This window comes from Alicyclobacillus sp. CIJ1 (genome assembly GCF_057538885.1).
Genome location: NZ_BAAJPH010000119.1, coordinates 1 through 57,671, shown reverse-complemented (window position 1 = coordinate 57,671; position 57,671 = coordinate 1). Strand labels below are relative to the sequence as shown.

51 protein-coding genes, 1 CRISPR repeat array and 1 riboswitch (1 of these 53 running past the window's edge) are annotated in these 57,671 nt (G+C 60.5%); of the genes, 31 read left to right on the top strand and 20 right to left on the bottom strand.

Going from position 1 to position 57,671, the window contains the following annotated elements:
• Positions 1-791 carry the 3' portion of an arabinosylfuranosidase ArfA gene (gene arfA / locus AC27E8_RS10715; RefSeq protein WP_487097756.1) on the top strand. It extends 715 nt beyond the left edge of the window, so the window shows 791 of its 1,506 coding nt (coding positions 716-1,506); its start codon lies off the left edge, out of view; its stop codon occupies positions 789-791.
• Between the two features lie 38 nt (positions 792-829).
• On the opposite strand, the gene AC27E8_RS10710 is transcribed toward arfA, so the two are convergent.
• From AC27E8_RS10710 to AC27E8_RS10695, 4 genes are all read right to left on the bottom strand, one after another.
• Positions 830-1,606 carry a hypothetical protein gene (locus AC27E8_RS10710; RefSeq protein WP_487097754.1) on the bottom strand — a complete coding sequence of 259 codons (777 nt, stop codon included), beginning with the start codon at positions 1,604-1,606 and terminating at the stop codon, positions 830-832.
• 12 nt (positions 1,607-1,618) lie between these two features.
• Positions 1,619-2,266 (bottom strand): hypothetical protein, encoded by a 648-nt coding sequence (locus AC27E8_RS10705; protein ID WP_487097752.1) that lies wholly within the window; start codon positions 2,264-2,266, stop codon positions 1,619-1,621.
• Positions 2,267-3,224: 958 nt separating this feature from the next.
• Complete coding sequence (locus tag AC27E8_RS10700; RefSeq protein WP_487097750.1) at positions 3,225-4,073, bottom strand: ATP-binding cassette domain-containing protein; 849 nt, start codon at positions 4,071-4,073, stop codon at positions 3,225-3,227.
• 605 nt (positions 4,074-4,678) lie between these two features.
• Positions 4,679-5,089 (bottom strand): helix-turn-helix domain-containing protein, encoded by a 411-nt coding sequence (locus tag AC27E8_RS10695; protein WP_487097748.1) that lies wholly within the window; start codon positions 5,087-5,089, stop codon positions 4,679-4,681.
• A 271-nt stretch (positions 5,090-5,360) separates the two neighbouring features.
• On the opposite strand from AC27E8_RS10695, the gene AC27E8_RS10690 reads away from it, so the two are divergent.
• Both AC27E8_RS10690 and AC27E8_RS10685 read left to right on the top strand, forming a co-directional pair.
• On the top strand, positions 5,361-5,726 hold the full coding sequence (locus tag AC27E8_RS10690) for a P-II family nitrogen regulator (RefSeq protein ID WP_195867293.1): 366 nt from the start codon (positions 5,361-5,363) through the stop codon (positions 5,724-5,726).
• 3 nt (positions 5,727-5,729) lie between these two features.
• Positions 5,730-6,944: an ammonium transporter gene (locus AC27E8_RS10685; protein WP_487097746.1), complete on the top strand. Its 1,215-nt coding sequence runs from the start codon at positions 5,730-5,732 to the stop codon at positions 6,942-6,944.
• A gap of 95 nt (positions 6,945-7,039) precedes the next feature.
• Here the strand turns inward: AC27E8_RS10685 and AC27E8_RS10680 are convergent, their stop codons facing one another.
• Both AC27E8_RS10680 and AC27E8_RS10675 read right to left on the bottom strand, forming a co-directional pair.
• Complete coding sequence (locus AC27E8_RS10680) at positions 7,040-9,106, bottom strand: beta-galactosidase (RefSeq protein WP_487097744.1); 2,067 nt, start codon at positions 9,104-9,106, stop codon at positions 7,040-7,042.
• Between the two features lie 77 nt (positions 9,107-9,183).
• Positions 9,184-10,086 carry an AraC family transcriptional regulator gene (locus AC27E8_RS10675; RefSeq protein WP_487097742.1) on the bottom strand — a complete coding sequence of 301 codons (903 nt, stop codon included), beginning with the start codon at positions 10,084-10,086 and terminating at the stop codon, positions 9,184-9,186.
• Between the two features lie 410 nt (positions 10,087-10,496).
• Here AC27E8_RS10675 and AC27E8_RS10670 point away from each other — a divergent pair, with 410 nt between their 5' ends.
• Positions 10,497-10,922: a universal stress protein gene (locus AC27E8_RS10670; RefSeq protein ID WP_487097740.1), complete on the top strand. Its 426-nt coding sequence runs from the start codon at positions 10,497-10,499 to the stop codon at positions 10,920-10,922.
• Between the two features lie 155 nt (positions 10,923-11,077).
• On the opposite strand, the gene yicI is transcribed toward AC27E8_RS10670, so the two are convergent.
• Positions 11,078-13,417 (bottom strand): alpha-xylosidase, encoded by a 2,340-nt coding sequence (gene yicI / locus AC27E8_RS10665; protein ID WP_487097739.1) that lies wholly within the window; start codon positions 13,415-13,417, stop codon positions 11,078-11,080.
• A gap of 287 nt (positions 13,418-13,704) precedes the next feature.
• On the opposite strand from yicI, the gene AC27E8_RS10660 reads away from it, so the two are divergent.
• From AC27E8_RS10660 to AC27E8_RS10645, 4 genes are read left to right on the top strand one after another with little or no spacing between them, the layout of a single operon-like run.
• Complete coding sequence (locus tag AC27E8_RS10660; protein ID WP_487097738.1) at positions 13,705-14,571, top strand: fumarylacetoacetate hydrolase family protein; 867 nt, start codon at positions 13,705-13,707, stop codon at positions 14,569-14,571.
• 35 nt (positions 14,572-14,606) lie between these two features.
• Positions 14,607-15,734, top strand: coding sequence for a glutamate 5-kinase (gene proB / locus AC27E8_RS10655; RefSeq protein WP_487097736.1), 1,128 nt, complete (start codon positions 14,607-14,609; stop codon positions 15,732-15,734).
• The gene (locus AC27E8_RS10650) at positions 15,731-17,017 is read left to right on the top strand and encodes a glutamate-5-semialdehyde dehydrogenase (protein WP_487097734.1); all 1,287 of its coding nucleotides are present in this window, start codon (positions 15,731-15,733) and stop codon (positions 17,015-17,017) included. The genes proB and AC27E8_RS10650 overlap by 4 nt, the downstream gene beginning before the upstream one ends.
• A gap of 19 nt (positions 17,018-17,036) precedes the next feature.
• Positions 17,037-17,303 carry a hypothetical protein gene (locus tag AC27E8_RS10645; protein WP_487097775.1) on the top strand — a complete coding sequence of 89 codons (267 nt, stop codon included), beginning with the start codon at positions 17,037-17,039 and terminating at the stop codon, positions 17,301-17,303.
• 252 nt (positions 17,304-17,555) lie between these two features.
• On the opposite strand, the gene AC27E8_RS10640 is transcribed toward AC27E8_RS10645, so the two are convergent.
• Positions 17,556-17,816 carry a hypothetical protein gene (locus tag AC27E8_RS10640; protein ID WP_487097732.1) on the bottom strand — a complete coding sequence of 87 codons (261 nt, stop codon included), beginning with the start codon at positions 17,814-17,816 and terminating at the stop codon, positions 17,556-17,558.
• A 92-nt stretch (positions 17,817-17,908) separates the two neighbouring features.
• Positions 17,909-18,390: a CRISPR direct-repeat array (repeat unit 37 nt; unit sequence GCTTCAATGGGGCCGCCGACGATCTCGGCGGATCAAC).
• Positions 18,391-19,119: 729 nt separating this feature from the next.
• On the opposite strand from AC27E8_RS10640, the gene AC27E8_RS10635 reads away from it, so the two are divergent.
• The 4 genes from AC27E8_RS10635 to AC27E8_RS10620 all read left to right on the top strand — a co-directional run bounded on the left by AC27E8_RS10635 (position 19,120) and on the right by AC27E8_RS10620 (position 22,796).
• The gene (locus AC27E8_RS10635) at positions 19,120-19,830 is read left to right on the top strand and encodes a DUF969 domain-containing protein (RefSeq protein WP_067850488.1); all 711 of its coding nucleotides are present in this window, start codon (positions 19,120-19,122) and stop codon (positions 19,828-19,830) included.
• A complete protein-coding gene (locus AC27E8_RS10630) occupies positions 19,827-20,780 on the top strand; it encodes a 5-oxoproline transporter, DUF979 family subunit (RefSeq protein WP_206881022.1) in 954 nt (317 codons plus the stop codon). The genes AC27E8_RS10635 and AC27E8_RS10630 overlap by 4 nt, the downstream gene beginning before the upstream one ends.
• A 238-nt stretch (positions 20,781-21,018) precedes the next feature.
• On the top strand, positions 21,019-22,416 hold the full coding sequence (locus tag AC27E8_RS10625) for an MFS transporter (RefSeq protein ID WP_487097731.1): 1,398 nt from the start codon (positions 21,019-21,021) through the stop codon (positions 22,414-22,416).
• A 41-nt stretch (positions 22,417-22,457) separates the two neighbouring features.
• Positions 22,458-22,796, top strand: coding sequence for an ArsR/SmtB family transcription factor (locus AC27E8_RS10620; RefSeq protein ID WP_487097729.1), 339 nt, complete (start codon positions 22,458-22,460; stop codon positions 22,794-22,796).
• 31 nt (positions 22,797-22,827) lie between these two features.
• On the opposite strand, the gene AC27E8_RS10615 is transcribed toward AC27E8_RS10620, so the two are convergent.
• Positions 22,828-24,018 (bottom strand): MFS transporter, encoded by a 1,191-nt coding sequence (locus AC27E8_RS10615; protein WP_487097773.1) that lies wholly within the window; start codon positions 24,016-24,018, stop codon positions 22,828-22,830.
• Between the two features lie 168 nt (positions 24,019-24,186).
• Between AC27E8_RS10615 and AC27E8_RS10610 the strand changes: the two genes are divergently transcribed.
• Positions 24,187-24,723, top strand: coding sequence for an NUDIX domain-containing protein (locus tag AC27E8_RS10610; protein WP_487097727.1), 537 nt, complete (start codon positions 24,187-24,189; stop codon positions 24,721-24,723).
• Between the two features lie 2 nt (positions 24,724-24,725).
• Here AC27E8_RS10610 and AC27E8_RS10605 read toward each other — a convergent pair whose 3' ends face one another.
• Both AC27E8_RS10605 and AC27E8_RS10600 read right to left on the bottom strand, forming a co-directional pair.
• The gene (locus tag AC27E8_RS10605) at positions 24,726-25,469 is read right to left on the bottom strand and encodes a pirin family protein (protein ID WP_487097771.1); all 744 of its coding nucleotides are present in this window, start codon (positions 25,467-25,469) and stop codon (positions 24,726-24,728) included.
• A gap of 42 nt (positions 25,470-25,511) precedes the next feature.
• The gene (locus tag AC27E8_RS10600; RefSeq protein ID WP_487097725.1) at positions 25,512-26,444 is read right to left on the bottom strand and encodes an alpha/beta hydrolase; all 933 of its coding nucleotides are present in this window, start codon (positions 26,442-26,444) and stop codon (positions 25,512-25,514) included.
• A 201-nt stretch (positions 26,445-26,645) separates the two neighbouring features.
• Here AC27E8_RS10600 and AC27E8_RS10595 point away from each other — a divergent pair, with 201 nt between their 5' ends.
• The 7 genes from AC27E8_RS10595 (at position 26,646) to AC27E8_RS10565 (ending at position 39,002) form a co-directional block, all read left to right on the top strand.
• On the top strand, positions 26,646-30,545 hold the full coding sequence (locus AC27E8_RS10595) for an alpha-amylase family glycosyl hydrolase (RefSeq protein WP_487097723.1): 3,900 nt from the start codon (positions 26,646-26,648) through the stop codon (positions 30,543-30,545).
• A 137-nt stretch (positions 30,546-30,682) separates the two neighbouring features.
• Positions 30,683-31,942: an extracellular solute-binding protein gene (locus AC27E8_RS10590; RefSeq protein ID WP_487097721.1), complete on the top strand. Its 1,260-nt coding sequence runs from the start codon at positions 30,683-30,685 to the stop codon at positions 31,940-31,942.
• 66 nt (positions 31,943-32,008) lie between these two features.
• On the top strand, positions 32,009-32,974 hold the full coding sequence (locus tag AC27E8_RS10585; protein WP_487097719.1) for a carbohydrate ABC transporter permease: 966 nt from the start codon (positions 32,009-32,011) through the stop codon (positions 32,972-32,974).
• Complete coding sequence (locus AC27E8_RS10580) at positions 32,974-33,879, top strand: sugar ABC transporter permease (protein ID WP_487097770.1); 906 nt, start codon at positions 32,974-32,976, stop codon at positions 33,877-33,879. The genes AC27E8_RS10585 and AC27E8_RS10580 overlap by 1 nt, the downstream gene beginning before the upstream one ends.
• A gap of 25 nt (positions 33,880-33,904) precedes the next feature.
• Positions 33,905-34,933 carry a LacI family DNA-binding transcriptional regulator gene (locus tag AC27E8_RS10575; RefSeq protein ID WP_487097718.1) on the top strand — a complete coding sequence of 343 codons (1,029 nt, stop codon included), beginning with the start codon at positions 33,905-33,907 and terminating at the stop codon, positions 34,931-34,933.
• A 27-nt stretch (positions 34,934-34,960) separates the two neighbouring features.
• Positions 34,961-36,697 (top strand): alpha amylase N-terminal ig-like domain-containing protein, encoded by a 1,737-nt coding sequence (locus AC27E8_RS10570; RefSeq protein WP_487097716.1) that lies wholly within the window; start codon positions 34,961-34,963, stop codon positions 36,695-36,697.
• On the top strand, positions 36,663-39,002 hold the full coding sequence (locus AC27E8_RS10565) for a glycoside hydrolase family 31 protein (protein ID WP_487097714.1): 2,340 nt from the start codon (positions 36,663-36,665) through the stop codon (positions 39,000-39,002). The genes AC27E8_RS10570 and AC27E8_RS10565 overlap by 35 nt, the downstream gene beginning before the upstream one ends.
• A 59-nt stretch (positions 39,003-39,061) precedes the next feature.
• Here AC27E8_RS10565 and AC27E8_RS10560 read toward each other — a convergent pair whose 3' ends face one another.
• Positions 39,062-40,192: a GGDEF domain-containing protein gene (locus AC27E8_RS10560; protein ID WP_487097713.1), complete on the bottom strand. Its 1,131-nt coding sequence runs from the start codon at positions 40,190-40,192 to the stop codon at positions 39,062-39,064.
• A gap of 74 nt (positions 40,193-40,266) precedes the next feature.
• The gene (locus AC27E8_RS10555) at positions 40,267-41,265 is read right to left on the bottom strand and encodes an asparaginase (RefSeq protein WP_487097712.1); all 999 of its coding nucleotides are present in this window, start codon (positions 41,263-41,265) and stop codon (positions 40,267-40,269) included.
• 139 nt (positions 41,266-41,404) lie between these two features.
• Between AC27E8_RS10555 and AC27E8_RS10550 the strand changes: the two genes are divergently transcribed.
• Complete coding sequence (locus AC27E8_RS10550) at positions 41,405-42,340, top strand: ketopantoate reductase family protein (protein ID WP_487097710.1); 936 nt, start codon at positions 41,405-41,407, stop codon at positions 42,338-42,340.
• Positions 42,341-42,398: 58 nt separating this feature from the next.
• Here AC27E8_RS10550 and AC27E8_RS10545 read toward each other — a convergent pair whose 3' ends face one another.
• Both AC27E8_RS10545 and AC27E8_RS10540 read right to left on the bottom strand, forming a co-directional pair.
• Positions 42,399-42,683, bottom strand: coding sequence for a hypothetical protein (locus tag AC27E8_RS10545; protein ID WP_487097709.1), 285 nt, complete (start codon positions 42,681-42,683; stop codon positions 42,399-42,401).
• A 107-nt stretch (positions 42,684-42,790) separates the two neighbouring features.
• Complete coding sequence (locus AC27E8_RS10540) at positions 42,791-43,810, bottom strand: L,D-transpeptidase family protein (RefSeq protein WP_487097707.1); 1,020 nt, start codon at positions 43,808-43,810, stop codon at positions 42,791-42,793.
• 356 nt (positions 43,811-44,166) lie between these two features.
• On the opposite strand from AC27E8_RS10540, the gene AC27E8_RS10535 reads away from it, so the two are divergent.
• Positions 44,167-44,397, top strand: a complete 231-nt coding sequence (locus AC27E8_RS10535; RefSeq protein ID WP_487097705.1) for a hypothetical protein — start codon at positions 44,167-44,169, stop codon at positions 44,395-44,397.
• A gap of 41 nt (positions 44,398-44,438) precedes the next feature.
• Here the strand turns inward: AC27E8_RS10535 and AC27E8_RS10530 are convergent, their stop codons facing one another.
• Entirely contained in the window at positions 44,439-45,443 is a 1,005-nt protein-coding gene (locus tag AC27E8_RS10530) for an NADP-dependent oxidoreductase (RefSeq protein ID WP_487097704.1), read from the bottom strand.
• Between the two features lie 98 nt (positions 45,444-45,541).
• Between AC27E8_RS10530 and AC27E8_RS10525 the strand changes: the two genes are divergently transcribed.
• From AC27E8_RS10525 to bioB, 4 genes are all read left to right on the top strand, one after another.
• Positions 45,542-46,270 carry an ABC transporter ATP-binding protein gene (locus AC27E8_RS10525; RefSeq protein WP_487097703.1) on the top strand — a complete coding sequence of 243 codons (729 nt, stop codon included), beginning with the start codon at positions 45,542-45,544 and terminating at the stop codon, positions 46,268-46,270.
• Positions 46,267-47,025, top strand: coding sequence for an ABC transporter permease (locus tag AC27E8_RS10520; RefSeq protein ID WP_487097701.1), 759 nt, complete (start codon positions 46,267-46,269; stop codon positions 47,023-47,025). Before AC27E8_RS10525 ends, AC27E8_RS10520 begins: the two co-directional genes overlap by 4 nt.
• Positions 47,022-48,155, top strand: a complete 1,134-nt coding sequence (locus AC27E8_RS10515) for an FAD-dependent monooxygenase (protein WP_487097699.1) — start codon at positions 47,022-47,024, stop codon at positions 48,153-48,155. The genes AC27E8_RS10520 and AC27E8_RS10515 overlap by 4 nt, the downstream gene beginning before the upstream one ends.
• Before the next feature lie 128 nt (positions 48,156-48,283).
• Entirely contained in the window at positions 48,284-49,300 is a 1,017-nt protein-coding gene (bioB, locus tag AC27E8_RS10510) for a biotin synthase BioB (protein WP_487097698.1), read from the top strand.
• Between the two features lie 176 nt (positions 49,301-49,476).
• On the opposite strand, the gene AC27E8_RS10505 is transcribed toward bioB, so the two are convergent.
• The 3 genes from AC27E8_RS10505 to AC27E8_RS10495 all read right to left on the bottom strand — a co-directional run bounded on the left by AC27E8_RS10505 (position 49,477) and on the right by AC27E8_RS10495 (position 52,119).
• Entirely contained in the window at positions 49,477-49,923 is a 447-nt protein-coding gene (locus tag AC27E8_RS10505) for a hypothetical protein (protein WP_487097696.1), read from the bottom strand.
• 187 nt (positions 49,924-50,110) lie between these two features.
• Complete coding sequence (locus AC27E8_RS10500; RefSeq protein WP_487097695.1) at positions 50,111-51,712, bottom strand: acyl-CoA dehydrogenase family protein; 1,602 nt, start codon at positions 51,710-51,712, stop codon at positions 50,111-50,113.
• Positions 51,712-52,119, bottom strand: coding sequence for a MerR family transcriptional regulator (locus tag AC27E8_RS10495; protein ID WP_487097693.1), 408 nt, complete (start codon positions 52,117-52,119; stop codon positions 51,712-51,714). The genes AC27E8_RS10500 and AC27E8_RS10495 overlap by 1 nt, the downstream gene beginning before the upstream one ends.
• 180 nt (positions 52,120-52,299) lie before the next feature.
• Here AC27E8_RS10495 and AC27E8_RS10490 point away from each other — a divergent pair, with 180 nt between their 5' ends.
• The 5 genes from AC27E8_RS10490 (at position 52,300) to AC27E8_RS10470 (ending at position 56,325) form a co-directional block, all read left to right on the top strand.
• Entirely contained in the window at positions 52,300-52,461 is a 162-nt protein-coding gene (locus AC27E8_RS10490) for a YezD family protein (RefSeq protein WP_195867332.1), read from the top strand.
• 122 nt (positions 52,462-52,583) lie between these two features.
• Entirely contained in the window at positions 52,584-53,660 is a 1,077-nt protein-coding gene (locus AC27E8_RS10485; protein WP_487111474.1) for a sulfate ABC transporter substrate-binding protein, read from the top strand.
• The gene (locus AC27E8_RS10480) at positions 53,660-54,502 is read left to right on the top strand and encodes an ABC transporter permease (protein WP_487097689.1); all 843 of its coding nucleotides are present in this window, start codon (positions 53,660-53,662) and stop codon (positions 54,500-54,502) included. Before AC27E8_RS10485 ends, AC27E8_RS10480 begins: the two co-directional genes overlap by 1 nt.
• Complete coding sequence (locus AC27E8_RS10475; RefSeq protein ID WP_487097688.1) at positions 54,495-55,304, top strand: ABC transporter permease subunit; 810 nt, start codon at positions 54,495-54,497, stop codon at positions 55,302-55,304. The genes AC27E8_RS10480 and AC27E8_RS10475 overlap by 8 nt, the downstream gene beginning before the upstream one ends.
• Entirely contained in the window at positions 55,294-56,325 is a 1,032-nt protein-coding gene (locus AC27E8_RS10470) for an ABC transporter ATP-binding protein (RefSeq protein ID WP_487097687.1), read from the top strand. Before AC27E8_RS10475 ends, AC27E8_RS10470 begins: the two co-directional genes overlap by 11 nt.
• An 81-nt stretch (positions 56,326-56,406) precedes the next feature.
• On the opposite strand, the gene AC27E8_RS10465 is transcribed toward AC27E8_RS10470, so the two are convergent.
• Positions 56,407-57,264 (bottom strand): bifunctional 5,10-methylenetetrahydrofolate dehydrogenase/5,10-methenyltetrahydrofolate cyclohydrolase, encoded by an 858-nt coding sequence (locus AC27E8_RS10465; RefSeq protein WP_487097685.1) that lies wholly within the window; start codon positions 57,262-57,264, stop codon positions 56,407-56,409.
• Positions 57,265-57,354: 90 nt separating this feature from the next.
• A riboswitch (ZMP/ZTP riboswitch) is annotated at positions 57,355-57,435 on the bottom strand.
• Positions 57,436-57,671: the final 236 nt, after the last annotated feature.

Here is a 57,671-nt window from a genome sequence, read left to right as displayed (position 1 = left end):
ACTACCTGTCGCTGCACACGTACTACGGCAACCGCGACGGCGATCTCGCCAACTTCCTGGCCTCTTCGCTGGACATGGACGCGTTCATCCGTACCGTCGTGGCGACATGCGACTTCGTTCGCGCGAAAAAGCGCTCGAACAAAACCATCTATCTCTCCTTCGACGAATGGAACGTGTGGTTCCACTCGAACGAGGCGGACAAACAGGTCGAGCCTTGGCAGGTGGGGCCGCCGCTTCTCGAAGACGTGTACACGATGGAAGACGCGCTCGTAGTGGGTTGCATGCTCATCACGCTGCTCAAGCACGCCGATCGCGTCCGGATTGCGTGCCTCGCGCAGCTGGTCAATGTGATTGCGCCCATCATGACGGAAAACGGCGGCCCGAGCTGGCGGCAGACCATCTTCTATCCGTTTGCGCACGCCTCGAACCTCGCGCGCGGCGTGGTGTTGTATGCGCCGGTGGAGTCGCCGAAATACGACAGCAAGGACTTCACGGACGTGCCGTATCTGGAGGCGGTGCCGGTGTGGAACGAGGCGGCGGGAGAGCTCGTCCTCCTGGCGGTGAACCGCGCTGAGGAGCCGCTCGCGCTCGACGTGGACCTGCGCGGATTCCCCAACGCCCGGTCCAAAGAGCACATCGTGCTCACGCATCCGAATATGAAAGCAGTCAATACGAAAGACCGCCCTGACGAGGTCGTCCCCCAAAAGCGGTCCATCGGCGCTGTGGACGCGGGGCGGCTTTCGGTCGAGCTGCCGGCGCTGTCTTGGAACGTGATTCAATTGTCCGTGTAAAGGCCGCTAGGTGGGCCGCGTCAGACGCGGCCCGGCCCTTAAAAATGAGCACGTTCGACGCGGGTCCCATACTTCCTCATGGCCGAGGATAGGATGATCGCGGTCCACGCCAAGAAAAGGAGCACACTCACAGTCATGATGATGGGAGACGTCGCGGCCATATCCGACATCCATGGGGCGGCTTTGCGCAAATCAGGAATCTCGCGTACGGCCTGTGCGTCGAGAATGCTCCAAGGACTGAGGGGTACAAGTACCCCGGACCCTGGGCGTTCACCCCGGATCATCCACATACACAAAGCCAAGTTGTAGAGCGTTCCTGCGACAAGTGCGTGGCTGACGGTGGTTACAGCAGCCGCTGTAGCTGCGATGAACGTTAGCTTGAGTATTGTCGTGGCAAGGAGCCACGCAGTCGGAACGAATTGCGGAGATTGCGAGTCCAGTGAAGGATAGGCGAGAATTCCCGCCGAGAGGAATGCGATCAACAACAACAGTCCCAGCGTCACGGCCGCCATCAGCCAAGCGGAGCGCCTCCAAAGCATATTCAGAAATGTCAAGCCTCGAACACGGAATTCTCCATCCATGCCTTGGCGCATATCGTCCCAAAACATGAACGAAATCCAGACGCCAAACAGAAATGTGGATACAGGCGAATTCGTCCACGCGAGAGCGATTTCCACGGTCTCGACAAGGTTCGGATGAATATTAGAACCCAATCCTGAGCTTTGCGTAGCGCATACTGCTAACGCGTAAGTTAAGCTGCCTATCCACCAAAGCGAGCCGCCCAAAACAAACGGGCGGCGAACGGTCTTCCACAATCGAGCACCTCCTCACGTTGACGAAATGAGAGACAGCGCTTTGTCTGGGGGAATGATCCATTCTACATGGGCGCGGTAAGCCTGCAAGTCTTTGTTCATGTTCTGAAGCACTTGCGGAAAGCGCTTCGCCAACTGTGCTGCGACGAAACTTGGAATCCAGTCAACTTCACTTTCCCAGGATAGGTGGTTCGCTCGAACCTTCATCATAGCGACTGACCAATTTGATGGTCTGGCATCGGAGAACGGCGATAGTTGCTCTCTAATGTATCCTGACAAGTCGGGCGGGATAGAGATGTGCCACTTCTGCGCTGCCCCAACCATCAGCGCCAACGACTGCACAAGTCCTGAGCAGCTGTCTTCAAACGAGGATGCATTAGGAGAGCGAAGGGCTGATTCCATCGCACTCTGTGACTGTCGAGTACTCATGTAGAAAAAATATACATCTCTGCTAGTCAGGCTGTAAGGACCGATCTTCGCGACGACAAGGTCTCGCATACGAAGACTCTTCGAATGTGCCTCGGCCCACATCTGCTCGGCTGTACGAAGCCTCGCGGCATCTGAATGGTGCGTCCATCCCGGAATGACGACATAGTACGCGAACAGCATCACTCCGATGGCTACACAGAACCCGGTGGTGATGAATTTGCGAACGGAATTCACGCGTCCACCTCCGCACGAACGTCCTGGCGCACCAAGTGTTTCGGTTCGAATCTGCCAACCTTTCCAAAAGTCCACGCGGCAAATGCGATGCAAAGAGTGAGTTCGGCGCCGAGCAGGGCGCAAGCAGCGAACGGTGTTGGAAGATAGCGCATGAGAATCCAATGAGTGCTCGCGCTGCTTCCAAGATAGACACCAATATGACTTGCATCGGTAAACGGATAAGAGGTTGGCGATCCGCGAGCAGCGAGGCTCGTACCCCATGTAAACATGGTTTGTGTCAAAACGCTCAGGTTGTCAAATGGACTTGCAGCCGCGAGACACCACGAGAATGTCGGAGATATGAATAGGGTAATCGCGTTCAAGATTCGGGGCTCCGTCGTGAAGTGTAGCCACCATGCGGTCCAGGCACTGAGCGCACCAAGTGCGAAGTTGGACCATAGTGCCATGAACGCGAGACCCATGACACCCATGGTCCACGCGAATAAGATGCCTGAAGTGGCGACGCGAATGCACAAGAGGAGGTGTGCCCCAGACGGCCAAAATCCATGGAACACACAAATGCAGATCGCGACAATGACGCCAGCGACCTGTGTAAGACATGAAAGTGCAAGGAGGGAACTCAATCGTGTGAAAACCCATGTGCGCGTAGCGTGCCGGAATCGAACCAGATGCTCCGAGGGCATAAAAGGCCGCCAGTCGTTCCACGACCACAAAGCACCTGTCGCAGCCCAAATCCCAACACGAAATAAATAAGGAGTTGACAACCATGTTAGAACGTAAGGAATGACGTACTCCGAACTGTAGAAGCCAGTCCATTCCCTCGAAGTGACACTCACCGGTCCGCGTGCAACCATGTCCGAATGCAACTGCCAAATGAGGTATCCAACATCGGTTGCGAGGGAAAGCCATGCCACCCAGTGACGCCGAATGCGAATCCACTCGGCGCGAAGAGCTTGAATCAAAATGTGTCACTCCTTGCGTGGTGCGCTGTTTCGTCAGCGAGTGGTTGAAAACCTGCGTTCAGGAGACATTCAACTGCGTAAGTGAAGATCTCATCTTCGGGGGATAGAATGATTTCTGTCGGATTTTCCCCTTCTTGAAAGGGCACGTGGTTCCGTTTGAGTACGTCTGCCCATTTCGCATCCATTTTACCGTTTCTCTCCACAAGCACTCGCTGTGCAAACTCGACTCGGGAACCACAGAAATCCACAGTGTGGTTAGATATTCGAACCACTTGACGAATTTTTTGGGGAAAGCCGTATGCCGCGTGGAGTACCATCACAACGTGCTCTGCATGTGTTCGGAGAGCCCTGTCGACCTCCTTCCACAGCGCGTCGACTCCCCGGGCGTCCAATCCTGTGACGGGTTCGTCGAGTATCCAAACTTTCGGTTGGCTCCAGACGCTACAGACAATACCTAGCCTTTGTTTCTGCCCCCGTGAAAAGCCACGTATACGGCCTTCGGGCACACCAAAGCGGTGAAGAAGCTCGTCGTATTCAGTCGTCCATTTTCTTCCGGCCAGATGAACATAGTAGGCAAGCATTTCACTCGCCGTCAAATGCTCATAGAAAGATGGTGGATCGAGAAGCACACCCACTTCCGGGCCTAACCGTCCGACGGGCTTCCCGTTCAGCCGTATCTCCCCGCGCGTAGGTCGCCATTGCCCTGCAATGCACCGTATTAGGGTTGATTTACCAGAGCCGTTCGTGCCAACAATCACCGTGAGCCCGGGTTGAAGGACAGTGTTGACGTCTCGGAGAATCCACGACCCCCCAACGCGTTTGTCCATGTGCAAAATTTCAATCAACTCGTATGGCCCTCCCAAAGGCTCGCGAAGCGCCGCCCTAGATTGAGCGGCGCATCCGCATGTCTCAATGGATGTATAGCATCATCCTCTGATGTACGCAGCGCTTGTGGGCGCGAGAAAGGTTGCCTGTGTTTGTTGGCCGTTCTGTAACTGAACGATGGCGTATCCAGTCAACGTCGCAGTGTACACACCGGCACGAGGGAACGTGTGCGTGTTACTCGTCGACCAATCCGGAGAGTTCTTTTGCCAAGGCCAAAAGTTGACGGGACCCGAATGGGAACCTCCATCACTGTATGTGATTGTGAAAGCACCTCCCATGATGTTACCTTGGGTCGAATGAGCACCAACCTCAGCTGTTCCGACTGTTCCATAGTCCCAGCCGAGGTTACAATACGAATATCCTGCATTGCCCGAGACGGTCGTTTGTGGAACTGCAGCTGCCAGCGCAACCGCACCTCCTGCGAATACACCAAAGACGACGCTAACGCCTGTCCAAAGCAAATTTCGTGTGCGCATGCATTTCGCCCTCCTTGTAGATTCTGTAGCTCACGGTCGTGATCTGACGGTGTCTCTCATCTTAAGCGACAACCATGGTTACCATCTTATTAACAATTCTTTTCAAGATAATCTTGAGATACTCGCAGCATGTAGCCCACTCCGTGCACGCTCACGATGAGGCTGCGGTCTCCCAGATGATTTCGAAGACGATAGATGAGATTGGCCAGATTGGCTCGACATGCTGTAGGAGCAGTATTCCATAAAGCGTAAATAAGATCGGATGTTGGGACGATCTGATTGCGTTTTCTGAATAATTCATCTAACAATCGAAACTCCATATCCGACAACAGAATTTCTTTTCCCGAGCGCACAATCGATTGCCTTTCTCGGTCCCACAAGCAACGAGCAGAGAGTCTTACCGTACTCGACAAATCGAGTCTCACCTCGACCAGAACACAAGTGAACCGTGACGAACACAGCGGGATACGCTGCGTCTGAGCGAAACGCAACCATAACATAGCATTTTTGGTTCATCATATCCGCGTGTATCTTCCAGGTCAATAGGTTCCATGGAATTGAAAGAACGCGAAGGAGGTTTGTTCTGTGTGGAGACGTCGTTTACACCATCCAATCCTGAGGGTGTCAGTGCGGGGAACCCGAATTTTCATGTCAGCTTTGTATGCGCTTGCGTAAACTTAATTTACATATTGCGTAGACAACAACGGTGTGCAAGATTTACACTGAATCTAGCCCTCGGCCGAAGGGCCGAGGCCCCGGGGAGGACGTTTTGTGAAACGCATCGATGCCATCATTCGTCCAGAGAAGCTCCAGACCACCATCAAGGCCCTGCGGCAGGTGGGTGTCACGGGATTCACGGTCATTCCGGTGCAGGGGCGCGGCCAGCAGAAGGACGCCATCGGCGTGTATCGCGGGCACGCGTACGACATCAACCTGCATCCGAAGATCAAGCTGGAGATTGTGGTCTCGGACAACTACGTGCCTGCGACGGTCAAGGCCATCATCGGGGCCGCGCAGACGGGCAAGATGGGCGATGGGAAAATCTTTGTGTACGACATCCTCGAGGCGTACAACATTCGCACCGGCGAGATCGACGAGACCATCGACGAGTTGAACCAGAAGAGGGAGGACACCTAGTTCATGTCTTCACAGACCGCGCTGAACGCCGTCTGGGTGGTCCTCGCGGCCGCCCTCGTCCTGTTCATGGAAGGCGGGTTCAGCCTGTTGGAAGCAGGGCTCGTGCGCACGAAAAACGCGGTGAACGTCACGATGAAGGTGTTTGTGGACCTCACCTTCGGGGTGCTCGCGTTCTACTTCGTGGGCGTGCACCTGGCGTTTGGACCGGACGTCGCGCACCTGTGGGGGTTCGGGCCTGCCGTCGCCCCGGCGAACGTGCCGCAGGCCGCCTTCGTTCTCTTTCAAATCGGGTTTGCCATCGCGGCGGCGTCCATCATTTCGGGCGCCGTGGCGGAGCGGATGAAGTTTTCCGCGTATGTCATCATCGTCATCCTGGTCTGTGCGTTGGTCTATCCGCTCGGCGCGCACTGGGCGTGGGGGCCAAATGGGTGGCTCGGCAATCTCGGTATGGAGGACTTCGCCGGATCGGCCGTCATCCACGCGATGGGCGGATTCATGGCGCTCGGCTTCGCGAAGAGCGTTGGCCCGCGCGCGCAGCGATTCAACGCCGATGGGAGCGTGAACGTGTTTGCGCCGAGCAACATCCCGCTCGCCTCGGCCGGGGCGTTCATCCTCGCGTTCGGCTGGATTGGCTTCAACGCGGGCAGTACGCTCAACGCCTACGATCCGCGCCTGTCAAGCGTCGCGCTGAACACGGTCATCGCGGCTGCGGCTGGCGGTGCCGCCGCGGTGATGGTCACCATGATCCGCTTTAAAGTGGCGGATCCCAGCATGATGATGAACGGCGTGCTCTCAGGGCTGGTGGCCATCACGGCCGGGTGCGCGTTCGTCTCCCATTGGGCGGCCGTAGTCATCGGCGTCGTGGCAGGCATTTTGGTGGTTTTCGCCACCGGCTGGCTCGACGCCTGGAAAGTGGACGATCCCGTCGGCGCCTTCGCGGTCCACGGGGCAGGCGGCGTATGGGGGACGCTCGCGGTGGGCCTGTTCGACACCACGCGCGGCCTTTTCACCACCGGTCACGTTCACCTGGCCCTGGTCCAGCTTTTGGCCTGCGTCGTGTACCCGCTGTGGGGATTGCTCACATCGATTGGCATAGGGTGGGTGCTGAATCGCGTCCTTGGCCTGCGCGTGTCCGCCGAGACGGAAGAGGAGGGCATCGACGTCGTCGCCCACGGCATTCCTGCGTACAACGAGCTCGAGCGATTCACCGACCTTTGAAAGTGCGCATCTCCTCAAGCGACGCTGGCGATCCGGCCGTTACAGCCGGATCGCCATTCGTCGCTTCGGGACCTCACGGCTAAGCCGCGCCGCGTTCACCCATTTCGCGCCGGGCGCTCGAGCACACTCACCCCGTAGGCGGGCAGACGCACCGCGCCGCCTGTCGGCGACTCGCCATAGAGTGGCTTGTACTCCGCTTCATCGAGCGCCACTTCGCGCGCCTCGGGCGTGAAGTTCATGAGCACGACGTACTCCACGCCATCCCCCGCGCGCACCATGGCGCTCACACCATCGGGCAACTCCGGCTCGAGGGCGCGCGCCACGCCGGCGTCGGCAGCCAGCCGTGCGAAGAACTCCCGCAGAAATGCGTCGTCGAGCCGCGCGGCGATGTAGTAGACCTTGCCCTGTCCCACGCGGTGAACCGTCGCCGCTGGCATGCCCGCGTAGTACTCGCCGTCGTACACCGCGATGGGCTCCGCGCCTTCGAGGTGGATCACCTCGCACAGTTCGCGCGCCTGGTAATGGCCCGCGAGGCCAAGCGGATTGCCGTCGACGGCCCGAACTGGCACGCGCTCGCCGTCGTACAGGGCGTCGATCTCCTCCGCCCACACGCCCGCAAGTTCGCGCAACGGGCCCGGGAATCCGCCCAAAAAGACGAGATCGTTCTCGTCCACGATGCCGGACCAGTAGGTGAGGACGAGCGATCCGCCCCGCTCCACGAACGCCTTCATGCGCGCGGCCACGCCTGGACGCACCATGTAGAGCATCGGCGCGACGACCAGTTTGTACCCGTCAAGCGGTTGTTCCTCGTCGATCACGTCCATCGGCACGCCCATCCGCCAAAGCGCCGCGTAGTGGTTCACCACCGTCTCCTCGTAGTGCATGCCGATGTTCCGCGGGCCCTTGGCGTCCTCGAGTGCCCAGCGGTTCTCCCAGTCGAAGATGACGGCCGCGTCCGCCTTCACCTCCGCGCCGGCCATCGGCGCAAGTCGCTCCAGCATCTCGCCGACGGCTTGGACATCGCGGAAGACGCGGGTGTTGGCGTGGCCGACGTGATCGACCACTGCGCCGTGAAACTTCTCGCAGGAACCGCGGCTCTTGCGCCACTGGAAGTACTGCACCGAATCGGCGCCGTGCGCGATGGCCTGGAGCGAGACGAGCACGTGCACGCCAGGCCGCTTCTGCTTGCTCACCGCCTGCCAGTTGGTGACGCTCGGCGTGGACTCCATGAGCAGAAACGGCTTCTTGAGGATGGCGCGGTTGAGATCGTGCACCATGGCGGTGTGAACGGCCTCCGGGACGAGCGTCTCGTGCGTGTGCCAGCGGGGGTAGCTGTCCCACGAGATGACATCGAGCACGTCGCGGAAGCGCCAGTAGTTGAGACCCGGATACGTGCCCATGAAGTTGGTGGTGACCGGAAGGTTCGGATTGACTTCCTTGAGCGGCATGATTTCATGGCGGCAGAAGTCGACCGTCTGATCCGTCACAAACCGCTTCCAGTCCAGGTTGAGTCCGTGTATCGACATCTCGCCGTGCGGCATGGGCGAATCAATCTGGGACCAATCCGTGTACGTGTGGCTCCAAAACGGCGTCCACCACGCGTGGTTGAGCGCATCGAGCGTCTTGTACTTCCGCTTGAGCCAGTCGCGAAACGCCTCCTGGCACAGCGGGCAGTGGCATTCGCCGCCGTACTCATTCGACACGTGCCAGCCGATCACGCCCGGGTGATGGGCGTACCGCTCCGCCAGCTTCCGGTTGATGATCCGCACCTTTTCGCGGTAGATGGGCGACGTGTAGCAATGGTTGTGGCGGCCGCCGTGCCGGTTGCGCCGCCCGTCGGGACCGACGCGAAGCACCTCCGGGTATTTGGCGGACAGCCAGGCCGGCCGAGCGCCGCTCGGCGTGGCGAGCAGGATGCGCACGCCCGCATGCGTCAGCCGCTCGATGGTCTCGTCGAGCCAGTCAAACGTGAACACCCCTTCTTCAGGTTCCAGGCTCACCCAGGAGAAGATGCCGAGGGAGACGACGTTCCACTTCGCTTCGCGCATCAACTGGACGTCCTGCTCGAGGACGTCGGGATACGCCAGCCACTGATCCGGGTTGTAATCGCCACCGTGCAAAAAACCTTGAACGTTCGGGAAAATGGGTGCGTGCTTCGCCACAGGTCAACCTTCCCTTCCGCGTTGAATTCGCAGTGGACTCGAGTCCATGTACAAGCCGCAAGCCTCTGTAGACGAGCTCAACTGCGCAGCGGCTTTTTCAGCAGCGCCTTGCGGTAGGCGAGGGGAGTGCAGTGCTTGTAGCTTCGAAACACCTTGATGAAATAGCTGACGTCGTGAAACCCGAGGTCCATGCCGATGGCCGTGATGCTTCGATTCGGGTCTTTCAGCAGGTCCGCAGCCCGCGCCACGCGCCGCTCATTCACATACTGCATGGGCTTGCGGTGGGTCATCTCCTTGAAAAACCGGCAAAAGTGGCCTTCGCTCATGTTGGCAACGCGCGCCAGATCAGACAGGCGGAGTTTGTCGCTGAGATGCGCGTCAATGTACGTGAGGACGGCCTTGAGCGTGTCCGCACGGCGGTCGTCCAGCTCCCGCCTGGGGCTGTCTTCGACCAGCAGCTTGGCTCGAAACAGTTGCGCGAGCACGTCGTACAGACAGCCCTTGACCGTGAGCTCGTAGCCGACAGGTTGTTCTTCCAGGGCTTCGGCGATCTCGCAAAGCCTCGCCGCAAGATGTGGCCGAATCGGGTGGTCCTGCGCGATGGCGCCGGGCAACCGCAGCTTTCCCGACGCGAGCGGCGCGAGGTAGGACTGCTGGACGCGATCGCCCGAAGGACTCTCCAGAAGGTCGAGCCCAAACACAATGGCCTTGCACTCGGAAGGACCTTTCCCGGGGGCGGCCATGCTGTGAAGTTCCCCCCCGCTGAGAAGCGCGACGCCGCCATCGCCGAGGACGTGGAGCTGGCTGCCCACCTGCAGACACACGCTGCCGCGCGTGACGACGATGAACTCGGCCTCACTGTGCCAGTGCAGGTTGACCGTCTGTTGGTATGGCCCGGGCGTCAGAACGACGTGATAGGCCTGGATGTGAAAGCTCGCGTCGCCGTGCTGCCGGTGTTCAAGGAGATGTACGGCTTCCACCCGAAGTCCCTCGCATGCAAGCGATTTCAGCGGAGCGTGTTGGCACCCGAATCTTGCACTCCAGTGTCAGCATGCGCCACGCAACGCAATCTGTCAAGACGGCGGCGAGATCGAGGAGGACAAGCGGATATCAAAATTGTTCGATTTTCAGTCACGATCTTCTCATTCGCGTCTGTGCAGCGCGACTACAATACGGTGCACAGGCAGATCCTGCCGACCCGCGAATCCCGCGGCGTCGGTGAAAGCGCTGCCAGGAACCCGTGGTCCTGGGGCGGATTCTATCAAATGCAGTACTTGTCCGTTCGCTGACCACGTTTGCATCGGCCGTGCCGGAGAAGAAGTGGTAGACTGAGGGTGAAGGTATGAGGCGCCGAGGGCGCTTGGCGCCTCGTCCGAGGGGAGGCGCGGCCGTGAAACATATCGTGTGGGCAGTGGACGGATCGGATTGTGCGTGGCGCGCGGGCGACATGGCGGCTGAGTGTTTGGACAAGTGGCCGGAAGCCCGGCTGACCGCTGTGTTTGTGCACGTGCCTGCGGTTCCGACGTCGGAGTGGACCGCGGAGTACGCGGTGCAGATGGAGCGGGAGGCGGAGAAGCTGGCCGGCGAGTTGCGGGGCGAGATCGAGCGGCGATTCGCGGCGTTTGGCCCGCGAGTGGCGTTCCGCGTCGAACACGGGGCGCCTGCTGAGCGCATTGTGCACGCCGCAGACGAGCTGGAGGCTGATCTCATCGTTCTGGGCAGCCACGGCAAAAGCGCCGTGGACCGGCTGCTCATGGGCAGCGTGAGCACGGCCGTGCTGCACCGGGCGAAGCAGGCGGTCTTGGTGGTGCGGTGAAGCGAGCAGAAAGGGAACGAGCCCGTGCTGCGGGGACCTGGCAACGGCCCGCAGCATGGGCTCGTCGTGTGAGGGGCGCCATTCGGTGAGGAGACGCCGCACTCGGCCTCACGTTTGGAGCGCGCGGGCGGGCGGAGTGCCAACCTGCACCCGCCTCAGTCCGGCCACCATCGCGCCCGGCAGCCTGCCACCCGCACCGCCTCCTGCGGATGGCGCGGGAGGATCACGACGCCTTCCGGAGAGATACGGCAATCCGCGCCCTGCGCGGCGAGCTTTGCCGGATCGTCGATACCGTGCAAGATGGCGCACCATGCCTCGCTCCGACCTTGTGGGGCGAGCACCAGGTCGTCTTCGTCCCAGAACGCATGCCATGTGCCGGCCTCGTTGCCTCGTTGGTCAAACAGGGTGTAGGAACTGCGGCGATCCGGCTGGATGGGATAGACGTGGATGGCCACCTCGCGGTGGTATGGCTGGTCAGACTGCTCGCTTTCCGCGCTCATGGCCAGCAAGCTCTCTTCGCGCACCAACACAGGCAGGCTCATGAAATCGTACCGTTCGCGGTACCATCTGCCGCCTTGCCTCGTCTCTCCGGTGAACAGGTGCGTCCAGCGCCCCTCCGGGAGATAGTACGAGACCTCTCCTGTCTCCGAGAACACCGGTGCGACGAGAAGCGACGGGCCGAGCATGTATTGGCGGTCCAAGGTGTCGCAGGTCGGATCGTCCGGAAATTCGAGGATCATGGGGCGCAGCATGGGCACGCCTGTGCGGTGCGCCTCGACGGCGCACGACCAGAGATACGGCATGAGCCGAAGCTTCCAGCGCGTGAAGTGGCGCAAGACGTCCACCGACTCCTCGTCGAACAGCCACGGCACGCGGTACGATCCGCTTCCGTGCAGGCGGCTGTGGCTCGAGAAGAGCCCAAAGGCAATCCAGCGCTTGTACAGGTGGGCGGGGGCTGTGTCCTCAAACCCGCCGATGTCGTGGCTCCAGAACCCGAAGCCGCACAAGGCGAGGCTCAGGCCGCCGCGAAGCGTCTCCGCCATGGATTCGTACGTGGCCCGGCAGTCGCCGCCCCAGTGCACCGGGAAGCGCTGGCCGCCGGCGGTGGCGGATCGCGCAAAGACCACGGCGTCATCGCCTCGCCGCTCGCGGAGGACTTCCCACACGGTCTCGTTGTACAGGTAGCTGTAGAAGTTGTGCATCTTTTGCGGGTCCGATCCGTCGTGGTACACCACATCGGTCGGGATCCGCTCGCCGAAGTCCGTCTTGAACGCATCGACGCCCATGTCGAGCAGCCGGCGCAGGTGGGACTGGTACCAGCGGCGGGCCTCCGGGTTGGTGAAATCGACGATGCCCATGCCCGGCTGCCACAGGTCCCACTGCCACACGTCGCCGTTCGGACGCTTGAGCAGGTAGCCGCGCTCCATCGCCTCGCGGAAAAGCGGCGATTTCTGCGCAATGTAGGGGTTGATCCAGACGCAGATGCGCAAACCGCGCGATTTGAGGCGCGCGAGCATGCCCGCCGGATCGGGGAAGCAAGCGGTGTCCCACGCGAAGTTGCACCACTCAAACGGCTTCATCCAGAAACAGTCGAAGTGGAACACGCTCAGCGGAATGCCGCGCGACGCCATGCCATCGACGAACTGGCTGACCGTCTCCTCGTCGTAGTCGGTGGTGAACGACGTCGACAGCCACAGCCCAAACGACCACATCGGCGGCAGCGCCGGCCGCCCGGTGAGCGCCGTGTATCGCTCGATCACGCCCTTCGGATGGCCGCCCCCGATGACCACGTAATCGAGCGCCTCCCCCTCGACGCTGAACTGGACCTTGGACACGAACTCCGTCCCGATTTCAAACCACACGCGCTCGGGATGGTTCACGAACACGCCGTAGCCGCGGTTCGTGAGATAGAACGGCACGTTCTTGTACGCCTGGTCCGATCCCGTCCCGCCGTCTCGGTTCCAGATGTCAAGGGACTGGCCGTTTTTGACGAACGCCGTGAACCGCTCGCCAAGGCCATAGACGTTTTCGCCGACGGAGAGATGCAGTTGGCCGCGCATGTAAGGTCGGCCGTGATCGACGACGTACGCGGTGGAACGAGGGCCGCTCTCGGTGAGAAAGCGGCCGTTCTCGTAAAACGCGATGGACCACGGGGCGAGCCGCACGCGGACCTCCATCTCGCCAGCGCGAAGCACAACGGAGTCCTCCGTCTCCACTGCGTCAAACGGCTGAGGGTTGAGCTCAAGCGGGAAATGGGGCCCGCGGGGCATCCGTCCGAGAAAATGGTACTGCTCCACCCGCACCATGCCAGGGCGGGGGAAGGAGATGCGGCAGGTGAGCATGGGGCCATCGAGCATGTGGCCGCGGTGCGCCACGGGGCGGCACGCGACGAAGAAGAGGACGCCGTCTTCCTCTTGTCGCCATTCCTGCACGGCGAGGCCGGGGTGAATGGAGACGCCTTCGCGGACAAGCCAGTTGCCGTCGGTGAACTTCATGGGTGTCACTCCTCGCAGAACGCCGACCGTTCACGTAGTGCCAGCATTGTATCAGATGAAGTTGTCCCGTTACGGCAATATCTTGCGGCCTCTGTTCGATAGGAACGGTAAGATTTTGACTCGCGAGGTTGACTTGGTGTGGAAATGTGTAACGCGAACTCCTGTACGGCTGCCTGCGTGGACGGATGGCGGGGCTGCCTGCCCGCATGGGGGGCGTCGCCGCCGGGTGCTCGAATTTGTTACAATGGCGGCAGTGTGAAGCCACGGTGGCAAGGGAGAGGATGGCCATGAAGCTCTGCACCTACCGGGAAGGCCGTGCGCTGCGATTGGGGCTCGTGCGCGGCAACGAAGTGGTGGACGTCGCGGCGAGCGCGGCGCAACTTGGGATGTCGGTGCCGGACACGATGGAGGCCGTGATCGCGGAATATACTCAAGTTCGGCGCGCGCTCGAAGCCATCGCGGAAAAGGGCGTCGCCGCCGGGAAGCTGTCGGATCTGCGGCTGGCGCCTCCGGTGACGCGCCCGCAGAAAATTGTGTGTGTGGGGCTCAACTACCGCAAGCATGCTGAGGAGTCCAAGATGCCGATTCCCACGTCGCCGGTTTATTTCGCCAAATTTGCGAACAGTCTGGCCGCGCACGGAGATGAGATCGCCATTCCTCCGGTAGCGCGAGAGGTGGATTACGAGGTGGAGCTGGTGGCGGTCATCGGCCGCAGGTGCCGCGACGTCTCAGAGGAGGAGGCGCTCGGCGCGGTGTTTGGCTACGCCGTGGGCAACGACTTGAGCGCCCGGGATCTCCAGATGCGCGCGTCGCAGTGGCTGTACGGCAAGGCCATCGACGGCTTCGCGCCGCTCGGCCCGTACATCGCGACGGCGGACGAGGTGGGGGATCCGCAGCGTCTCGGCTTGCGGCTCTACTTGAACGGCGAGTTGCGCCAGAACTCGTCGACCGCGGACATGATCTTCTCTGTGGCGCAGGTGATTGCCGACTTGTCCCGCATCATGACGCTTGAGCCGGGCGATCTCGTCTACACCGGCACGCCGGAGGGCGTGATCCTGGGCCGGGAGGAGAAGGTGTGGCTCAAGCCGGGGGACGAGATGGCGTGCGAAATTGACGGGCTCGGGCGGCTCGAGAACCGGCTTGTGGCGGGATGAACCTGGGCAACGGACGACACGTGGGAGATGAAAGCATGTCGAGGGAAGGACGTGGGCGCAGGCGCGTCGTGGTGAAAATTGGGTCGAGCTCACTCACCGAGGCGGACGGATCGCTCGCACTGTCGCGGATGCGGCAGATGGTGTCTGACGTGGCGCGGCTCGGGCGGGAGACGGGGTGCCAGTTCGTGCTGGTCTCTTCGGGCGCCATCGCGGCGGGGCTCGGGCGGCTCGGCTGGCAGCGCACGCACATCTCGATGCCGGAGAAGCAGGCGGCTGCGGCGGTGGGCCAGGTGCTCCTCATGGAGCACTACGAGCGGCTGTTTGCCGAGCACGGCATCGCGGTGGGGCAGATCCTCATGACGCGCGCGGACGTGGAGGATCGGAAGCGGTTTGTGAACATCCGCAACACGGTCATGGCCCTGCTCCAGCGCGGCGTGATGCCCATCATCAACGAGAACGACACCGTGGCGGTGGAGGAAATCCGCTTCGGCGACAACGACACGCTGGCGGCGCTCGTCGCGCTCGTGGCGGAGGCGGACACGTTGGTGCTGCTCACCGACATCGACGGGCTGTACACGGCCAACCCGCGCCAAGATCCCACCGCAACCCGGATTGCGGAGGTGGAGGTCATCACAGACGAGATCGAGCGCATCGCGGGTGGGGCGGGATCGAGCGCGGGCACGGGCGGGATGCGGACGAAGATTGCAGCGGCGAAGATTGCCACGCAGTCGGGCGTCGAGGTCGTCATTGCGCACCGGGACGAGCCGCGGGTGCTCGAGCGGGTGCTCGTCGGGGAGCCGGTGGGCACGCGATTTCTGGCGTCGCGGGAGCCGGTCAGCCTGCGCAAGTCGTGGCTCTTGCACGCGCCGAAGCCGGAAGGCGCCCTGCAGGTGGATCACGGCGCCATGCGCGCGCTCATCGCGGGCGGCAAGAGCCTGCTCTTGCCCGGCCTCGTGCAGGTGCATGGCGAGTTTCAGGAGGGCGCCGTGGTGGAACTCGTCGGGCCCACCGGCGCGGCGTTCGGCAAGGGCATCTCAAACTTCTCCTCGCGCGATCTCGCCGAGTGGCTCGAGAAAAAGCGCGCAGGCGAGGACGTGCATGCGCTGCACGAAGTCGTGCACCGAAACGACATGGTGATCTGGACGGAGGCGACGGTGGGATGAGTGTCGACACGAAGGCGGAACTGGTGGAATCGGTGCACGCCATCCTGCGCGGCGCGCAGGCGGCGAAGCGGCGCATGGCCACGGCACCGACGCGCGTCAAGAATGAGGCACTTTCGCACATGGCGGACGCCATCTGGGCGCGCAGGAGCGAGATCTTGGCCGCGAACGCGGCGGACGTGGACGCGGCGCGGCGGGAAGGGCAGCCTGCGGCCCGCGTGGACCGGCTGATGCTCGACGAGGCGCGGCTGCAGCAGATCATCGAGGGCGTGCGCGAGGTGGAGGCACTGCCGGATCCGGTGGGCGAAGAGGTGGAGCGCATCCTGCGCCCGAACGGCCTCGACATCCGCAAGGTGCGCGTGCCCATGGGCGTGATCGCCATGATCTATGAGGCGCGGCCGAACGTGACGGTGGACGCGGCGGCGCTCGCGGTGAAGACGGGCAACGTGGCAGTGCTGCGCGGCGGGAGCGAGGCGTTACGGTCAAACCAGGCGCTTGTGGCGGCCATCCACGACGGGCTGCGGCAGGCGGGGCTGCCGGAAGCCGCGGTTTCGCTCGTCGCCCATGCGGACCGGGATGTGGTGGATGTGCTCATCCGGGCGCGGGGGTATGTCGATCTCGCCATTCCCCGCGGGGGCGCGGGGCTGATTCGCCGGGTGGTGGAAAACGCATCGGTTCCCGTGATTGAGACCGGCGTGGGCAACTGCCACGTGTACGTAGACCGCGCAGCGAACTTCGAGATGGCCACGCGCATCGTGGTGAACGCGAAGACGCAGCGCCCGTCTGTGTGCAACGCGGCGGAGACGCTCCTCGTGCACGCGGAAATTGCGGACGCGTGGCTTCCGGACGCGGCGCGCGCTCTCGTGGATCGCGGCGTGGCGTTGCGCGCATGCCCGCGCGCGCTTGAGATTCTGCGCGGTGCGGGCATTCCTGCGGAGGCCGCGCAGGAGGCCGACTGGGCAACCGAATATCTGGATCTCATCCTGGCCGTCAGGGTGGTGGACACCCTGGAGGACGCCATCGCGCACATCGATCGCTATGGCACGCAGCACTCGGAGGTCATTGTCACGGAGGACGAGGACGCGGCCCAGATGTTCCTCGCTTCTATCGATGCCGCGGCCGTGTACCACAACGCGTCGAGCCGGTTTACGGACGGGTTCGAGTTCGGGTTTGGGGCCGAGATCGGCATCTCGACGCAGAAGATGCACGCCCGCGGGCCGATGGGCCTGCGCGAGCTGACGAGCTACAAGTACGTGGTGTACGGGCACGGGCAGGTGCGCGAGTAGCGGCAAGCGCTGCGAGAATGTGGATTCGCGCCGCGGCACGGCGGAAGCGGAAGCGGTGACGGGGCGCCTGTCGGCTTTGACGCGAGCCATCCCGGCGTACGATGAACCATCTCGCCTGAAAGGGGTAGGGTTCATGGGTACGTTTGGCGGCTACACGCGCTGGGCTGTGGTGTTTCTCATCATCTTCGTGCTGTTCTTCCTGCTGGTTCCCGGGGTGAGCGTGGCACCGGCGCCGAGCTGCGGCTGCGCGCCGGGCGCGGGCGCAGGCGTGTATGGGGCGTATTAAATCATTTGTGACGCGACGTGAGCCCTGGGTGAATCGGTGCCCGGGGCTTTCTCGTATCCATCCATCCGGGGGACGTTGTATTCTTCGCTTCGTGCAGGGTAGACCCGTCGTTGCCGAATGACACACCAAAAACCACCTGCGGCCATCCCCATCCCACCGGCACCTGCAAGTGAACGATTGGTGATGCGTGGGGAATCCGGGAAGAGACGAGAAGCCGGTTAGGATGGGCCTAGGCTTTGAGCTACAAAGACTTCACGGGCTATCCTTGAAATACGCAATGAGATATCTGATGAATGCGTAAACAGTACCTATGCATACAGCTGCCAAGATAGATTCCAGTGTCCAAAGCAGAATAAAATTCACAATTTTCTGATGACGAATCCATGGTATCCATTGTGCTCCGGCGAACGCCATTCCCGACAGAAACGCGATCCACCGCAGTTTATCGATCAGCGCCAGGTATTTCACGGCTTCCGGTGGATTAGGCTTCGTGATCTTGGATAACCATTTCACGTTCTTCGTGACTCCATCTCTGGCGCAAACGCCGACTCCTACATCCGCAACAGGAGACCGGAATCACCAACCGGGCTTTTCCGCGTTCAAACGTCTCAGCGGGGCCGCCGACGATCTCGGCGGATCAACGGCATCAAAGAAAGACATGATCCATGTCCTCCGCATGCTTCAATGGGGCCGCCGACGATCTCGGCGGATCAACGGCTATGTGGAGGGCGTGCGTTATTTCGCAGATTATGTGCTTCAATGGGGCCGCCGACGATCTCGGCGGATCAACTTGTCGTCTGTCGTCACTCATAGTCGATGGATATAAGCTTCAATGGGGCCGCCGACGATCTCGGCGGATCAACCTGCTTCATCTCGAAAGACGACGGGTGTTCTATCACCCTGCTTCAATGGGGCCGCCGACGATCTCGGCGGATCAACAATATCCTCGTTTTTTCCTAACCACGATTCTGTTAAAGGCTTCAATGGGGCCGCCGACGATCTCGGCGGATCAACACCATCCTTCGTGAATGAACTTCGTTTTGTAGTGCGGCTTCAATGGGGCCGCCGACGATCTCGGCGGATCAACGCCATCCCCCGTAGCCCGCTCCTGGTGCGGTTTCCCGGGCAAAAAACGCGAACCTGCGCGGCGCGTGGCGTTTACACGGCATCCAACCACCTTCATCATACCCTCTCATCGTCAAAAAATCCAGTCCTGACGCGGAATTTTCGTCTTGCGCGAACCTCCCGGGCTTTCGCCATCGATTCAGGTTCGCGCACCGCTTCGTTGCGTACCGTGTGAACACTCTAATCACTCAATCCTTGTTTGTGCGGAATCGATGCAGGATTCGTTGAATTCAGGTCGAAATGCTACTTCCATCGCTTGAGCACCGCGGATGTGCGTGCCGTCTCCCGAGGGGCCCTCACCGCATCGTGGCCGAGCAGTGGAGCTGCCCGAGTGCACCATGCTACCTCGGATGCACAGACGAACCGCTCTCATGCGTCGCTCGTTGCACCCGAATTTCGTCCATGCAGATTTCCTCGCAGCGCGTTCCGCGGTTCACGCGCCGGTACTCAACATCGCTGGCGCATTGCGCGAGGAGATTCTGCGCGAAAGGGTGATGTTTCGCCACACGTAGTTTTGTCTTCGCTCCATGTTCTTTTTGCATGAGCGTTCCTCTTGCCAAGAGGCACTCAGTGCACATCGCTTTTCATGATTCGGTGTCGGGCATGTGCGTCGTATGGGGAGATCCATGATTCCTCGCCCAAGGTGGACATTCTACCCAGCATTCATCTACATATGGCAGGAGGTATCTCCGTGGTTCTCATCGGTGTTCTTGTCGTGATCGTGGGCTTTGCGCTACGCGTGAACCCGCTGCTCGTCGTGACGGTGGCCGGCATGGTCACCGGCCTCTTGGCGCACGAATCGCCGTATGACATTTTGTCTCAATTCGGCGCAGCGTTCGCGAAGGATCGTTACATGGCCGTCTTTGTCGCCACGCTGCCCGTCATTGGCTTGCTTGAGCGCCACGGGCTGCGGGAACAGGCCCAGCGGCTCGTGTCGAAGGTGCGCGCCGCCACGACGGGCCGCATCTTGAACGCATACCTCTTCATTCGCGAACTGGCGGCTGCCCTCGGGCTCACGTCCATCGGCGGGCCCGCGCAGATGGTTCGCCCGGTTGTTGCGCCCATGGCCGAAGGTGCCGCCGAGGCCGCCTATGGCAACCTGCCTCATCACGTCCGGGATCACATCCGCGCCCACGCCGCCGCAGTCGACAACGTCGGACTCTTTTTCGGTGAGGACGTGTTCGTCGCGGTCGGGGCGGTTCTCCTCATGAAGGGCGTGTTTGATCAGTTCCACATTCACTCCACTCCGATCCTCATGGGCCTGTGGGCGCTGCCGACGGCCATAGCCGTCTTCGTCGTCCACAGTGTGCGGCTGTACCTCCTGGATCGGCGTCTCCGGCGCTGGCTGTCCTCGGGGCCGACCGCGTCTTCCTCGGCCCAAGGAGAGGGGGTCAACGCGTGATTCGCGTCCAGTACGTCTACGATCTCGTCGGCCTCATTCTCGTTCTCTCGAGCCTGTATACGTTTCGCGATCGCGCCAATCCGCGGCGCATCACCACAGGGCTCTTCTACGCGCTGTATGGACTCGCGTTCATCCTGGCGGACGTGCTGCCATCTTTCGTCCTTGGCCTCGTCGTGATCGCCATCGTCGTTCTGGCGGGCTTTGGCGGGGTGCGCACCGGTAGCTATGGGGAGGCGGAAGCGGCGGATCGAGAGGCGAGCCGGGCCCGGCTCGGAAACCGGCTGTTCATCCCGGCCGTGCTCATCCCGGTGCTCACTGTAGCTGGCGTGGAAGGGCTGAGCCGGATTCACGTCGGCGCTCTGCCACTCCTGGATCCGGCGAACGTCACGCTCGTGGCGCTGGGTATCGCCGCCGCCATCGCGCTCATCGTCGCCTGGGCCATCACCCGGAGCACGCCTGTTGCCTCGGTTCGCGAAGCCAGGCGCCTGATTGAGGCCATTGGCTGGGCGGCCGTGCTTCCACAGATGCTCGCGGTCCTGGGCACCCTGTTCGCGTCCGCCGGTGTGGGCACCGTCGTGGCGCGCCTGGCCAACCACGTGATTCCACATCACTCGCTCTTCTGGGCGGTTTTCGCGTACTGCGTGGGCATGGCCGTGTTCACCATGATCATGGGCAACGCGTTCGCCGCGTTCCCCGTGATGACGGCCGGCATTGCCATCCCGCTTATCATCGGGCACTTCGGCGTCGATGCGGATCGCGTCGCGGCCATTGGCATGTTCGCCGGCTACTGCGGCACATTGCTCACGCCCATGGCGGCCAACTTCAACATCGTTCCCGCCGCGCTGCTTGGGCTGCGAAGTCAGTATGCGGTCATCCGGGCGCAATGGCCTACGGCGCTCATCATTCTCGCCGTGAACATTGTGCTCATGTACGCCGTCGCCAAGTGGTGACGAGATGGCGCGATCCCGGCCGACGACAGCGGGTCGGGATCGCGCACTTCACCCCACAATTTTCCTCGATCTTTACACACTCTTCACAATCCGAACACGTGGATTTCACAAATGGCGCGTAGCATGTGTTGACGGAAAGGATCAATATCCATTGAATCAATGGGTATGGATCCATCGCGATTGCGGCAAGTGCATTGACCCGTCGCAGCTCAAACCTAGCCACAAAGGGGCGACTCGCGTGTCCGTCAATCCGAAAGTTCTCGAGGCCATGGACGAAAGTCGGCTGAGCGGCTTCCACTGGAAGACCATGTTCACAGCGGGCATGGGCTTTTTCACCGACGCGTATGATCTCTTCATCATCGGCACGGTGACCGCCATCCTCACACCCATCTGGCATCTTTCCACCGCGCAACTGTCCATTTTGAACAGCACTTCTCTCGCGGCGGCGGCGCTCGGCGCTCTGTTCTTCGGCAAACTGATGGATAAGCTCGGGCGCAAGGCCATGTACGGATTCGAGGTCATCATGCTCGCCGTGGGCGCCATTCTGTCCGCGTGCGCGCCGTCCTTCATCTGGCTCGTCATTTTCCGCTTCATCGTCGGACTGGGCGTGGGCGGAGACTATCCCACGAGCTCGGTTATCATGACGGAGTATTCCAACCGCAAAAACCGCGGGTTTATGGTCACGATGGTCTTTGCCATGCAGGGGCTCGGGCTTTTGGCGGGGCCGCTCGTGGCGTCTATCCTGCTCTCGGTGGGTATCCCACATGACATCGCGTGGCGCATCATGCTCGCGCTCGGCGCCATTCCGGCGGCATCTGTCATCTACCTGCGCCGCAGGATGCCCGAGTCGCCGCGCTACCTCATGGCCGTGAAGCAGGACGCAGATGCGGCGGCGAGCGCGGCGCAGCAACTGACGGGCCAGGCCGTGCGAGCCTCGGAGGAGTCCGCTTCGCGCGCCGTGATCGCCAAGCAGTCGCTGTGGACGCCGAAGCACCTGTTCCGCCTGCTCGGTACCGCGGGCAGCTGGTTCCTGATTGACGTCGCGTTCTATGGGAACAGCGTCTCGTCGCAGCTCATTCTGAAGGCGCTGCTGCCGCACGCGCAGCTCGTCACCACGACGCTCGTCGCCACCGCCATCTTCATGGTGGCTGCGCTGCCGGGCTATTTCGTGGCGGCCAACCTGATGGACAAGTGGGGGCGCAAATTCATCCAGAGCCTCGGCTTCGTGGTGATGGCGGCCGCATATGCGGCGCTGTTCCTGGTGCCGAGCATCGCGAAGATGCCCATTCTGTTCCTGCTGCTCTACGCGGTGAGCTACTTCTTCATCGAATTCGGCCCGAATACGACGACGTTCCTCGTGCCGTCGGAAGCGTTCCCGACGAATCTGCGCGGCACCGCGCACGGGATCTCGGCGGCGGCTGGCAAGATTGGCGCGTTCCTCGGCGCGTTCGTGCTGCCGGGTATCCTCAAAGCCGCGGGCTTGAGCGTCACCATGGGTCTGCTGGCGGGCGTGGCGCTGCTTGGTGCACTCCTCACCCTCCTTGCAGTGCCTGAGATGAAGCAGAAATCGCTCGAGGACACCGAGGAGATCCAAGTGTCGCCGCAGGCCACGGCGCACCACAGCATTGTCGGCTGATGTCGGCGTGAGGCGTCTGTCGCGAAGCGAGGAGAAAAACCATGACGCACGGACCGGATATGCCAGAAGACCTCTGCATGCCGTGCTTGGCGATGCTCGGCGAGCCCCAGCGGCTGCGCATCCTCCGGGCGTTGGCCGAGGGCGAGCAGACCGCGGGCGCGCTGAGCGAGCGCCTCGGCGTGCGCCAAAACACCCTTTCCCATCACATGAGGCAGCTTCGCGAGCACGGGCTGGTGGAGGTCCGCCGCCATCCGCACGACGAGCGATATACATTCTATCGACTCAACGGGCGCCGACTGCGGGCCCTCTCCGCTGTGCTGACGGATTGGGCCGCCCGCGCCGAAGCAGAGCAAGACGTTTCGGGCCGCCGTTCCTCGTGACGGCGGCCTCGCTGTCGTTACAAGGAGCCGTTCAACCCGCCGCGTGCACCCGCTCGGCGCGCGATCTCGACTTTCGCTTCGTGACCCAACCGGTCCAGGCCACCACGCCGAACAGCATCGCTGCAAATAGGGCCAAGACCACGTTCGCCCACTGCGATCCCGTCTTCGCCAGTGTCCATCCAAACGCGTACGGGAGCGTCGCGCCGCCCAACCCCGCGAAGAACGTCACGAACCGCGTCACGAACCCGGTGAGATCCGGAAACGCGTGATTCGCAAACACCAGCGTCACGACGTAAATGCCCGACATGAAGAGGCCGAGAAACACACACTCGACATAACCCAAGATGGCATCTCCCGTCGCGGCCATGGCCGCTGTCGTGCTGAGCGTTCCCAAGGCCGCAAGGATCAAGTACGGCCGATACGGCAGCTTCCTCGCAATCCATCCGGTCGCCATGCGCCCAGCGACCATCGCCGCCCAGAACGTGCTCACGGCGACGGACGCGGTGGTAGCGGGCAGGCCGAAGTGCTCGACGAACATGGCCGGAAGGAAATTGTTCACGCACGACTCCACCCCGACGTAGACGAGGACGCAGAGCATGAAGAGCGCAAGTACGAGGGCGCGATCCCGCCGGTTGGCGAGGTGAATGGCATCGGTGTGGGCATCGCGCGGGCCCTCGCCGCTGTCCTGGACGGTCATCGGCGTGAAGATGGCCCCTATCGCGAGCGACGTAGCCGCGGCGGCCACGAGGACGAAGGCGATCCGCCACTCGCCTGCGGCCATGCATGCGCTGGCAAAGGCGGGGCCGAGCACGCAGCCCAGGCCAAACGCAGCCTCCGTTCGGCTCATGATGACCGCTCGGCGGGCCGGGAACCATTCGATGAGCGAGGTGGAGACTGTCGCTTGCATCAGCGCCATCCCGATTCCGTTGGCGAGCGAGCACACGAGGTATGCCAGGGGCTCCGGCCACGCCGTGAAGCCCGCCGATGCGGCGGCGGTGATCAGGCTCGATCCGACGATGGTGCCCCGATACCCCACGCGGCGCACCGCGAGGGAAGAGAGGGGGACGCCAATCCAGTAGCCGACAAACTGGAGCAGGACGAGATCGCTCCCGAACACGTAGGTGGCGTGCAGGTGTTGCATGGCGAGCGGCATCACGCTGCCAAGGGCGACAGTCGCCATCCCGTTCATCCAATACAAGCCGCACGCGAGCCAGACGTACATCGGCACGGGCATCCTCCTTCGGCCGTTCCGCGCAGGCCGTGATTGTGGTACGGTGAACCCGAGGTGGGGCCAATGGGCAAAGACGAACGCGAAGAGTGGCTTGATATTTTCACACACGAAATGATTCCCTGTGGCACAGCGCCCAGGTCCATGGTACATGAGCGCGGGTTGTGGCACCAGACGTTTCACGCGTGGATCGCGACGGGAAAAGAGCCCGCAGGGCGCCTCGTCGTCCAACTGCGCGGCGCCCGCAAGGACACGAATCCGCTCCGCCTCGACGTGAGCGCCGCGGGGCACCTCGAGGCCGGCGAATCGCCTGAAGAGGGTGTTCGGGAGATTGAGGAGGAGCTTGGGCTTCACGTCGCTCCGGGAAGCCTGCACAAGCTCGGGGTGGTGGCGCACGAGGCGCGGCTCGGGTCAGTGTGGGACCGCGAATTCAACCACGTGTATGTCGCCATCGTCCCGGAACTGTCGCTCGATGCGCTGCGCCCAGCGCTGGACGAGATCGCGGGCATCTACGAACTCTCCGTTCGCGACTTCCTCGATCTCGCCTTCGGCCGCCGGGAGGAAGCCGTGCTCACCGGTTATCGCGTGCTTCCTGGCCATTTGCAAAAAGACGCGCGCACCGCGCGGTGGACGGACTTTGTGCCGCGATCGCGCGCCTACCTAGAGCTGCTGCAGAATTTCTTTTTGGGCAAAGGTTGATCTCAGTCCACGAACGGGCCGTTGAAGATGGGGCGCTCTCCTACGGGCTCGCCGAACACCATCACGGCGCGAAGCGACTCCTCCGCCCGCACGGGCGTGGGCATAAATGCCTCGCCGTCGGCTCTGTGCCAGATGAAGAGATCGCCCTTTTGCATCGGAATTTCTTCCTCGCCAAGGTGACCCGCGCCGTCGAGCACGAAGATGAAGCCTTGATGATGCGCTGGCGCCTCGAGGGTGTACGACGCGCCCGCGGCCATTTCGACGTCCTGGTACGTCATGGGCCGGTGCGTCCTAAGCGGCGATCCACCGCCCACAATCCACTTCCGCCGCACGCCCGGGGCAGGTTCATCCACGGGGAGGGCGTCGGCCGGGATATCCTCGTAGCCCGGGTCCATACCCTTGTCGCTCCTCGGGATGTTGATCCAGAGCTGCAGCCCGCTGTCGATCCCGTCCGTGCCTGGCATCTCGGAGTGCACAATCCCGCGCCCCGCCGTCACGTGCTGCGCCCCGCCCTCCGGAATGACGCTCTGGTGGCCCGCGCTGTCCGCGTGCGCGACGGCGCCTTTCAGCACGTACGTGATGATTTCAAAGCCCCGGTGCGGGTGATCCGGAAAGCCATCTGGGTGCTGGATGGAAAAGTGATCCAGCAGGAGAAACGGGTCGATGTACGGCGTTGTCCGCGAAGGGAAAATCCGCGCGTGCTCATAGAACATGAGGGGCGCGCGATGCGCGCCCGGGAACTTCATCCATGCCACGTGAGAGCCTCCTCTCGGGTGCCTCCATCTCGATCACGCCAGCGCCTCTCGAAGTTTTTCCGCAATGCGGAGGAGTGCCTTCGTCGCGCCGGGCGAGAGGCTGTAAAACTGAGCGAATCCGTGGATCAGATCTTCAAAGTTCTCAATCTCGACCTTGACGCCCGCCTTTTGCAGCGCTTCCGCGTAGAGCTTGCCGACGTCGCGCAGCGGATCGTACTGCGCCGTCGCGATGTACGCCGGCGGCAAGCCGCTCAAATCGGGGTAGAGGACGGGTGAGAACCACGGATGCGTGAGTTCCTCCAGGCTGTTCAGGTATTGATCCCGGAACCAGAGCATCATGCCGCCGGTCAGGAGATAGCCTTCCGCATTTTCCTCGATAGATGCGGGAGGATGGGCCGGATCGTACCCCGTGGAAGGGTAGATGAGCAGCTGGAACGCGATGGCCGGGCCGCCGCGCTCCTTGGCCAGGATGCTCGCCACAGCGGCCAGGTTCCCACCGGCACTGTCGCCCCCGACCGCGATGCGGGCCGGATCGAGCTGAAAGTCCGCCGCGCGCTCCGCAATCCACTGAAGCGCGTCGTAAGCGTCTTCCACAGCGGCAGGAAACTTGTGTTCGGGCGCCAGTCGGTAGTCGATGGAGAAGACCACTGCGCGGCCGTCCTTCGCGAGGACGCGGCAGACGGGATCGTGCGTCTCGAGGTCTCCGACGACCCAACCGCCGCCGTGATAATACACGAGTGCTGGGTACGGCGCTTCAATGCCCTCCGGGCGGTACATGCGCACCTTGAGCGTGCGGCCGGGAAGGTCCATGTCAAACTCTCGGACCTCGGCGACGGGCTCCTTTTTGACGGGTGGAAACAGCGACTGTTGGGAGCGAAATTGCTGGGCAGAAAGATGTTGGTAGTCCGGGGCGGGCATGCGATTGAGTTGATCGAGCACCTGTTGAATGACGGGATCGAGCGGCATGTGGGTCGCCTCCTCTGCGATGGGACATGTCACTTACATTTTAACAGTGGAAAGGTGGGGAAGGGAACAAGGGTGTCAAGAGAAAAGAAAGGAGATTAGGACAATGAACGATGCAAGGCCACCATTGACGTCGGTTAGGCTGAGCGTATAATCCAGAACGATCACATTAGTGCAATCGTTTGCACAAGGAGGTTGACGCACGTGAAGTGGACGGGTGCCGCAAGCCTTGCGACGACCATCGTTATGTCCGCAACGCTTCCGTTTGTGGCGTTGGGAGACTCTCGATTCGTTAGCGCGCAACGCTCGCTATCGGTCACCGCTATAGACAATTCCGATTCCTCATCCGCCGCGGGAGCGGCCGAAAGCAGCGGCACAGCAGCAGAGACGTACTTGAATGCCGTGCAGATTGTGAGCGGTAACGGCTTTCGCGCCGGGAGTGCGGCCACTGTGGTTCTGGCTGTGAACGGTCTGACATTGGATTCCTCAAATTTCAAGGTCGAGGTATCAAACAGTACTAACGGCGTGATCGATGTAACAAATGATGCTGCGCTGACGGGGACGAATTCCATCACCCTGCGCCTTCCTGGCGGTGATGATGGGCTGGGGGCCGGCACGTACACGGTAACGGTCGAAAGCGGTGGTCTTTCAGTTTCGACGCCTGCTGGACAAGGGCTGCAGGTCAAACCTTATACCACAGCCGATACCGTTCAGTGGGATGGAATCTATACATCGGACGACCCGATGTACGTGTCAAACCCGAATCCCTCCCCTGGACAAGAGGTGACTATCAGCCTTCGAGCGTACAGCGGTAACCTGACGAAGGTAATCTTGAATTGCTGGGACACCGCACAAAACAAGGGTTTCCAGGTCGAGATGTCTCCAGGCAGAACGTTTGGACCGTATCAGCTCTGGTCTGCCACGATCCCCGCTTCAAACGGCGGAACGATCTATTATCGCTTTGACATCTACGATGGCACCAGTTTTGCGTGTCTCTCGGGTGACGGACTGCACACGTCTGACGACATCAACAACAATTTCCCATTGCCCGTGGGGACGGTCACGCTTTCGACACTTCAGGCGAATCCCGGTGATACGGTGACGGTCTCCGACCCTGTAGGTGACTTCGCCGGAAGCCAGGATCAACCCAATCACACGGTAATACGGTTTGTCAACTCGTCGGGCGAAACGGCCGCCACAGTCAATGGGACGAACGCGAGCTGGAACAGCGTGCAGTTCACGGTCCCACAGAGCCTTCCAAACGGCTTGTATCGCGTCGAGATTGACACGGTCGCAGCCGACGCGGATGGGGTGGTCAATGTCGAATTGGACAGGAGTGCGGAGCTTATTGTAGGGCCTTTGCCTGCGTGGATGCAAGCGTATGCACACGATTCATTTCAGGCATTTTACCGGTCGCCTTTCGGAGCCGTGCCGACAGGAACCCCCATCACGCTTCGCCTGCGGGCTCCGCTCAGCGTGAAGAGCGCGACGCTTCGCCTCTGGGGGGCAGCGGATCAGTCAGGCGAGATCGACCTGCAGATGCAGAAGCTCCAAATGTCGGGAGACGAGTTGGCGCAACAAACCGGCGTGCAGGACATCAATGACTACACGTGGTGGACGGTGACCATCCCTGCGGCGGATGTGACCACGCCCGGGACGATGTGGTACCAGTTCAAAACGGAGACGGACACTGGCCAGGTGGTCTACTACGATGACAATGGAGCTCAGCTTGAGGGTCTCGGACAGGTTGGTTTGTCTCCAGACGGGCCGAGCTACCAGATCACAGTGTATGAACGGGGATTTCAAACGCCAAATTGGTTGAAGCATGCGGTGATCTACGAGATTATGCCGGATCGGTTCTACAACGGAAATATTGCCACGGAAGAGAACCCGAAAACTCAAAAGGGGATTTATGTAGGGGCAGACGGCACGGAGTCATTAGGCCCCATCCAGTTCCACGAGAACTGGGACTCGCCGCCCTATGATCCGAATATTCCTCCGTCATCTGATCCCAAAATTTCCAGTCTCCGAGGCAATGGCCAATGGAACATTGACTTTTTCGGAGGTGATTTGCAGGGCATCGAGGATAAGCTGGACTACCTGAAGAGCCTTGGAGTCAATACGCTGTATCTGATGCCCGTCTTTGAGGCGGAATCCAATCACAAATACGATACAGCCGACTACTTCAAGATTGACCCTGGATTTGGAACGCAGCAGGACTGGCTGAATCTCGTCAGGGCCGCGCATGCAAAAGGTTTTCACATCATCCTCGATGGGGTGTTCGAAGATACCGGAAGTGACAGCGTCTACTTCAACAAGTTCGGGAATTTCAATTCCAACGGTGCGTGGCAGGCGTACCTGAAGAACCAGCCTACACTGTCGCCCTACTACTCGTGGTACGAGTGGACAGGGAACACTTCGAACCCATACAACTCGTGGTTTCAGATCGACACACTGCCACTTACGGACACGTCGAACCCCGCTTATCAGCAATTCGTCTACAGGGGCACCAACTCGGTTGCGCGTGTCTGGATCCGCGAAGGGGCGGACGGATGGCGTTTGGACTCGGCCGACAACGGCAACTTTAACACCTCATGGTGGAGTGGTTTTCGCGACGCGGTGAAATCGATCGATCCGAACGCAGCGATCATCGGTGAGATCTGGGGCAATGCAACGAACGACAATGGAACGGATTGGCTGACCGGATCGACTTTCGACAGTGTGATGAACTACCAGTTCCGGAACGCCGTGATCGACTTTTTCCGCGGCACGTACAACGATGGAAACGTGCAGCACCACGCCGTCGACGCTCAAGGTTTTAATCATGAGTTGATGAGGCTCTACAGCGAATATCCGCTACAGTCGTTCTACGCGATGATGAACCTTGTCGATTCGCAGGACACGATGCGGATCCTGACCATCCTGGAGAACGCGCCGCAGCCCAGCGATCTATCTGCGCTCCAGCAGGATGAGTACAGGCCGTCTCCTGCGGATGAACAGTTGGGGATCGAGAGGCTGAAGCTTGTATCGGACTTTCAATTCAGCTTCCCGGGCGATCCGACGATCTTCTACGGCGACGAGGCAGGGCTCACTGGTTATTCCGATCCCCTCAATCGTCGGACCTATCCGTGGGATAATCAGAATCTCGATCTCCTGAACCACTACCGCAAGCTCGGTGCCATTCGAAGCGCCAATCCTGTGCTTCAGACGGGGGATTTCACGCCGTTGTACGCACAGGGCATGGTGTACGCATTTGCAAGGACCATTCGGAATGGGAGAGACGTCTTCGGTGTGCCAGCGGAGGATGCCACGGCCATTGTGGCGATCAACAATCAAAACCAAGCTATCACCGTGACCATTCCGACGGATGGGACGGTTGCGGACGGGACCACGATGCTCGACGAACTGAATAACCAGTGGTACAAGGTGCAGAACGGCGGCATTACACTGACGCTGCAGCCGTATCAAGGTGCCATTTTGGTGACACCGGGCGACGCGCCGATAGCCTATCTGCAAGAAGAGGATTCTCAGAACGAGATTGTGTGGACGCCTGTGCAAGGTGCCATCGGTTATCGCGTTTGGAGACAGAATCCGAATGGACAATGGGTGCCCTTTGGATCTGTGCTTCCTGCCACGGACTTAAGTGTCACGGTGGAACGAGATGCATATGCGCAAACGTTTGCTGTGCAGGCGCTGTTTTCGCCGTCTGATCACGCCGAGTCTCCGGTGTCGGCACCTAAGACGGTATCACTTCCCGTCGATGTGCCCGCGGTACGCCTGAGTACGCCAATCATTAGTGGTCGTGTGGTTGGAGATCGTGCGATGCTCTCATTCACCCCGGTTTCAGGCGCGACACAGTATGTGATCTACCAGAGACAGAGCGACGGATCATACGCTCCGGTCACGAAGGTCTCCATAAGTGGCGATCCCGGAGCTATGGATGACGTGCCTGCGCAAGGTCCGGTCAACCCGCCTCACGTGACAATTCGCGTGACAGTGCTCGTACCTGCAGGTTTCTCGACGGTGACCTACCGCGTGGCCGCGCAAAATGAAGATGGGCAAGCTGTATCGAATCCACTGACCCTATTGTTGTCAAACAAATGACGCGTAGACGGCGAAACTAGCGAAATTTTTTCAAGATAGCATCTTGATCGCAAGATGATGAAAGCGTTATACTGATAGCGCAAACGTTTGCGCAAGAACGTCTAGAGGGGGTTGTGTCAGTGAAGAGAAGGGGAATCGTGTCGACGGGTCTAGCAGCACTGATGTTAGCGGGCGGTGCGATAGTCGGTTGTGGAACGTCGAACAATGGCCAGAACGCGTCTCCTTCGGCGAGTTCGTCGACCTCCAGCGGAGAGGCAAGCGCACTTCCTAAAGGACAGACCATTACCGTCTGGTCGTGGCAGACCGGTCCCGAGTTGCAAGACGTGAAGCAAATTGCCGCGCAGTGGGCAAAGGCGCATGGCGACAAGGTGATTGTCGTCGACCAAAGTTCCAATCCAAAGGGATTCCAGTTCTACGCCACTGCGGCTCGCACGGGCAAAGGGCCTGATGTCGTGTTTGGAATGCCGCACGACGACAACGGCGCCTTCGCAGAAGAAGGGTTGATGGCGCCGGTTCCAGCGGGCGTGATCAACGCGGGTCTCTATGCACCCAATACGATCGACGCCGTCAAGGTCAACGGCACGATGTACTCGGTGCCCGTATCCGTTCAGGTCGCGGCGATCTACTACAACAAAAAACTTGTGCCGCAACCACCGCAGACATGGGCCGAATTCGTAAAAGACGCAAATGCACATGGCTTCATGTATGACCAAGCGAATCTTTACTTCGATTACGCCATTATCGGCGGCTATGGCGGGTATGTGTTCAAGGACAACAACGGCACACTCGACCCGAACAACATAGGTCTTGACACACCGGGGGCTGTGCAGGCTTACACGCTGATGAGGGATATGGTCTCCAAGTATCACTGGATGACCCCGAGCACGAATGGCTCTATCGCGAAGGCTGAGTTTCTGGCTGGGAAGATTGGTATGTACGTGAGTGGCCCATGGGACACGGCGGATATTGAGAAGGCCAAAATTGACTTCGGTGTCACGCCATGGCCAACCTTGCCGAACGGCAAGCATGCCACGCCCTTCTTAGGCGTTATCACGGCATTTGTGAACAAGGAGTCCAAGACCCAGGCAGCTGACTGGAGCCTAGTTCAAGCGTTGACCAGTGCGCAGGCGCAGCAAATGTACTTCAGAGATTCCCAGCAGATTCCTGCGCTCTTGTCTGTGCAGAGGTCGAGCGCCGTCCAGTCGAGCCCAACCTTTAAAGCGTTCGTCGAACAGTTGCGCTACGCGGTACCGATGCCCAACATTCCGCAAATGCAGGCCGTGTGGCAAGCAATGAGCATCCTGCAGAATATCATTGCGGGCAAGGTGTCACCAGAGCAGGGTGCGAAGGATTTTGTGCAAAACATTCAAAAAGGCATCATGGCACAAGGATCCTGATATCATCGGCTACGCAGGTGGGAGCCGGCCTGTGGCTGGCTCCTTTCCTTACGAGGGGGTAAGCCTATGGCCACCGTCATGGAGATGAGAAGGTCTCACGGCCGGGAGCGCGCAAAGCGGCGCGTGGATTGGGTCGCCTACGGGTACCTCTCTCCAGCGCTCGTCACGATCTGTGTTCTGAGTATTCTTCCTGTCTTTTACACCATCTACATCTCATTTACCAATTTTAATCAAATGCACTTTCTTTCTTATCAGTTCGTAGGTTTGAAGAACTATGAGGAACTTTTAAATCCGCATGATCCGTTGTCGAATCTGTTTTTGCCGACATTCATCTGGACCTTGGTGTACGCGCTCTGTACCACGGCGCTCGCGTATCTCGTGGGATTGTTCCTCGCCGTCCTACTCAATAACAAACACATGCGGGAGCGCACTCTCTATCGAACACTGCTCATCGTGCCTTGGGCGGTTCCGAACCTCATTTCAATGCTCGCATGGCAGGGCCTGTTGAACGATCAGTACGGGCAAATCAATGCACTTTTGCATGGCGTGTTTGGCCTTCCGCGTATTCCCTGGCTCACGAGCGCGTTATGGGCCCGGGTGGCTGTGATCATGGTCAATGTTTGGGCCGGTTTCCCTTACATGATGACCGTTTGTTTAGGTGCTCTGCAGTCGATCCCGACCGACCAATATGAGGCCGCGGAAATTGACGGAGCCAACTGGTGGCAAGTGTTTCGTTATGTGACCATGCCTTCAGTGTGGCGAATCTCATTGCCGCTCCTGATACCGTCTTTTTCCTACAACTTCAATAACTTTAACGCATCGTATCTGTTGACTGGAGGCGGACCGCCCAATTCGAACAACCCATTCCTGGGTCAAACGGACATTTTGGCAACAGCAGCCTACAAAATGACACTCACGTTCAACCGCTATGACCTAGGAGCGACCATTTCTGTGTTATTGTTCATTCTCGTGGCTCTGATCAGCTGGGTGCAGATGCGCTATACCGGAGCCTTTAAGGAGGTCGACGCGTGATGACCATCTCGAGTCAGAGTTTCTCAGCGCTAAAGTCCCAGCACCCGATCGAATCTCGTTCGCGCCGGCGTCGTTCCATGCGACCAGGAGAGCGAGTCGCCCTCTGGGTGTCGCGCATCGTCATTTGGTGCGTCATCGTCATGGTTCTACTCCCCATGTGGTTTGTCGTGATTGCGTCATTCAATCCGTCGAATTCGTACATTTCGTTTTCGTTGTTCCCGTCAAATGCCTCCTTGGCGAACTACAAAGCCCTGTTTCAAGGTGGCCAGTTTTGGACGTGGGTTCGCAACAGTTTAGTGGTCGGCGTTGTCGTCGCGGTGGCGCAATCGTTCATCACAGCGATGTCCGCTTTCGCCTTTTCTAAGCTGAGGTTTTACGGGCGGAAGTACGGTTTAATGACCCTATTACTTCTTCAGATGTTTCCCAATATCTTGGCAATCGCAGCCTTCTACACCGCGCTTGCGAAGTTAAACATGATTGATATGTTGAGCTCGTATATCCTCGTCATGCTTGGAACGAGTGCCTTTAACATCTGGCTCCTCAAGGGGTACATGGATTCCGTGCCGAAAGAACTGGACGAGGCCGCCGTGATCGACGGTGCGACGACTTGGCAGAGGTTTGTTCATGTGACGTTGCCCTTGTCCACTCCGATGATGGTCGTGATTTTCTTTCTGACCCTTGTTGGCATCTTCAGCGAGTACATGTTCGCCGGTACGATTCTTCAGTCGCCTTGGAATTACACACTCGGTGTTGGAATGTACAATCTGATTAGCGGGCAGTTCGCCAAGAACTGGGGAGAATTCGCCGCAGCTGCACTCTTGTCGGCTGTGCCGCTTGCCATCGTGTTTGCCATCGCACAGCGATACCTGACAAAAGGGTTGGTGGCGGGCTCGGTAAAAGGCTGATGTTTGCTGGAAGGAGGGGTACGCCGTGGCCACCATTAAAGACGTTGCGCGCCTCGCCAATGTGTCGCCGTCCACCGTGTCCCGAGTGCTCGCCAACTCGCCCCGCATCTCGGAAGAGACCAAGAGGAGGGTTCGAGCTGCGCTTGAACAACTGAACTACCACCCGAACGCCTTTGCGCGCGGCCTGGTGACGAATTCGACCGGGGCTATCGGCATTCTGATCCCTCCCTCGGCGCAGGAGTTCTTTGTGAATCCATTCTTCGCCGAGTGGATGGCGGGCGTGGCCGAGGTGGCCCGGCAGCATGGGGTTGACACCGTGCTTTCCACCTCGGCCCGGGGCGAGATCGAGACCCTGGATCACATGATACGGGGGAGGCGTGTGGACGGCGTTCTCCTCATCGGCGCGCGCCAAGGCGATCCCGTCCTGCAGGAGGTCGCGAAGTTGCGCTGTCCCGCTGTTCTTCTCGGCCGACCCGCTGATCCAGCACCCATCAGTTGGGTGAATAACGACAATCAGCGAGCCGCTTACGATGCGACAGTTCACTTGTTGAACCTGGGGCACCGCCGCATTGGATTTTTAGGAGGCGCTTCCGACTTGGTTGTGACGATGGATCGCGTCGCCGGCTATCGACAAGCCCTAATGGACCACGGTGTGGAACCTGATTCTCGGCTCGAGGTTTCAAGTTTCTTTCTTGAGCAAGGAGGCTATCTCGGCATGATGCGCCTGCTTGCGATCCCCGATAGGCCCACCGCGGTCCTGTGTGCAGACGACGTGCTGGCGTTTGGCGGCATGCGTGCGGCTCATGAACTAGGATTCGAGGTACCTGGCGATCTCGCCATCGTCGGATTTAACGATATTCGCTTGGCAGAGCTCGCCCATCCGGCGCTGACCAGTGTGCGGGTTCACATGCATGAGCTGGGTGTCCGATCTGCCGAACTTTTGCTTGAGGAGATTGACCAAGGCAAACCTCTGCAACGGCATGTCATTGTCAAGCATGAACTGGTGATTCGATATTCCTGTGGTGCAAAACCCATCGGCACGTTGACGACCTGAAGAATGGCGGTCCCGGGGGGGTTGTCCATGGAACTTGTGTGGCAGCATCGTTGGGCGGCAGACGCTTACCCGCTTGACTTGTCAACCATGGTTCTCGTGTTCCGCGTTGCGCGATGCACACCCGCACAGCGGGTGCGGGTACACTTCGGAGATCGTTACGAACCTGACTATCAGGATTCAAGTGAGGCTCGAAGATACGGATCAGACGGAACATTTGACTGGTTTACGTGTCAAGTTGCCACACCGACGCGAAGACTGAAGTATGCATTTGAAGTGTTATCCTCAACTGGACGGGTTGTGTACCTGGGTGAGGGCGGGCTCGCGGATACCTTGGATGCTGTCCAGCCCTTTCATTATCCGTACATTCATCCATCTCGGGTTCTCGCTGTCCCAGATTGGGTGGGACATGCGGTGGCTTATCAAATATTTCCCGACCGGTTTGCCGTGGGTGGACATCCATTGGCACGTCCAACGGCTCCTTGGAACGCGCGTCCAACTTCTAACAGTGTGTTCGGTGGGAACCTTCAAGGGATTGTGGACAAACTCCCATACCTGAGCGATCTCGGCGTGAATCTGATCTACCTCACGCCCATCTTCCAGGCTCCATCGAACCACAAATACGACACGCAAGACTATTTTGCCGTAGATCCCGCATTCGGTACCTTGGCCGATCTGCAAATGCTCGTACGAGAAGCTCACCGCCTCGGGATTCGCGTGGTTCTCGACGCAGTTTTCAACCACTCGGGCTTTCAATTTGCCCCCTTTCAGGACGTCATTACGCGCGGTACGGCGTCTCCCTATTGGTCTTGGTTCTTCGTGCATGGGGACCGCGTTGACGTCGAATCCGTGAATTATGAGACTTTCGCGACGCGCCTTCGACATATGCCAAAACTGAACTTGGCAGAGCCTGCTGCCGAAGAATACTTTCTGCATGTGGCCAAACACTATGTTCTCGAGTGCGATATCGACGGATGGCGTTTTGACGTCGCCAACGAAATCGATCCCCACTTTTGGCCACGGTTGCGGTCCGAACTGCGCGCCTTGAAACCTGATATCCTGTTGATAGGAGAAATATGGCATGACAGCCTCCCTTGGCTGATGGGCGATGCCTTCGATGGCGTGATGAATTATCCGCTTCGAGATCTTGTCATGCGCTATGCCATGGACGAATCCATGGATGAATCTGCTTTCGTAGAAGCGTGGGTACGCCTGTATCTGCAGTATCCGCGTCCGGCATGGCGCGCGATGTGGAATCTGTTGGGCAGCCATGATACTGAACGCGCGCTTACGCGCGCACGCGGTCATGTTCCCTCTGTTGTGTTGGCGTTTGCAATGCTTTTCACGCTACCCGGAATTCCCATGGTGTATTACGGGGACGAGATCGGCATGGAAGGTGGAACCGATCCGGATTGCCGTCGGGGCATGATCTGGGACGCGAACTTATGGCAGCTCGATCTTCGCGAAGCCGTGCGGCAACTCGCATGGCTCAAGCGAACCCATCCTGCGCTTGCAGGAGATTCCATGGAGATTCGCGATGCGAAGCCTGGCGTGCTGCATTATGTACGGCTAAACGGCACAGGTCCGCATGTTCACATTGCTGTTTGCAAACGTCGAGACTTCGGCGCGGCAGTGGACTCCCCACTATTCGTGTGGGATGTGCCATCTCGGACATCGGGCGAGGAACGGAAGATCCTGATATGGGAATGCAATTCAACTGAGGGGTGTGGACATGATTCACGAGCAGACGGATTTCTCAACCAGTGAGGCGATTCGACCCGATACGCTGATCTCGCCGCCAGACGACTGGGGTTTTCTCGGGCGACCCAGTCGGTTTGATGTGGATCACGATGGCTGGGCGGCGGTTCAGTATGACGCCGGAGTCATGGTCGGTGTCGCCGCACTCGACGACACCGTGCTACGCGTAGCCTACTGCAGGTCTTCTGGGGAGTGGCCGACGAGCACGCCTGCCATTGTGGAACAGATGTCGCAGCGGCACTCCTGGCAGCTCGTTGAGGAAGAGCGGCGCGTGCAACTGGAATGTGTTACTGGATGGCAGATTCAAATCAACCGGGACGACGGAACATGGAGTATACGCCATCCCGGCTTTCGGACAGCCGTCGAGGCCATCACGTGGTACAAGCGCAAAAAAGGCGGCGCATTGACGTTTACTTCGCTCGAGAATGCCCGGTTCTATGGACTTGGCGAAAAGCCGGGGCCCCTTGACAAGCGGCACGAGGCGTACACCATGTGGAATTCAGACGTTTACGCGCCTCATGTGCCAGAGATGGAGGCCCTCTACCTGTCAATCCCGTTCTTTTTGCGACTGCAAGACCAAACGGCCGTTGGCATCTTCGTGGATAATCCAGGGCGATCCCGCTTTGACTTCAGGAGCAGATACCCTGACGTGGAAATATCGACAGAACGAGGCGGATTGGACGTTTATTTCATCTTCGGGGCTTCGCTCAAAGATGTCATTCGACGTTACACAAAGCTCACGGGGCGAATGCCGATGCCTCCCAAGTGGGCGCTCGGCTATCATCAGTCTCGGTACTCGTACGAGACCCAGGGCGAGGTCCTGTCAGTCGCGCAAACGTTTGTCGAACGCGACATTCCCGTGGATGCCTTGTATCTGGATATTCACTACATGGATGGATATCGGGTGTTCACCTTTGATGAGAAGCGATTTCCCGATCCGGCACGCATGTGCGACGAGTTGCGGAAGCTTGGGGTGCGCGTTGTCCCCATCGTGGATCCGGGGGTGAAGCAGGATCCTGAATATCCCGTTTACATGGACGGACTGGCCCACAACCACTTCTGCCAAACCGCCGAGGGTCAAGTGTATCTTGGTGAGGTATGGCCCGGATTGAGTGCCTTTCCTGATTTCGCGTCGGAGGAAGTGAGGGCGTGGTGGGGCAAGTGGCATCGGGTTTACACCCAGATGGGAATTGAGGGTATATGGAATGATATGAATGAGCCGGCTGTGTTCAATGAGACGAAGACCATGGACGTGAACGTGGTCCACCGAGGCGACGGGCGATTGTACACGCACGGAGAGGTCCACAACCTCTATGGATTCTGGATGGCTGAAGCCACGTATCGCGGACTGAAAGCACAGTTGGCTGGCAAGCGGCCTTTTGTGCTTACGCGCGCTGGCTACAGCGGAATTCAACGGTATGCAGCGGTGTGGACGGGCGACAACCGAAGCTTTTGGGAACATATGGCCATGGCCATCCCCATGGTGCTCAACATGGGGATGTCGGGTATTCCGCTTGGCGGCCCAGATGTGGGCGGTTTCGCTCATCACGCTACAGGTGAATTGCTTGCACGATGGACGCAAATGGGTGCGTTCTTTCCGTTCTTTCGAAATCACAGTGCCATGGGAACGCATCGACAGGAACCTTGGGCATTCGGCCCTACTTTCGAGGCTATCATTCGACGTGCCATCCGGCTCCGTTATCGTTTCCTGCCTTATCTGTACACGCTCGTACGGGAAGCCCATGAGACAGGTTTACCCGTGATGCGGCCCTTAGTGTTAGAGTATCCAGACGATCCAAACACGCACCACGTCGATGATCAGTTCCTCGTCGGTTCCGATCTTCTCGTGGCACCCATCCTCAAGCCGGGCATGACCCATCGAATGGTCTATTTGCCCGATGGAGAATGGATTGATTATGAGACGCGTGAGCGATACCACGGGCGTCAGTACATCTTGACGAATGCGCCTCTCGATCGTATCCCTCTGTACGTGCGCGCGGGGAGCGCTATCCCCGTGAACCTCTTGGAGCGGTCAGGCGAGACTCATCTTGGATGGGAGGTCTTCGTGGACGCCAACGGTCGAGCCTCGGGCCGATGCTATGAGGACGACGGGGAGACGTTTAGCTATGAAGACGGTGCCTACTGCGATCGCGTGTTACAAGCCCTCACCACCTCAGAAGGAACACTTATCGAGTGTAATCTTGTTCAAGGATCGGGAGATGGAGGAAGTCTCGAAAGCGTTGTTCGTGTATTCACACCAGATGACGTTCGTGAGGCTCGTGCGCAGGGGATATCGTTTTCTATTCAAGTTTGATGGACTCAAGGGCTGGATACGGGGGCTACTTCCTTCCAGCCCTTTCATTTTGGGTGCATTCACCCCGACACCGCCGATTCCCAGGCCACAATCTTGTTCTTGCCCGTCTGTTTGGCGCGGTAGAGGCATTGATCCGCTCGCTCAAACAGTTCGTCCCGCGTTTCTCCTGGGCGATGCGTCGACAAGCCGATGCTCACCGTGGCACGATTGCCGTCGAGTTCCACGTGATGCACGTTGGCAATGTACTCCCGGATCTTCTCCATATTCTGAACAGCCTGCTCATGGGTGACCTCAGGAATGATGACCGCGAACTCCTCCCCGCCGTAGCGCGCAAGGAAGTCGCCGGCTGCGAGGTGCTGCTGGATGGCCTGCGCTGTGCGGCGAAGGATCTCGTCGCCGACCAGGTGACCGTATTGATCGTTGATTTGTTTGAAGTTGTCGATGTCGATCACGGCGAGGTGCAGCGGGGTATTCGTGCCATCGCTGATCTGAAGCGCGAAGTCGAGATATTCATCGAAGGATTTGCGGTTGTACAGGCCAGTCAGCGCGTCGGTCTTCGCCTCTTTCTCAGACAAAATTTGCCGAACCCAAAGTTCCGTTTGCGTGCGCGTCAGCACGCGCAGTTCGTCCCAGATGCGGAGGCCAAAGCGCAACACAACGTGTGATGCTGCCGTCGTCCACAGCAGAACCAGGCTCCAAAGCGCCAAGTGTCCCAGAGACTGGAGAATGGCCTGGGCACTTGCACTGCTGGACACCTGCATCAACGTCAGCGCCAATTCGGCTGCGAACGCCGCGGCGCCGGCGAGCCAGACTTTCTCAACCCGGAGATGGAGTATCGACGTCACCACGGGCAACAGGAGCGCGGCGTGCAACGAATCCGCACTCGGATACGCGGCGATGGCCACAAGCGCGAGCAAGGTGCCGGACGCAATCAGCATGTTTTCCCTGGACTTAGGATACTTGCGCACTGCCCATTCCGCAGCCCCCTGGATGCAGACCATGGCAAGCGGCGCAAACAGCCAAGCCCGCACGGCGAGTGGCAGCAAATGGGCGCGATGCAGCCACCACTCGCCGGGCACAGACAGCAGGTCTCCGACGAGGAAGAGCGCGACAAACAGCCGATGAATTTGAATGGCGCGCTGTGCACCGTTGCGGAACTCGCGAACATCTTCCGGTAAAGCCACGGCCATCACCAGTGTCCATGTTCGACAAGCGCCTCCAAGATCCTGCTTCCCGCCTTCCTGCGGTTCGTGCCGCGTGCGCATCAAGCTCGGCTGAGGGTAAATTCTGCGATGATGCGGCCCACCTCACGCCCCTGCGTGTTGACCACCGCAGGTTCGATGTACGCACCCAGTAAGTCGCGCTCCGCGGCTGAGATGGCGCCGAGATCGGTCAGCGCCTTCACGGCCACGGGGGGAATCGCGCGCGCGTTCCCATCCAGCACCTTGATCACCATCGCGAGGCGGAGTCCCGTGTCGATCACGGCCAAAAATCCTTCCGCGCCACCCTTGGCCACGATGCGGCCGTTGGTCGCGCGCATGAGGTCCGTGTCGAATCGATCCCGGCTTCCGCCCACGAGCTCGGGGTGATGGCCCATGGCGGCTAGAATGCGCTGCATTGCGGCGGCGTGCGGGGCGTGATCGCTGACGAACGAGGCAAACGCGCGCGCCCAGGCCCTGAGCGGCACCGCATGCACCGGAACGCCGCATCCGTCCACGCCGACGCGGATGTCCTCCAGCGGCACGTCCGCGAGTTCGCTCAGCGTGCGAAGGATGGCCTGTTGCAGCGGGTGAGCAAGTTCGGCGTACGTCGATGGATCGGCTCCCGTGGCCCTGCAGTACGCGAGCATGCCGGCGTGCTTGCCGGAGCAGTTGTTGTGAATGGCGGACAGCGCTTCTCCGCGACGCACGATCTCTTCGTACGCCTCTCGGCTGTGCGGGACGTGGATCCCGCAGACGAGGTGCTCAGGCCCAAGACCGATGCTTTGAAGGATTTCGCTCGCCTTTTCGATGTGCATGGGCTCTGAGCTATGCGAGGCACACATCAAGGCCAGGTGGCGGTCGTCAAGCCCAAACGCCTCGAGCGCACCTGACTCGACCACCGGGATCGCTTGAATCGGCTTGCAGGAACTGCGGGCGAACGTGAAGAAGTCGAGATCGCCGTAATGAGCGACGATCTCGCCCTGCGCATTCGCGATGGCTATCGCGCCCGCGTGCCAGCTTTCGTCGACCGGGCCGCGGGTGACACGGACAAATGGTTTCATGTACGGTCTTCCTTTCTCGCGTTGACGCCGGTGTGCAGCAAGAGTGTATCACACGCGACGGAGATGGTCTTTACGGTCGCGGCGGATTCCATCAAGATGAGAGTGGCTGCGAGCTCTGGCATACGAGGGGGAATGGGAGATGACAAGCGTGCAACGCGTCACGCTGGTGGGGCTCGGCGCCATCGGAGCGAGTTATGGAGAGCGGCTGCTCGCGGCGCCGGGTGTGGATCTGAGGGTGCTCGTGGACGAGGCGCGCAAGCGCCGTTACGAACAAGCGGGCGTTCGCGTGAACGGGCGGCGGATCGACTTTCCGCTTTACGTGCCCGCGCATGCCGTAGAACCGGCAGATCTGGTGCTCTTTTGTGTCAAATATGACGATCTCGCCGGGGCCATCGAGGCGGTACGAGGCCACGTAGGCCCCAACACGATTTTCATGTCGCTGTTGAACGGAATTGCGAGCGAGGAGGATATCCAGGCGGCGTTCCCTCACCACGTCGTCCTCCACGCCATCAGCGTCGCCATCGACGCGGTGCGCGAGGGGCGCGACGTCACATATTCGACACTGGGCTACATCTCCTTTGGAGACGCTACGGGGCGCCATGCCGACGCCGTGCGCGCGGTCTGCGACGTGTTCAATCGCGCAGGAATCGCCTATGAGACGCCCGATGATATTCTGCGTACGGTCTGGTGGAAATTTATGATCAACGTGGGGGTAAACCAGGCGTCCGCGGTGCTGCGCGCGCCGTATGGGGTGTTTCAGCAGTCGGAGGACGCGCGCGAGGTGATGCGCATGGCGATGCGCGAAGTCGTGGCGATTGCGCAGAAGCGAGGCATCTCACTCACGGAAGACGACGTGCGGGGCTTCGACGACATTCTGAACGCCATGTCGCCAAGCGGCAAGACGTCCATGCTTCAGGACGTCGAAGCCGGCCGGCCGACCGAAGTGGAGCAGTTCGCGGCCAAGGTGGTCGAACTCGGCGAGCAACTGGGCGTGCCGACGCCCATCAACCGCCTGTTGTATCACGCCATCCGCACCCTCGCGCCGCACGAGACCATGCGTCCCGTAAGCGTCTAGGGATGGCGGCGGATGCTACAGGCGTCACCGCCGAGCATCCGCGCCGAAAATCCGCTTGTCACCGGAGTTGGTAGTCCTCCGGCGTCTTCAGCGTGCCGTCGAGTGCCTGCTCGATATCCATTCGGATGGCATCATCGATCCCGGACATGCGGTTGCGGTAAAACTTCCGGCCGACGGCGTAGATCTCCTGGCGCAACGCCTCGTCATCCGGATGATTGGGAAATTCTTTCAATAGGCGATAGTATCTGGTTTCCACGGAGTCCTGCCTTCGGATGTAAAGATACAGGTAATAGCATCCGCCGAGCACAATGACGGCGGAGATCAGCCAGTACACGAACTTCATCGTTACACGCCTCCTGAACGCACGACATCACGCTCTCTTCAATAAGTTTACCTCGTCTCACGTCGTGCGATCCCGCCCAGGCGAGGAAGTTCGCACAACCGACACAGTCACGTGGACAGGGGCGCGGAGGTGATGGTGACGAGGGTGCCGATGTGCGTATACGCAAACACCTTCGCGGCAGCCGCGTAGGGAAGTTCCACGCAGCCAAGGCTCTGCGGGAAGCCGTACTTCTGGCGGATGAACCCGTGTACCGCACATCCCTGGTCAAAGTAACTCACGTAGGGCACGCCGGGATCGTCGTACGGCTTGCCGTTCGGATCTTTGCCCTTCATCTCCTGAGAAGCGTACTGTACATACACCCCGTAGGTCCCGTATGGCGTAGGCGCCTGGGGAATGCCCGTGTTGCACAGCGATGTCAGGGCGAGTTTGCCGTTGACCCAGAGTTCCAGCTTCTCAGGCAATGAGGTGGAGACGAGGATATAGCTGTAGGGCTCCGCAGGGGCCGTCTCGCCGGCTGCCAGCGCTTCGGACAGCGCGTGGATCACATCCGGCCCTGCAATTCCATCGACCCCGAGGTGATGCTCGGCTTCAAAGGCCATCACCGCGCCTTCGGTGATGGGCGTGTCTTCGTCGGACGACCAGAGGGAGACCCACGCGTTCGGCTGGTGATACCAAAGTTTCCAAGTTCCTTGTAAGGGTTTGAAGGTTTGCGCGCGAGCGCTGGCGGACAGGGCGAGCCGCGCGGCCTGGTTGGACTTTGGCGAGGACGGCGAGAACGTCGCAGGCAGGTACCCTAACATCGCGAGAGATTCGTTGAGCCACATGGCCTTCGGGCCGACATCGCCTACGCCAATGACTACGCCCTGTTTCGTTGGGGTCGAAGGCTTGGCCCCATGTCCAGATGTGGCGGGTCCGTGCTTGCCGTTGGAGGGGGGCGGAACGTCCTTCTGCGCGAGGTTCTGAAGGCTCTTCCAATCCTGCTGCAGCGAACTCCACGAGGACGGCGGGACGTTCGGCGATGGGAGTGTGGGTTCAACGCTCGTCGCGCCGAGCGAAAAGGGCAGTGGACTCAGCCACACGCAAAACGCCAACACCCAAGCGATCCAACGAATCCACCGTGTGCGCATGACCATCTCTCCGTCTTCTTCCGGCGAACACCTGGGCACAACCCACTGTCGTCGACAGAATCTTCTTCCATCCATATATACTCTACCGATTGCCAGCGTCACAAGCTGTCGAACGCTGTAATCGGACTGCGATCATGGTGTATGCGGCTCAACCGACAACATGCCTTTTGCACGCAGCCTTCACGAAATCTTCACGCGATCGCGCCTTGTCATGCGCTCCAACGAGAAGACGATCGAGGACCAGTCCCGGTGACGCGGACCAGGCGCCTTTCATCGGCCGAATGTTTGATGTTGATCACTTCTGTTCCATGGTATAATCGGGAATACCAAGTTTGTGCGGAATGCGGGGGCCTAGTGTGTTGCGCGCATTCACGACGTTCGCGAGAAGCGTGTTGACCATCGTGACCGCAGGGATCTTGTTCGCGTTCAGTTTCGAATTGGTCGGCATCGTGGCGTTCCGCTATCTGTATATCCCGCACGGCGCCATGGGACATGACATCGCGCTTGTTCTTCATGTGCTTTTGTCCGCTGTGCTGGCCGCTTGGATGTACCGTCAATTTTTCCACGACCATCTTTGGCGCGCATAAGAAGGGGCAAGCCGCTAGGCTTGCCCCTTTTTCAGGCGGTTTCACGATACCTTGACCACGAGCTTGCCCGTATTGATGCCTGTGAACAGGCCAAGGAATGCCTCGATGGTCCGGTCGAAGCCTTCGATCACGGTTTCGCGCGATTTCAACCGGCCTTCGTTGAACCAGGTCTGGAGCTTTTGGAGTCCTTCCGGGAAGCGAGGGGCGTAGTCGCCGACAATGAACCCTTGCATCTTCGCTTTCCGTGTCAGAAGCAGCGGGCCCGGGCGGGGGCCGACGTCCGGCTTGTCGAGGTTGTAGAGCGCAATCTGTCCGCACAAGGAAATGCGCGCGAAGTCGTTGATGCGTTTCAGCACCTCGTCCGAGACTGTGCCTCCGACGTTGTCAAAATACACGTCAACGCCGTCTGGACAAGCCTGTTTCAGGTCCTCTGCGAACGTGGGCGACTTGTAATTGACCGCTGCGTCGAAGCCGAGTTCCTCGGTCAAAAAGCGGACTTTCTCGTCGGACCCGGCAATTCCGACCGCGCGGCATCCCAAGATCTTCGCGATTTGGCCTACCACCATGCCGACCGCGCCAGCAGCTCCGGACACGACGACGGTTTCACCCGGCTTCGGGTCACACACGTCAATGAGGCCAAAGTAGGCGGTCAGACCGGTCATGCCCAGGAGTCCGAGCGCCAGCGTCAGGGGTTCGGGCGGCGGATCGAGCTTCTGAACCTTGGCGCCAGGCACAACGGCGTGCGTCTGCCAGCCCGTCTGGGTGAGAACGACGTCTCCCGGGTGAAGATGTTCGGCCTTGGATTCGACGATTTCGCACACGGCGCCGCCCGTGATGGGCTCATTGAGGCGATAGGGAGGCACGTACGACTTCACGTCGTTCATGCGCCCGCGCATGTACGGATCCACTGACAAATACAACGTTTTGACAAGCACTTGGCCCTCATCTAGCGGCGGGAGTTCGACCGTCTCAAATCGAAAACAGTCGAGCGTAGGCGTGCCCTGAGGCCGCTTGGCGAGCACGATGCGCTTGGCGGTGACAGTCATGGGAGCACCTCCGTCCAATTCGACACACCAACCATTGGGGCACAATACGGATGCCCGGACCTCAGTATACACCATGCACAGAGCGGAGGCGAAAGCTGGTGGCATCGCCCGCAGTCGAACTGAAGAACGTCGGCTTCGAAACAGGCGGCCTGTGGCTGCTTCGCGAGGTATCGGCCGAGGTGGACGTCGGAAAAACCGTCGCCATCATCGGTCCGTCGGGCGCTGGGAAGAGCACGCTCATTTCGCTGATCAACCTGATGCGCACGCCGACCGAGGGCGAAATTTGGGTGCTCGGGCGGGAAGTGCGCGCGTGGCCGGTGCGCGAACTGCGGCAGCGGGTGGGCATGGTGTTTCAGTCACCCGTCATCTTTCCAGGCAGCGTGCGGGACAACGTGCTGTTCGGGCTTGAGCTCCATCGCCGCCCTCCCCGGGATGTTGCGGAACTCCTCCACATGGTGGATCTTCCTGCCCATCTCGCGGACCAGGCCGCGGAAGACCTCTCGGGCGGCCAGAAGAGCCGCGTCGCGCTTGCGCGCACGCTCGCCATGCAGCCCGACATCCTGTTGCTCGATGAGGTGACCGCAGCGCTCGACGTACACGCGAAGCGCGAGGTGGAATCGACGCTCCTTCGCTTAAAGCGGGAGCTAGGCAAGACCATGCTGTGGGTCACGCACGATCTCGACCAGGCCCGCCGCGTGGCGGACGAGGTGTGGTTCGTCGCCGGCGGAAGGCTCGTGGAGCGCGGATCGCCAGATCAGCTCTTCAGTGAGCCGCAAAGCGAAGCGCTGAGGGCGTTTTTGGCAGAGGGCGGCGAGGTGAGGTCATGAGTTACGTATCGCTCTCGTTCACTGTATTGTTTGTGGCGCTTTCCATCGCGCTGTCGCTGTGGCTTCGCCTCGGCGTGGCGCGCGACATCGTGATAGCCGCGGTGCGCGCCGCGGTGCAACTCATTGTCATTGGCTACATCCTGAAATTCGTGTTTGCATCCCACCGGCTGATCTTCATCCTCCTCATGGTCGCCCTCATCATCGCGGTCGCCGCCTGGAACGCGCGCGGGCGAGCCAAGGGCATCCCGGGCGCTTTCTGGCGAATTGCGTTCGGGCTCGTCGTCACGGAAATCCTCACCCAGGCGGTGCTCGTGGGCTTCGGCGTGATCCCGTTCCAGGCGCGCTACGTCATCACGACGTCCGGGATGATTGTCGGGAACTCCATGGTCGCGGCGGGCCTCTTGATGAATCGGCTGCGGCGCGAGGTGGAGAGCGGCCGCGGCGAGATCATGGCCATTCTGGCGCTCGGCGGAACGCCCCGGCAGGCGATGTACCCGCGGCTCGTGCAGGCCATCCGCGCCGGCATGATCCCGACCATCGACTCCACGAAGACAACCGGACTCGTGCAGCTGCCCGGCATGATGACCGGCCAGATCATCGCGGGCCAGGATCCCGTGCAGGCGGTCAGGTACCAACTCATGATTTTGTTCTGCATCCTGGCGGGATCGGCCGTGACAAGCATTGTGATTGGGTTTCTGACGTACCCGACGCTGTTCAACCGGTATCAGCAACTGCGGGAGGACGTGTTGACGTGAAGCTCGGCATCGTGGGCGCGGCGGTTGCGGGGCTCGGCGCCGCTCTAGCTTGCTCCCGCGCGGGCGTCGCGTATGACCTGCTCGATCGCGCCACACAGCCGCTCGAGGGCGGGGTGGCGTTGACGCTGTGGCCGAACGCGCTTCGGGCTCTGCGCGATCTCGGCGTGGACGTGCGCGGCGCGGGGTGGGCGCCAATCGAGGAGGGCGACATTGCCGACATGCGCGGGCGCGCGCTGTATCGGCTCCCGCTCTCGTGGATGGAGGCGCGGTTTGGCTTTTTGCCCGTGTGCGTGCGCCGCTCAGATCTGCTTCGGCAGATGCACAGTGCGGCGGGGAGCCCGCGCATCGAGCGGTGCGAGGTGCGCCGCCTCTCGGTATCTGCGGGGCGGGTGGACGTGGACACGGATGCGGGGATCCGGTCCTACGACGGCCTGCTTCTCGCGGATGGCATTCGGGGCACCGCGCGGCAATCGCTCGTACAGGCGCGCACGCGCCCGACCCACTACGTGGCCTGGCGCGGCATCGCGCACGGCGTGGATGTTGGGCGCAGGATGCGGGAGATCTGGGGGCGCGGCTTTCGGTTTGGTTACGCCGCGATGGGCGCGGGGGACGTGTACTGGTTTTCGACCGTCAATCGCAGACGACTGGGGCGCGCGGGCGGTGCGCCCGAGGCGTGGCGCATCCTCACCGCTCTTGCCGCTGAAAGCCCGCCGGAGGTGGCGAGGTTGATGGCGGCTACGCCGACGGAGGGGGTCTACGCGCACGCTATCGACGATCTCGCCCCCGGCCTGCCCCTCGCCGTGGGCCGGATTGCCCTTCTCGGGGACACCGCGCACGCCATCACACCAAACCTGGGGTTTGGGGGCGGGCTTGCGCTCGAGGACGGCGCTGCGCTCATGCGGGCGCTTGTCGCCCACCGGGTGGCGGAGGAGCCTGGCGCGCTGGCGGCGGCGTTTCAGGCTTACGCTGAAGTGCGGAGACGGCGCGTAGCGCGGATGGCGCAGGTCACCCGCTGGCTCGGCGATGTCATGCAGTGGGAAGGGAAGGCCGCGTACGCGCGGGACACCCTGTTTCGCTGGATGGCGCCGCTCGGCGACAGGCTGGTGTGGACGTGGATGTTGGGCGGGTGACGCGTCACGGGCCCGGCGGCCGAGGCCTCCGCTGTTCGGCAGCCGAAGTAGATTCGGAGCGCCGCCCGCACATCACGGTATCGGCAGCCGGCGCTTTATGTTAACCTAGGATCATCATGAGGTTGACGATGGGAGCGATGGCCGTGATCGATCTGCGCGTGTATCCCAGCCGATGGGCGTCTCTCGCCCAGCGCGTCCTCGACGGTCGAGCCGTGACGCGTCAAGAAGCCCTCGACATTCTGCGTTCGAGCGACGACGAACTCCTTGATCTGCTCTCCGCCGCCTTCCTCATCCGCAGGCGGTACTTCGGCAAGAAGGTCAAGCTCAACATGATCATCAACGCCAAGTCGAAGATGTGCCCCGAGGACTGCGCGTACTGCTCCCAGTCCGCCATCTCCAAGGCCGCGGTATCCAAGTATCCGCTGGTCTCGAAAGAGGACATCCTCGCTGGCGCGCGCGAAGCCGAGCGCCGCAAGGCCGGCACGTATTGCATTGTCATCAGCGGCAGGCGGCCGTCGGATCGGGAGGTTGAGCGCATCGCCGAGGCCGTGGAGGAAATCCGCGCCACCACGAGACTCAAGATCTGCTGCTGCCTTGGGCTCCTGACACCCGATCAGGCGGAGAGGCTCGCTCAAGCCGGCGTGCACCGGTACAACCACAACTTGAACACGAGCCGAGATCGATATGCCGACATCTGCACCACCCACACCTATGACGATCGCGCCCAGACCCTGGAGCGCGTGAAAGAGGCGGGCATCTCGCCGTGTTCCGGCGTCATCTTTGGCATGGGCGAATCGGATGAAGAAGCGGTGGACATGGCGTTTGCCTTGAAGGAGTTGGACGCTGACTCCATCCCGTGCAACTTCCTGAATCCCATCCCGGGCACGCCGCTCGAAGGCATGGAGACCCTGAACCCGCGGCGGTGCCTGAAGCTTCTCTGCATGATGCGCTTCGTGAATCCGTCGAAGGAGATCCGCATCGCGGGCGGGCGCGAGCGCAACCTGCGCAGCCTGCAGGTGCTTGGCCTGTACCCGGCCAACTCCATCTTCGTCGGGGACTACCTGACGACGCCCGGACAGGCGCCGACGGAGGACTGGGCGATGATTGAAGACCTCGGGTTTGAGATTGAAGAATGCGCGTTGTGAGGATGCTGATCTGAACATGGATGCAGCGGGCGAGCCGAACAGACGGGGAAGGGGCGGGTGCACGAGCGACGGGCGCGACGCGAGGCGCCCGGCCCAATTCCACGCGTCCTACCTATGGAAGAGGACTGCGAAGTCATGCCCTATGATCGGCGCCGTTCCTCACTGAGGACGAATGCTCAATGCTTCATTGGATAGTGGGGAACCGCGAAGTCCTGAAGGATTTGTAAGTTTCGGATCTGTCCAAGGCCATTTCGATAGGTTGCGAACACCACCGCGTTTCCATCGGTGAAATCTGGGCTAGAAAGCCATGCGTTGATGACTCTCACCTGAAAGGGCAGTTTCGATTGGTTTACCAATAGGATAAGGTCATGTTTGAACACTTTCTCAGTCAAGCGCGGATCGCTTAGATACGGTGCCAAATACTGTGCCCCGGTATTCGAATCATCCACCGTTACGAGGGGAAGCTGTCGAAAGCTTTGCGCCTCTGCACGAACCATGTCTTGCTTCAACACCCTGGATACATAGGCATCCTGTTGGCTTGCGATATAGAGATACAAGCATGCTAAAATGAAGACAACCAAGAGAATGAGGAATATTACAAAAGAAATTCGCTTGATTCGCATTCTACATGACTCCCTCGCCGATGATGAGCTCGACCACGGGCGCCTCGATGTGGATAACGTGATGACGGCTTTCCGCATCTCGCACCGGTTCATTTTGAATCTACGTTTGCGATCCTACATGGATTCAAAACGCACGAGATACGCAAAGGCTACTCTTACAATTCCTCTTTGTCCGTCTCGTGCATCTTTAAGCGCGCGAATCCCAACTCCAAACGGACGAATCGTACAAGGCCCAGGACGGATACTCCTGGCCACCCAGGAAGTGAAGCATGTACAGCTGTCCCAGCTTCTCATATCGCTCCCCTGCGGTTTCAGCTAGCCGGTATAGGCTCGCCGCCTGCGCGAGATCCGCCACGGTGCGCAGAACCGACTTCGATTGCCATTCCGCCTCGGGGCGGGGGAGCGCGCGAAGGGCCGCAACCTCCTGGCGCACGCGGGACACCACGACTCGTCCGCCTGGCACACTGCGGCGCACCAGAGGTGCCGCGATGCGGTCGATCACGTCGTCCACACTGCCGAGCTTCATCAGCGTCTCCAGGAAATCCAGCGCCTGAATGTTGCTCGGCCCTTCCCAAATCGGCGTGATCAGGGCTTCGCGGTGCCAGCGGGCGATGGCGTACTCCTCGAGAAAGCCGAGGCCGCCAAACAGCTCCATGGCCATCGCGGTGAGGTGAGCCGCGTGATCCGCCGTGCGCGTTTTGGCCAGATGGGTGTACAGCCGCGCAAGATGGTACTTCGGGCTGTACGGCGGGCGCTCCTGCCACGCCTGATCAAACAGGTCGATGGCCTGAAACGTGAGCGCGAGCCCGCCGGCGTGGCGGACGGCGAAGTCGGTGAGATCGCGCCGGATGAGGGCGTGATCGCGCAGAGCATGGCCGAAGCTGCGGCGGTGGCGGACGCGCTGCATGACTTCGAGCAGGGCCTTCTGCACGATGCCCATGGCGCCTGCCGCATTGGCCAGCCGGGAGACGGTCAGGTTTTCGAGCGTGTAATAAATGCCGAGATGTTTGTCGCCGATGAGAAAGGCCTCGGTGTCGGCGAATTCCACTTCGCCGGAGGGCACGGCGCGCGTGGCGCTCTTGTCTTTGAGTCGGCGCACGTGGAAATTGAGGTTCCCATCCTTGCGCAGCCGCGGCACGAGAAAGAGGGCGAGCCCTTTGGGGCCGCTCGGCGCGCCCTCGGGCCTGGCCGTCGCGATGGCGTAGTCGGTGAGGCCAGCCCCGCTCGCGAAGTACTTGTCTCCCGAGAGTCGCCATACCTCGCCGTCGAAGCGGGCCGTGGTCTGATTGGCGCCGAGATCGCTCCCGCCCTGGACTTCGGTCATCCATGTGGCGCCAAACGCACGGCCGGAGAGGAGCGCTTCCTTCCACTCCGCGAATTCCGGCGCATACTTGTGAATCGCATACGCCACCTGGTTCGTGATAGTCAGGACGCAATACAGGCCGGGATCGCCGATGAGGTAGCCGTACGCGAAATGGTGATGCCAGGAGTCGCCTTCGTAGGGCGGGCGGTTGATGAAGGCAAGCGCTTTCAGCAAGGCGAGGTGGGAGGGGGAGAGGCGGGCGCGGTCGATCCGCTTGCCGTCGAGATTGTGCTGGACGAGGACGGGTGGGGCGTCGTGATCGACGTGGTACACCGTCTCGTACACTTCGCGGCCGGCGATGGCGCCGAAACGGGTGAGATCGGCCTCGTGCGCCTCGAACTGCGGCCAGAAGTGGCGCAGTATGTCCTGGAGTACAATATCCTGCGAGAAGTGGTTGGTGCCGTAGGCGTACGACAGCGCGCGCATCAATCGTCACACCCTTTCTGATGAGCCTGTCTCAACTTTTCGTCCAGCGCTTGTTGGAGGCGGCTCCGCATCGCGACGAGCTCGTCGCGAAGGGCCTTCAGTTCGGAGATCTGGAGTTCCACTTGGCACAGTTTTTCGTCGCCTCGCCGAATGACTTCGCGCAGCTGCGTGATTTCGGTCGGATCGGCGTCGTACAGGTCCAGCATCTCGGCGATCTCGGGCAGGCTGAATCCCAGTCGGCGCCCGCGCAGGATGAGTTGCAGGCGGACGCGATCCCGCTCGCTGTAGAGGCGCTTTGCGCCTCGGCGCACGGGATTCAGCAGGCCCACGTCCTCGTAGTGGCGCAGGGTGCGCGGCGTGATGTCGAACATGTCGGCGAGATCTCGAATGGTGTAGTAGCGGCGCATGAGCATGCACCTCGCCGCGAGATGGCGCGAATTTGGGCTTAATATACTGAAAAATTACGTGAGCGTCAATGCGCAACTTGTCATGATGTCATCATAATGTTGACAATTATGATTGGTTTAATAAGATAAGACCATCGCCAGATGCAACGCATGAAACTTCAATCAGGGGGGAGTGGACGCATGCCGGCGACTGTCAAGTTGGACATTCAGCATCCGCCCCAGTGGGTGGAACACGTCCTTCGGGCACTGGAGGGCATGTCGCACGGGTCCGTCGAGATCGTCGTTCATCAAGGGCAGGTGGTCCAGATCAATCGCCTGGAGAAATGGAGGTTCTCGTCGTAACCGCGAGGGACGCGGAACAAAAGCACCATGGATTCGCGTCTGGGTCCAGGGTCGACCAGTCATCTGGAGACTCGCACAGGGAAAGTTGTGCCTGGCGGGTCTCCTTTATGTTTTGGAGGTGCATGAAGCACATGAGAAAGCCGTGGCAGAAGGCGGTAGGTGTGAGCGCGATGGTGGGCGCCGTGCTGGGAGGTTTGGTCAGCGGATGCGGATCGCCCAATTCCTCGCAGGAGTCGAGCGCAGCGAGCGCGTCGGTCAAATCCGCGGACGTCAAAGGGAAGGTGGTCACGCTCTATTTCGGGTCCTACAGTGTCACACAGCAGATCTACGAGCAAAAGTTGTTTCCGATGTTTCAGAAGTATTGGAAGCAGAAGACGGGTCAAACGGTGCGGTTTCAAGCGTCCTTTGATGCTTCCGGGGCCGAGGCGACGGCGATTGCAAACGGACTGCCGGTCGACGTGGCAGCACTTTCGCTGGAGTCCGACATTGACAAAATCCAAAAGGCCGGGCTCATCACGCACAATTGGAAGGACACGCCGACGCACGGGATGGTCACGGATTCCATCGTCGCGATTGCGGTGCGCAAGGGCAATCCGAAGCACATCGAGACGTGGGCGGACCTCGCCAAGCCTGGCGTGATTGTGGACCTTCCGAATCCGGCGACATCGGGAGGAGCCAAATGGGATATCAACGCCATCTATTACGCCACCCTGCGCCATGGTTCGGCCAGTGAAGCAAAATCCCTGCTTGCCGCCATTGTGAAGAACGTGCAGGTGCTCGATAAGTCGGGAGAGGCCTCCATGACGACGTTCGTCAATGGCGTCGGCGACGCGTGCGTGAGCTATGAAAACGAGATTCTCGAAAAGAGCAATCATCTCAAGACGTTCGACGAAGTAATTCCTTCGTCCACCATGCTCATCGAGAACCCCATTGCGCTGGTGGATAAAAATGCGGATGCGCACGGGGATCGCCAGGTGGCGCAGGCTTTCATCAACTGGCTCGAGGGGCCAGACGCGCAGCGCGTATTCATGCAGTACGGTTTCCGCCCAGTCAATCCTTCCTTGAAGGCCGAGGCGGAGAAGCAGTTCAAGACGCCTGCGGACCTCTTCACAGCGGCGGACGTGGGAGGCTGGTCCAGCATCAACAAAACGCTCTATGGACAAAACGGCATTTGGAATCAAGTGTTGGAGGGGCGCTGATGCGTTTCGGGCGAATGGCGCTTGATTCCCTCATTTCGGGCGCGCTCATCCTCATCTTCGTCCTGCCGCTTGGCGCAGTCCTTCAACAGGCGTTTTCCGGTGGCTGGTCTTCCTTCGTGCAGGCCGTGATGAGTCCTATCGCGATTCGGGCGTTTGAACTCACCCTGGCGATCTCGTTCGTCACGGCGATCCTCAACACGGCGATGGGGCTTCTCATCGCCGTCGTTTTGGAACGGTGGCGGCCAGTAGGTTCGGGCGCGCTGGACGCCGTGATCGATTTGCCGCTCGCCATTCCCACCACCGTATCGGGACTCATGCTCGTCCTTCTGTACGGGCCGGTATCGCCCGTGGGCAGGTGGCTCACCGAACACGGGGTTGCGGTGGTCTACACGCGGCTTGGGATCCTCTTTGCCCTCCTGTTTGTCACGGTGCCGTACGCCGTTCGAGCTTTGCAGCCCGCCATGCAGGCGCTGGATGTGCGTCAGGAAGAAGCGGCTTGGGTTCTCGGCGCGTCTGGACGTCGGGTTTGGCTGAAGGTCATCGTCCCGGCGCTTCGCCACGCGCTTGGCAGTGCGCTGATCCTCACCTTCACGCGCGCCATGATTGAATTTGGGTCGGTGGTCATCGTGTCGGGCAACAAGCCCATGCAGACCGAGGTGGCGTCGGTATACATTTATGGACTCCTCGAGAACTACGACCAGCGTGGCGCGGCCGCCGCAGCGGTGGTTCTCATGTTCTTGTGTGCCCTCGCCTTTGTCCTTGAGGCCCGCCTTCTGGCACTTCTCGGGAGACGAAAGGCCGTGCGATGGGCTGCAGCTGAGGGAGGGACCCGTCATGTCTAAGGTTTGGACGGTTGTCGGGACTTCGATAGCGTATGCGTGGCTGTTGCTCCTCGTGGGGGTTCCGTTCGCCGCGGTCCTCGTAGGCGCCTTGGCCGGAGGCTGGGGCCCATTTTGGCAGAGCGTGACCTCGCAGGAGGCGCTCTTCGCGCTTCGAATGACAGGTGAAATCACCGGGGTGACGCTGCTCGTCAACCTGGTGCTCGGCCTTCCCATGGCGTTTTGGATTGCCAGACGCGCACCAGGTTGGCGGATGGTGCAGTGGCTGGTGGAACTGCCGCTGTCCGTATCTCCGGTCGTCGCGGGGTTGGCACTCATCGTCGTGTATGGGCCGAACGCGCTCGTCGGGGCATTCCTGTTGCACATCCATGTGAAGGTTGCATTCGCCTTTCCGGGTATGGTGCTCGCGACCATCTTCGTGACGCTTCCCTTCATCGTGCATGAAACCGTGCCAGCCATTCGCGCCATCGGCGATACGCAAGAACAGGCTGCGTACGTGCTCGGCGCATCGCCGTGGCGGACGTTGTGGCGCGTGTGGCTGCCCCAATTGAAGTGGAGCATCTTGTACGGATTGGCCCTCACCACGGCCCGTTCGTTGGGTGAATTTGGGGCGGTGCTCGTGGTGTCTGGCAGCATCGTCATGGTGACCGAGACCGCGACGCTGTTCGTGTATCAGGCGTCCGTCAACAACGAAATGCAGGCTGCCTATGCGGTGTCCGCCCTTTTGGCGCTGGCCTCGTTTGCACTCATCCTGCTGTTGCAATTCCTGAAGCGTGCAGGGGGGAGGAACCTGCGTGACCATTGAGTTCGTCGGCGTTGAAAAGATCTACCCAGGCGGCGCGCGATCCGTCCGAGGGGTCTCCTTCCAAATTCGCGAGGGAGAGATGGTGGGACTGCTGGGTCCGAGCGGAAGCGGAAAGACCACCATCCTGCGCATCATCGCGGGACTCGAACGTCCAACCAAGGGCGATGTGTGGATTGGGGGCAAGCGGGTCACGGATCTGCCCCCTCAAAAGCGAAATGTGGGGCTCGTGTTTCAGAACTACGCGCTGTTTCAGCACATGACGGTTTATGACAACGTATCCTTTGGCCTCAGGGAAAAACGGGTTCCGAAGGACGAGATGGACGCGCGCGTGAGGGAACTCCTGCGGTTCATGCGGCTGGAGCCCTACGCGAATCGCTTTCCGCACGAGCTCTCGGGAGGGCAGCAGCAGCGCGTGGCATTGGCGCGCGCATTGGCTCCTCGCCCGCAGGTGCTCCTCTTTGACGAACCCTTCGCCGCTATTGACACCCAGATTCGGCGTGAACTGAGGACGTTTGTGCGCCAGGTCCACGATGAAATGGGCGTGACGAGCGTGTTTGTCACCCACGATCAGGAGGAGGCGCTGGAAGTGGCGGACCGGGTGCTCGTCCTGCACGAGGGGAACGTCGAACAGCTCGGGACGCCGGAAGAGGTTTATGAAAAGCCTGAGACGCTTTTCGTGGCCTCCTTTATCGGGGAATCCAACGTCTGGACGCGCGCCGTGCAAAACGGCCGAATCGAGGTGGCGGGCGCGTCTCTGCCCGTCGATCCCGCCGTGTCCGAGGGCTCCGAGGTGGCCGTGGTGGTGCGCCCCAAGGATGTCGAGCTTCAGTCTGCGAGCGAACGCGAAGCGCACGCGCAGGTGGTGCGATCCGCCTTCAAAGGCTCGTACAGCGCGTGCTGGATTCGCACGAAGGATGGCGAAGTGTGGGAGGTTCACGTCCCGAGTGCGGATCGCCATCGCTGGTCCCCGGGCGCGTGGGTGCACATGAACGTGACGAGGTGGTTTATCTTTCCGCGCTGAGCTTCCAGGCTTCCAAGTGTCAGGCGAGATCGGCAGGTCGCTCTCAGGGCCGCGTTGACCCTGCACCTGGCACCGAGGCGATTACACCATGCCTGCGGCTTCCTGGAGCTCCATGGCGTGCATCAGATTGGCGAAGATTTGCACCGTGGTGACGGCGCCCACGCCGCCGGGCGTTGGCGTGTAGGCCTTCGTCTTCGCCGCGGCTTCCGGCGCGAGATCGCCCTGCACGTCTCCGTTTTCCCCTTGCGAGATGCCCACATCGACGACAGTCAGGCCCTCGTGCACCATGTCAGGGCCGAGCAGGCCGCCTTTTCCCACCGCGACGATGGCAATTTCGCTGTCGCGCAAATGGGCGCGGACATCGCGCGTGTGCTCGTGGCAAGCGGCCACGGTCGCGCCTTCGGCGATGAGCAGGTGCAGGAGCGGCATGCCGACGGTCTGACCGCAGCCGACGAGCGTGACGTCGGCACCCTTGAGCTCGTAGCCATAGTGTTTGAGCAGGCGGATGCACGCGAGCGGCGTCGCGGGGTAGAGTGCGGCTTCCGGCGTCGGCTTGGCGAACGAGTGGCACGGCGACAGTCCGTCCACATCCTTCAAGGCGTGAATCGCGCCCACCACGCGCTGCACGTCGACCGAAGGCGCGAGCGGCATCTCAATCATGATGCCGTGGACGGACGGATCGTCGTTCAGCGCCTGAATTTCGCGCACAATCGTCTCCGTCTCGCTCTGTTGCGGCAGCTCGATCACGTCGCACTGGATGCCGAGTCGCTCCGCGATGCGCTTCTTTTGGTTGGCGTACACGCTCGCGGCGTGATCGTCATTGGCGAGCAGGGTCACGAGTTTCGGCTGCACGCCGCGCGACTTCCAGGTCTCCACGGTCTTCCTGACATCGTGGGACAACGCTTTGGCGACGGGACGGCCAAGCAACGGTTTCGGCATGGCGGACAACCTCCTGGGATTAGAATGGGTAACGAGCGGGTCGGTTAGCCGGCGTTGGCCTCTCGCGAAAATGCAAACGACCGCCTGGGTGCGTCGGGCCCAGGCGGTCGGCAGATATCGCTGTGCTCCCTCGTGGTGCTCCACGCTAAGCCGCCAGTCGCACAGCGGAACATCTTCGATTGTGAAGGCATGGCAAACAGAACCCACCATTTCGAAAGGTTCCACTGAGAATATAGCAAGCTGGAACACGGCGCGCAAGGGCGCGGGCTTCTTGATTACGTTGACCTCCATCCCGCGGGTCGTCGGTTCCGCGTCGTCCGCGTGGTGGAACAAGCGCAGTCCTGCCGTGGCCGTGATGCGCCGCGCTTCTTCGGTGGCTGCCCTCATGGCTGCCGGCGTCGCCTTGG

Coding starts and splice junctions, on each gene's coding strand:
- AC27E8_RS10585 (WP_487097719.1), top strand. CDS start 32,009: ATGGCCACCGTCATGGAGATGAGAAGGTCTCACGGCCGGGAGCGCGCA.
- yicI (WP_487097739.1), bottom strand. CDS start 13,417: ATGAAGTTCACCGACGGCAACTGGCTTGTCCGCGAAGGCGTCTCCATT.
- AC27E8_RS10660 (WP_487097738.1), top strand. CDS start 13,705: ATGAAGCTCTGCACCTACCGGGAAGGCCGTGCGCTGCGATTGGGGCTC.
- AC27E8_RS10580 (WP_487097770.1), top strand. CDS start 32,974: ATGACCATCTCGAGTCAGAGTTTCTCAGCGCTAAAGTCCCAGCACCCG.
- proB (WP_487097736.1), top strand. CDS start 14,607: ATGTCGAGGGAAGGACGTGGGCGCAGGCGCGTCGTGGTGAAAATTGGG.
- AC27E8_RS10500 (WP_487097695.1), bottom strand. CDS start 51,712: ATGCGCGCGCTGTCGTACGCCTACGGCACCAACCACTTCTCGCAGGAT.
- AC27E8_RS10555 (WP_487097712.1), bottom strand. CDS start 41,265: ATGAAACCATTTGTCCGTGTCACCCGCGGCCCGGTCGACGAAAGCTGG.
- AC27E8_RS10545 (WP_487097709.1), bottom strand. CDS start 42,683: ATGAAGTTCGTGTACTGGCTGATCTCCGCCGTCATTGTGCTCGGCGGA.
- AC27E8_RS10465 (WP_487097685.1), bottom strand. CDS start 57,264: ATGCCGAAACCGTTGCTTGGCCGTCCCGTCGCCAAAGCGTTGTCCCAC.
- AC27E8_RS10550 (WP_487097710.1), top strand. CDS start 41,405: ATGACAAGCGTGCAACGCGTCACGCTGGTGGGGCTCGGCGCCATCGGA.
- AC27E8_RS10605 (WP_487097771.1), bottom strand. CDS start 25,469: ATGAAGTTCCCGGGCGCGCATCGCGCGCCCCTCATGTTCTATGAGCAC.
- AC27E8_RS10505 (WP_487097696.1), bottom strand. CDS start 49,923: ATGCGAATCAAGCGAATTTCTTTTGTAATATTCCTCATTCTCTTGGTT.
- AC27E8_RS10620 (WP_487097729.1), top strand. CDS start 22,458: ATGACGCACGGACCGGATATGCCAGAAGACCTCTGCATGCCGTGCTTG.
- AC27E8_RS10600 (WP_487097725.1), bottom strand. CDS start 26,444: ATGCCGCTCGATCCCGTCATTCAACAGGTGCTCGATCAACTCAATCGC.
- AC27E8_RS10490 (WP_195867332.1), top strand. CDS start 52,300: ATGCCGGCGACTGTCAAGTTGGACATTCAGCATCCGCCCCAGTGGGTG.
- AC27E8_RS10650 (WP_487097734.1), top strand. CDS start 15,731: ATGAGTGTCGACACGAAGGCGGAACTGGTGGAATCGGTGCACGCCATC.
- AC27E8_RS10480 (WP_487097689.1), top strand. CDS start 53,660: ATGCGTTTCGGGCGAATGGCGCTTGATTCCCTCATTTCGGGCGCGCTC.
- AC27E8_RS10475 (WP_487097688.1), top strand. CDS start 54,495: ATGTCTAAGGTTTGGACGGTTGTCGGGACTTCGATAGCGTATGCGTGG.
- AC27E8_RS10530 (WP_487097704.1), bottom strand. CDS start 45,443: ATGACTGTCACCGCCAAGCGCATCGTGCTCGCCAAGCGGCCTCAGGGC.
- AC27E8_RS10615 (WP_487097773.1), bottom strand. CDS start 24,018: ATGTACGTCTGGCTCGCGTGCGGCTTGTATTGGATGAACGGGATGGCG.
- AC27E8_RS10495 (WP_487097693.1), bottom strand. CDS start 52,119: ATGCGCCGCTACTACACCATTCGAGATCTCGCCGACATGTTCGACATC.
- AC27E8_RS10685 (WP_487097746.1), top strand. CDS start 5,730: ATGTCTTCACAGACCGCGCTGAACGCCGTCTGGGTGGTCCTCGCGGCC.
- bioB (WP_487097698.1), top strand. CDS start 48,284: ATGGGAGCGATGGCCGTGATCGATCTGCGCGTGTATCCCAGCCGATGG.
- AC27E8_RS10560 (WP_487097713.1), bottom strand. CDS start 40,192: ATGGCCGTGGCTTTACCGGAAGATGTTCGCGAGTTCCGCAACGGTGCA.
- AC27E8_RS10520 (WP_487097701.1), top strand. CDS start 46,267: ATGAGTTACGTATCGCTCTCGTTCACTGTATTGTTTGTGGCGCTTTCC.
- AC27E8_RS10485 (WP_487111474.1), top strand. CDS start 52,584: ATGAAGCACATGAGAAAGCCGTGGCAGAAGGCGGTAGGTGTGAGCGCG.
- AC27E8_RS10565 (WP_487097714.1), top strand. CDS start 36,663: ATGATTCACGAGCAGACGGATTTCTCAACCAGTGAGGCGATTCGACCC.
- AC27E8_RS10570 (WP_487097716.1), top strand. CDS start 34,961: ATGGAACTTGTGTGGCAGCATCGTTGGGCGGCAGACGCTTACCCGCTT.
- AC27E8_RS10695 (WP_487097748.1), bottom strand. CDS start 5,089: ATGTTATGGTTGCGTTTCGCTCAGACGCAGCGTATCCCGCTGTGTTCG.
- AC27E8_RS10540 (WP_487097707.1), bottom strand. CDS start 43,810: ATGCGCACACGGTGGATTCGTTGGATCGCTTGGGTGTTGGCGTTTTGC.